We start from the raw sequence: 56,500 nt of genomic DNA on the forward strand, positions 1-56,500 counted from the left end.
TGGGCAATGTTACCGGCTCGCAGAGCAACTGGCTGACCGGCTCAGGCGGTGAAGGCAGTTCACTGCGCGGTGCGGCCAACGACCTGCGTAACCGCGCAGCGGAGATGGGCGGCAACGTAATTTATGGTGCCACCAGCCCGACGCAGAACCTGCTGTCTGCCTTTGCCCCGCTCGACAGCAAAATGTCGGGTCAGGTGTATAAGTGCCCGTAATGGCAGAGCAGCAATAAAAAAGCCGCGAGAGCGGCTTTTTTGTTTTTGAGTACATTTCCAGCACTGTCGCCATCAATGGCGACACTACGGTGATGGCACCGACTGTAGGGTGCGCATTCATGCGCACCGGGCAGCTGGCAGGGAACGTCACTCCTGACGTAGCTGCAGATCCAGCGGCGTTTTGCTCGGCTCACCACCAATTTCCCGCGCCAGCTTCGGCACCATATAGCCCGATACCATGGTCAGCAGCTGCCGCACCAGCGCCCGCGCCTGTTCATCCGGCACAAAGAAGTGCGCCGCACCCTGCACCTTATCCAGCACATGTAAATAGTAGGGCAGGATGCCGGCATCAAACAGCGCATTGCTGAGCTGTGCCAGGGTCTGCGCATCGTCATTAACGCCGCGCAGCAGCACGCTCTGGTTCAGCAGGGTGACGCCAGCGCGCTTCAGCCTCTGCATGCGTTCGCGCAGCGCCTCGTCAATCTCCTGCGCGTGGTTGATGTGGCTGACCAGCAGCACCTGCAGACGCGTATCCGCCAGCAGCTGGCATAGCCCTTCGGTAATGCGCGCCGGGATCACTACCGGCAGCCGGCTGTGAATGCGCAGGCGTTTCAGGTGCGGAATGTTTTCCAGCGCGCCAATCAGCCACGCCAGCTCCTGATCTTTCGCCATCAGCGGATCGCCGCCGGAGAAGATGATCTCGTCGAGCTCGGGATGGGCGGCAATGTAATCAATCGCCGCCTGCCAGTTGCGCTTGTTGCCCTGATTATCCTGATAGGGGAAATGCCGGCGGAAGCAGTAGCGACAGTTCACCGCGCAGCCGCCCTTGACCAGCAGCAGCGCGCGGTTTCTATACTTATGCAGTAAGCCCGGCACCACGCTGCTCTGCTCATCGAGCGGATCGGTACTGTAGCCCGGCGCATCGGTAAACTCCTGACGGCTGGTCAGCACCTGCAGCAGCAGCGGGTCCTGCGCATTGCCGCGCTGCATGCGCTGAATAAAGGCGCGCGGTACGCGCAGGGCAAACAGACGGCGCGCTTCGCTCCCGGCTGCCAGATCCGCGTGGTTTTCGAGGGCTAAAAGTTGCAGTAATTCAGCAGGATCGGTGACAACATCAGCAAGTTGCTGCAACCAATCTTCTCTGACGGGGGGATTTAGGGTTACAATGTGTGCCATTTTTTTGGCTATTACCAGTTAATATCTACAGAGGGCCTTTATGGCGACTTATCTTAGCAACGATTTTCGTGCCGGTCTTAAAATCATGTTCGAAGGCGAACCGTATGCCATCGAATCCAGTGAATTCGTTAAGCCGGGTAAAGGCCAGGCGTTTGCACGTGTTAAAATGCGTCGTCTGCTGACCGGTTCACGCGTTGAGAAAACCTTCAAGTCTACCGACTCCGCCGAAGGCGCAGACGTGCGTGACATGACGCTGCAGTACTCTTACAATGACGGTGACTTCTTCTACTTCATGCACCCGGAAACCTTCGAACAGTATCAGGTTGAAGCTAAGGTACTGGACGACGTGACCAAATGGCTGCAGGACAACGCCGAGTGTATCGTAACCCTGTGGAACGATAAACCGATCGCCGTTCAGCCACCGAACTTCATCGAAGCTGAAATCACCGAAACTGACCCAGGTCTGAAAGGCGATACTGCCGGTACCGGCGGCAAGCCAGCGACGCTGTCTACCGGCGCCGTGATCAAAGTGCCACTGTTCGTACAGATTGGCGAAGTGGTAAAAGTGGACACCCGCTCTGGCGAATACGTTTCCCGCGTAAAATAATCGTCAAATCAGGCGCATCATCGATGCGCCTTTTTTATTTCCTCGCTCTTCCCCGCACCGCGTCTTTTTTCAGCAGCTTAACCGCCATCATGGCGTATCCGGTCTATGCTTTAAAAGCTGTACTTTTACTGCAACCAACAAGGATATGGCTATGTTAAAGAAAAGTATTGTCGCGATTTTCTCGGTACTGGTGCTTTCCTCGCTGCTTTCAGCCTGTAACACCACGCGTGGCGTAGGCGAAGATGTTGAAGCGGGCGGTCAGGCAATTCAGCGCAGCGCGCAGTAACTAAAACCGGTGCGAAACCTGCTTTCGTACCGGCTTTCTCTTCCTCCTGTTGTCCTGCCAGCGCCTGTGATTTCTGAAACTGCCTGCCGCGACGGCGGTGCCGTTGTTTGCCGTCAGCAATACGGGTAGACTTCCTCCCCTTGTCTGTATAAGGAGTCATCACCATGAGCGAAACGGCAAGCTGGCAGCCGAGCGCACCCATTGCCAATTTGTTGAAACGCGCCGCCATCCTGGCGGAAATCCGGCGTTTCTTTGCCGATCGCGGCGTACTGGAAGTGGATACGCCTGCCATGAGCCAGGCGACGATCACCGACATCCACCTGGTGCCATTCCAGACGCGCTTTGTCGGACCTGGCGCGGCAGACGGGCGCGATCTGTGGCTGATGACCAGTCCGGAATATCACATGAAGCGCCTGCTGGCAGCGGGCAGCGGCCCGATTTATCAGATGGGGCGCTGCTTCCGTAATGAAGAGGCCGGGCGCCACCATAATCCGGAATTCACCATGCTGGAGTGGTATCGGCCGCACTACGACATGTATCGGCTGATGAATGAAGTCGACGATCTGCTGCAGCAGGTGCTGGAGTGCGACAGCGCCGAATCGCTATCGTATCAGCAGGCGTTTATCCGTCATCTGGAGATCGATCCGCTGTCGGCGGACAAGGCGCAGCTGCGCGAAGCGGCGGAAAAGCTGGGTGAGGGCGAGCTGGCGAATCGCGAAGACGATCGCGACACGCTGCTGCAGCTGCTGTTTATGCTGGGCGTGGAACCGAAAATTGGTCTCGATAAGCCGTGCTTCGTCTATCACTTCCCGGCCAGTCAGGCAGCGCTGGCGGAGATCAGTACCGAAGATCACCGCGTGGCAGAGCGTTTTGAGGTCTATTACAAAGGCGTGGAGCTGGCCAACGGTTTCCGCGAACTGACCGACAGCCGCGAACAGCGTCAGCGCTTTGAGCAGGATAATCGCCGTCGCGCTGCGCGCGGTTTGCCGCAGCATCCGATTGATACTTACCTGCTGGATGCGCTGGCGCACGGCATGCCGGCCTGTTCCGGCGTGGCGCTGGGCGTGGATCGCCTGATTATGCTGGCGCTGAAGGCCGATGCGCTCAGTGAGGTGATCGCTTTCCCGGTCGATCGCAGCTAGTTACGCCGCGGTTCTGCACACCCGGCCGCGGCTCAGCGATGGCGCTGTCCGCGGCCGGGTGCGTTTACGGCGAGGTATTATTGGCCGCTTCCGGAAACTCCTGGATGGTAACCGGCAGCGTCATCTTCTGCTCATTGCGCAGCACCTGCACATCAATCACCGATCCCGGGCGGATTTCCGCCACCTGGTCCATGGTCTCCTGCGCGGACAGCGCCGGCTTACCGTTTACCTGCAGCAGGACATCGTTGGCCTGAATGCCGGCGCGATCCGCCGGACCGCCCGGCGTCACTTCGCTGACAATAATGCCCTGCACCCGATCAAGGTTGCTGCCCTGACCGTGCAGCGGCGGCAGCTCGCGCCCGGTAATACCGATATAACCGCGGATCACCCGGCCATCGCGAATCAGCTTATCCATAATTTTGGTCGCCAGCGCGGTCGGAATGGCAAAACCAATGCCTTCCGGAGTTTCGCCGTCGTTGCTTTTGTCGAAGGTCAGCGTGTTGATGCCCATCAGCTCGCCCAGCGAGTTAATCAGCGCGCCGCCGGAGTTCCCCTGGTTGATCGAGGCATCGGTTTGCAGGAAGTTCTGCCGACCGGAGGAGCTCAGACCGATGCGGCCGGTGGCGCTGATGATGCCCTGGGTGACCGTCTGGCCGAGGTTGTACGGGTTGCCAATCGCCATCACCACATCACCAATATGCGCGACACGTTTGGCGTTAATCGGGATTACCGGCAGATTAGAGGCGCTGATTTTTAACACCGCCAGATCGGTCATGGCGTCGGAGCCCACCAGCGTCGCTTCAAAAAAGCGTCCGTCCTGCAGCGCGACGATAATCTGGTCAGCGTTATTGATGACATGTTTGTTGGTGAGGATGTAGCCTTTCGCGTTCATGATGACGCCGGAACCGAGCGTGGTAATGCCGCGATTATTGTTACCGTGCGCGCTGCGGTTATAGACGTTGACCACCGCCGGCACAGCACGGCGCACGCCCTGATTGAAACTGAAGGGCGCTTCATCGGCGCTGCTGTCGTGATCAAAGGTGACGTTGCTGCCCATTCGCAGCGCCGGGATCGCGACAAGCAGTAAACCTGCCACGATCAGGCCCATCACCACAGAACGTAAAAGTTTAAGAAACATGGTGTTATTTCAGGCAAGAGTTGATCGCAGGGCAGAATAGCACGAGAAGGGCGGACAAACACCTGCTTGTCCGCCCGTTGCGAGGATTATCGCAGAAGCAGGTAAATACTCTCGTCGCCGCGCACCACGTTCAGCGCCAGTACCGGCGGTTTGCCCTCCAGCACTTTGCGCATCTCGGCGAGGCTCTGCACCCGCGTACGGTTAACGCCGACAATCACATCGTCTTTCTGCAGGCCAACCTGTTCTGCCGGCGTGCCTTTTTCGATGGTATCGACTTTGACTCCTTTATCGCCGGCTTTGGTATTGCCGTCACTGAGCGTGGCGCCCTGCAGCGCCGGCGACATCAGCTGGGCGCTGGCGGTGCTCTGCGCGCTCTGTTCCAGCGTTACGGTCACCGTCAGCGGTTTGCCATCGCGCAGCAGACCGATTTTCACCTGCTGGCCTGGCGGCGTGGTGCCGACTTTCACCCGCAGCTCGGCAAAGCTGGTAATTGGCTTATCGTTAATGGCGGTAATGATGTCGCCCGCTTTGATGCCCGCCTGTTCCGCCGCCGACTTCGGCAGCACTTCAGAGACAAATGCTCCGCGCTGCGCATCGACGTTAAACGCTTTCGCGATATCGGCGGTCATTTCTGTCCCTTTGATCCCGAGCTGACCGCGCTTCACTTCGCCGAACTGAATCAGCTGCTGCGCCAGGTTCATCGCCATGTTGCTGGGGATAGCAAAGCCAATACCAATGTTGCCGCCGCTCGACGCCAGAATGGCAGTGTTAATGCCGATCAGCTCGCCGTTGAGGTTCACCAGCGCGCCGCCAGAGTTACCACGGTTGATGGCGGCATCGGTCTGAATAAAGTTCTCCAGCCCTTCCAGATTCAGCCCGCTGCGGCCCAGCGCCGAGATAATGCCGGACGTCGCCGTCTGGCCGAGGCCGAATGGGTTGCCGATCGCCACGGCGAAATCACCCACTTTCAGCGCGTCAGAATCAGCAATTTTCACCTGCGTGAGGTTTTTTGCGCCTTCTACCTGAATCAGCGCGATGTCGGTTTGCTCGTCATGACCAATCAGCTTTGCGTCATATTCGTTGCCATCACTCAGCTGCACGCTGATTTTATCCGCACCGTTTACCACGTGATTGTTGGTCAGAATGTAGCCTTTAGCTGCGTCAATGATGACGCCGGAACCCAGTCCTTCAAACGGCTGTGGCTGAGACTGCCCGGGCGCCTGGCCAAAGAAGCGCTTCAGCGGCTCGGGAATATCCTGGCCCTGCTGACCGCTGTCGGTGCCCTCGACATGCACGCTGACCACCGCCGGCAGCACTTTTTCCAGCATCGGTGCCAGGCTTGGCAGTGCTTGTCCCTGAATCTGTGCCGGCAACGTGGCCATGGCACCCGGCGTCGCCGCCAGACTCATCCCAATGCTCAAGGCTAATGCGCTTAACAGTCGTGCTGGTTTTTTCATTGCTATGACGCTCTCGCTGCGATAAGGGGGATAAAAGAAGTGTGACAGTTATTGGTAATAAGCGTTCGGAAAACAAAAAGGGCACAGCCATGCTGTGCCCCAAAAGGATTAACTGCGGGTGGTGCGTTCGCCGCTGCGCAGCAGGCCCGATGCGCCTTCAGAGTAGTCGCGCGGGATCTGCACCGGCGCCTGGTCGTTATCGGCCTCGGCTTCCGTCAGCTGGTAAGCAAACGGGTTTTTCTCGCCCGGCAGATTTGGCAGCAGGTCATTCGACCCTTTCGCCATGTGCTGATACAACTGCCGATAGTCGCGCGCCATGTTGTCCAGCAACTCTGCGCTGCGCGCAAAGTGGTTGGTGAGCTCTTCGCGGTAATCCGCCAGCTCCGCTTTGGATTTTTCCAGTTCGTACTGCATGCTGCGCTGCTCACGCAGCTTTTTGTTGCCAAAACGCATCGCTACCGCGCCGACAATAATGCCAATCACTAAACCAATCAGCCCGTATTCCCAGGTCATAATGACTCCCGTGTAATTTCCGTTGCTTCGTAGGGCATTGCTTCTGTTTCAACTTCAATAGTAGCCACTATACCCGTTAATCCATCGGAAGTGGAATCCTCGGGCTGTATCGCTTAGTGTAGAGCGGCCTAATTTTCGACAACCGACACGTGAATCGGACTTTTTCAGGGATTCTGAGAGAACCATGCAAACCTCATCTCCGCTTGCGCGCTATGAGCAGGCGCTGTCGCAGGGCGAGTTTCGTCCGGACGATGTACAACGTGACGCCATCACCCGTTTAGATCGCATTCAGCAAGGCCTGATTGCCCGCCAGCAGCAGCCGCAGCCGGCAGCTAAAGGGCTGTTTGGCCGCTTATCAAAGCTGATGAATAAAGCGCCGGAGAGCCATGAAGCGCCGGTGCGTGGCCTGTATATGTGGGGCGGCGTCGGACGCGGTAAAACCTGGGTAATGGATCTGTTTTTTCAGTCTATTCCTGGCGATCGCAAACTGCGTCTGCATTTCCATCGCTTCATGCTGCGCGTGCACGAAGAGTTAACGCAGCTGCAGGGCCACAGCGACCCGCTGCTGATTGTCGCTGACCGTTTCAAAGCGGAAACCGATATTCTCTGTTTCGACGAGTTTTTCGTCTCCGACATCACCGACGCAATGCTGCTTGGTACGCTGATGGAAGCGCTGTTTGCCCGCGGCATCACGCTGGTGGCGACCTCCAACATTCCGCCGGATGAGCTGTACCGCAACGGCCTGCAGCGGGCGCGTTTTCTGCCGGCTATCGAGCAGATCAAGCGCCACTGCGATGTGATGAATGTCGATGCCGGCATTGATTATCGCCTGCGCACCCTGACATCGGCCCATCTGTGGAATTTCCCGCTTAACGACGCGACGCACGCGGAGATGGAGCGCATGTTCAGCGCGCTGTCCGGTAAACCGCGCGGCGACGCGCCGGTGCTGGAGATTAACCATCGCCAGCTGCCGACGCTCGGCGTTCACGAAGGCGTACTGGCCATCAACTTCCTCGCGTTGTGCGGTGAAGGGCGCAGCCAGCACGATTACATTGAGCTGTCGCGCCGCTTCCACAGCGTGCTGCTGTACGATGTGCCAGTGATGATTTACAAAACGGAAGACCAGGCGCGGCGGTTCCTCGCGCTGGTGGATGAGTTCTATGAGCGCCACGTCAAGCTGGTGGTGGCGGCAGAAACCTCGCTGTTTGAAATCTATCAGGGCACGCGGCTGAAATTCGAATATCAGCGCTGTCTGTCGCGCCTGCAGGAGATGCAGAGCGAGGAGTATCTTCGCCTGCCGCACCTGCCCTGAGGGGCAAACAGAAATCACCGCTTCGGGCGCAAAAAGAGTCGATCTTTAGATTCGACTTCTCTATAATCTTGCGACCCCACGTTACAGCACAGGCTTTCTTTTCCCGGAAAACTGTGTGATCCGGTAACTCTACCTGAGGGGGTGGGCTTGCTGGGCGAATTGGTCGTGTGAGCCTCAATCGTTAACTTAGCGTTTGGGATTTCACCAACGTGTAACTTTTATTTGGGTAAGCTTTTCAATGAAAACTTTTACAGCTAAACCAGAAACCGTACAGCGTGACTGGTATGTTGTTGACGCAACTGGCAAAACCCTGGGTCGCCTGGCGACTGAACTGGCGCGCCGTCTGCGTGGTAAGCACAAAGCGGAATACACTCCGCACGTTGATACCGGTGATTACATCATCGTTCTGAACGCTGACAAAGTTGCTGTAACCGGCAACAAGCGTAACGACAAGATTTACTATCACCACACTGGCCACATCGGTGGTATCAAGCAAGCGACCTTTGCAGAGATGATCGAACGCCGTCCTGAGCGTGTGATTGAAATCGCGGTTAAAGGCATGCTGCCAAAAGGCCCACTGGGTCGTGCTATGTACCGTAAACTGAAAGTTTACGCAGGTAACGAGCACAACCACGCGGCGCAGCAACCGCAAGTTCTTGACATTTAATCGGGATTATAGGCAATGGCTGAAACTCAAAACTACGGCACTGGTCGCCGCAAAAGCTCTGCCGCTCGCGTCTTTATCAAGCCGGGTAGCGGTAACATCGTAATTAACCAGCGCTCTCTGGAGCAGTACTTCGGTCGTGAGACTGCACGCATGGTCGTGCGTCAGCCGCTGGAGCTGGTTGATATGGTTGGTAAACTGGACCTGTACATCACCGTTAAAGGTGGTGGTATTTCTGGTCAGGCTGGTGCGATCCGTCACGGTATCACCCGCGCTCTGATGGAATACGACGAGTCTCTGCGTTCTGAACTGCGTAAAGCGGGCTTCGTTACCCGTGACGCGCGTCAGGTTGAACGTAAGAAAGTCGGTCTGCGTAAAGCACGCCGTCGTCCACAGTTCTCCAAGCGTTAATTGCTGGCTGCTTCGGCAGTTACAATTGGCTCAAAAAACCCGCTTCGGCGGGTTTTTTATTGCCTGAATCGCGGCTTTTTCAGCGCAAAAACGCGAGCTTTCCCCGCATTTTGCCCGCAAATGATTATCCCCGCCCCACAAGCTGCTTAAAATCTGGTAAACTGACTGACACTTTGCGCCCGCGAGTCGCGGCGTTGTGCATACTGCTCCTGTCGGGACGACCGGACAATGCCCGTAACGCCCGGCTGTGTGCGAATCTGATGAGCAGGTGAGTCGCCGCGTGGTTGGCTATTCGCAGTATTTTTTTGTGAACAAACTTGGAGGTTTTCATGGCTGTCGCTGCCAACAAACGTTCGGTAATGACGCTGTTTTCTGGTCCGACTGACATTTTCAGCCATCAGGTACGTATCGTGCTGGCTGAGAAGGGCGTCAGCGTGGAGATCGAGCAGGTTGAAACGGATAATCTGCCGCAGGATCTGATTGACCTCAACCCGTATCGCACTGTGCCAACGCTGGTCGACCGTGAACTGACGCTGTATGAATCCCGCATCATCATGGAATACCTCGATGAGCGTTTCCCGCATCCGCCACTGATGCCGGTTTATCCGGTCGCGCGCGGTGAAAGCCGTCTGATGATGCACCGCATTGAGCAGGACTGGTACAGCCTGATGCGTACCATTGAAACCAGCAGCGGTGCCGAAGCCGATGCCGCGCGCAAGCAACTGCGCGAAGAGCTGCTGGCCATTGCGCCGCTGTTCTCACGTACGCCGTTCTTTATGAGCGAAGAGTTCAGCCTGGTTGACTGCTATCTGGCGCCGCTGTTGTGGCGTCTGCCGCAGCTGGGTGTGGATCTGGCTGGCGCAGGTTCGAAAGAGCTGAAAGGCTACATGACGCGCGTATTTGAACGTGACTCCTTCCTCGCTTCTTTGACGGAAGCCGAACGTGAAATGCGCCTGCAAGCCCGGGGCTAATCTATGGAAATGTCGCAACTTACTGCCCGCCGTCCCTATCTGCTGCGGGCCTTTTATGAATGGCTGCTCGACAACCAGCTGACGCCGCATCTGGTGGTGGATATCAATCTGCCTGGCGTACAGGTGCCGCTGGAGTACGCTCGTGACGGACAGATTGTCCTGAACATCGCACCGCGCGCGGTGGGTAACCTTGAGCTTGCCAACGATCAGGTGCGCTTCAATGCGCGTTTCGGCGGCGTGCCGCGCCAGGTATCCGTGCCGATGGCTGCGGTGCTGGCGATTTACGCGCGCGAAAACGGCGCCGGCACCATGTTCGAACCGGAGCCGGCTTATGAGCTGTCCGGCGACGAGCAGGAAGGCGGCCAGGAAGAGACGCTGATGTCGGTGATTGATGGTGACCGTCCGGACGATGCGACGGATGACGACTCTTCACCGGATGACGAACCGCCGCCGCGCGGTGGACGTCCTTCACTGCGCGTAGTGAAGTAAATCGCGGAAAATAAAAAACGGGCTGATTAGCCCGTTTTTTTATGCCTGTGTCGCAGCGCGGCTTAGCGCGCGGCAGACCAAAGGGAGCGTAGCGCTCCCTTTGTACCGATCTTAATAAACGTCGCGCAGATAACGCTTATCTTTCTTCAGCTGATCGATATAGGCTGCGGCACGTTCGCTGGAAAGACCACCGAACTGACGCACCACTTCATACAGCGCGGCATCGACATCCTTCGCCATGCGTGAGGCATCGCCACAGACATAGAAGTAGGCGCCTTCCTGCAGCCAGGCGTACAGCTCAGCGCCTTTCTCCAGCATGCGGTTCTGCACGTAAATCTTCTCTTCCTGATCGCGGGAGAAGGCCAGGTCGAGATGCGTCAGCAGACCGCTCTGCTGCCAGCCCGCCAGCTCATCCGCGTAAATGTAATCATGTTCCTGATGCTGGTCGCCGAAGAACAGCCAGTTTTTACCTTCAGCACCGGTCGCCTGACGCTCCTGCAGGAAGGCGCGGAACGGCGCGATGCCGGTACCCGGACCGACCATGATCAGCGGGGCGTTATTGTTCGCCGGCACGCGGAACGCTTTGTTCGGCGAAATAAAGATCGCCGGCTTCTCTCCGCGACGCACGCGTTCAGCCAGATAGGTTGAGCACACGCCTTTACGCTCGCGGCCACCGCTGTGATAGCGCACGGAAGCGATGGTCAGATGCACCTGGTTAGGGTGCGCCTTCGAGCTGGACGAAATGGAGTAAGCACGGTGCTGCAGCGGACGCAGCATCGCCACCAGCTCCGGCACCGACAGGCTGCGCTTCAGCTCGAGCTGCAGCAGATCCAGCGTATCTTTGCCCCACAGCCAGTTGGCCAGAGTGTCTTTATCGTCGTGCTGCAGCACGTGCAGCAGCTCCTGGTTGGTTGTGTGCTGTCCGACCCACTCAATCAGCTTGCGCGACGGCTCAGAAATCTCGAACTGATAGGTCAGCAGATCGCCGAGGTTACGGTCAAAGCCCGGCACCGGGGTTTCGTAGTCGGCTTTCAGTTCGCTCAGCAGCAGGCTCACCAGCCCGGCATCGTTCACCGGGATCACGCCCAGCGCATCACCGGCTTCGTATTTCAGGCCGCTGTCGCTCAGGTCAAATTCGAAGTGACGGATATCTTTGGCGGACTGCTCGCCTGACAGACGCTTATTGGTCACCAGCGCCGCCGCGTATGGGTTTTGCTTGTTGCTGCCTGGGATTACCGGCGCTTCCGGCGCGCTCTCCAGCACCGTGCCGCTGCTGCCCGCGCTGGCGGCAAACTGTGGCATGGCGCTGCCAATCCACTCGCTGGAAGGCTCTTCGTAATCGATGTCGCAGTCGATGCGATCCACTACGCGTTTCGCCCCCAACTGCTCCAGGCGCATATCAATGAACTTACCGGCCTGGCAGAAACCGTCGTAGCCGGTATCGCCGATTGCCAGCACGGCAAAGTGCATCTGCTCCAGACGCGGCGCGGTGCTGGCTGAGATGGCCTGCCAGAACAGCTGTGCGTTGTCTGGCATTTCGCCTTCGCCGTAGGTGGAGGTGACGATCAGTACATGACGCATGGTGGCGAACACATCCAGATCCACTTCACCCAGCGCCTGCACTACCGGCACCAGGCCTTTAGCGCGCGCCGCTTTGGCTGCGGTCTGCGCCAGCGCTTCGGCGTTACCGGTCTGGGAACCAAACAGAATATGCAGCTGGGTGGTGGCGCTGGCGCCCGCTGCCGGTGCGGTCTGCTTGTCTTCTAATACCAGCAGGCGCGAGTGGAGACCGGCGAGAAACCCCGCCAGCCAGTATTTCTGTTCGCCGTTAAACGGCGCGTCTTCAGGAATGTAAGGAATCTTCATGGATATCAGTACTCAAACCGTTTTATCGTCATCAATCTTCTTTCGCAGCGCAATCAGGAGAGTTTCCCGACCGCGGCGGCAATCTCTGGCAGTGCGGCGCGTGCAAACAGCTCTTCAAAATCAGGTAGATGGCCCAGCACCTCACGGTTGCAGGCGTCCTGATAAATGATCCAGCCATAGGTTGCCAGGCTGTCCATGGAGCGAATGTTGCGCTGCGTCAGCGCGGCTTTGTAATCCGACATACGCTTGGCGGCGATCAGGCTTGCCAGCTCATCATCGCTGTAGTTCTCAATGGCCGCACGGGCATGACGCTGCAGCTTGCTGACCAGCGCGAAATCTTCGGTCATCAGCAGGTTGCGAACCGCTTTCTCGACTGCCGCGTCTTCCACCGCTGTGCCTTTCGGCAGTTTGCCCAGCGCCAGCTGCTGCGCGAAGCTCAGAACGGTGTAGTTATTCAGCAGAACAAACATCTCCTGCGTATCGGTCGCGCCGTAGGCCGGTACCGCACCGTCGGCGATGGTTTTGCCCGCACGCCAGGCTGATTTGAACTTGGCAACCTGATGCGCGGCCAGCGACGTGGACAGCTCTTCCAGTAAATCCTTACGCGTTTTCGCTTTCAGGATCTCGCCGCCGTCCTGGTACAGCAGCAGCGAGCGTGGCATCACGTAAACGAAGTGCTGACACTCGGTTTCCCAGTGCTCCAGCAGCCACGCCGCGCGCGGCGACTGGGTGGCTTCGAGGTGCCAGTGCAGCATGGTCAGCACTGCCTGCTTGTGCACCTGCGCCATTTCGTCTTCGTCAGCGATGGAGCCGAACAGCACCGAATCACCGGCGGCGTGCGCGGCCAGGGAACGGTACGGATCGTACTGATAGGCGAAGCCGCCGCTCATGCCGTTACCGAAACCTTTACCAAAGGTGCCGAGGTTAAGAATCGCGCCGTTGGTCATGTATTCACAGCAGAAGTCGCCGACGCCTTCCACCACCGCGGTGGCGCCTGAGTTACGCACGGCGAAACGGTCACCGGCCTGGCCCTGAACAAACAGACGACCGCCGGTCGCGCCGAACAGCGCAAAGTTACCGATCAGCACGTTGCCGTCGCTGTCCTGTGCGCCGCCGCCCGGTGACATCACCACCAGTTCGCCGCCACACTGACCTTTACCGACGCCATCGTTACAGGTGCCGTAATGCTTCATCTGCATGCCGTCGTTGCAGAACGCGCCAAATGACTGACCGGCTGACCCGCGGGTATCAATCTGCACTGTGCGCGGTGCCAGATATTTCCGGCCACGGTCATCCTGCAGTACCGCCGGCAGCGCGGCCAGCTGCTGCGCCGACAGCTCGTGGTTCAGCATGCGCTCAATATCGATCGCCAGCTGACCGCCAACGCTCTTGTTACGGTTGTTCAGCGTTACGCCGTTACCCAGCGTAATCTCGCGGCGGGCAGCATCAACCAGCTGCGCTTTCAGCTCGTCTGCCCAGCCATCGTCCAGCTCGAAATCTTTTTCCAGATACACCGGCTGAGCGATCTTCTGCTCCGGCACCACAGTTAGCATGGCGCGCAGATCGAGTTTGCCCACTTCCAGCGGATGATCCATCAGGTGCAGCAGGTCAGAGCGGCCGCGCGCTTCACGCAGCGAACGCAGACCGAGGCGTGCGAGGAACTCACGCACTTCCTGCGCCACGTTGATGAAGTACTGCGCCAGCTGACGCGGATCGCCATCGAAGGCTTCAGCGTTAGTGGTGAGGCCAGCCGGGCATTTGACGTTACAGTTTTTCGCCATCACGCATTTCAGCATCATCAGCGCGGTGGTGCCGAACTCGAAGCTGTCGCCGCCGAGCAGCGCTGATTTGATCACGTCGCTGCCGGTCTGCTGTGCGCCGGAGCAGCGCAGCTGCACTTTGTCACGCAGCCCGTTAGCGCACAGCGCCTGGTGTACTTCGGCGATACCGATTTCTGCCACGCGCCCGGTGTATTTCAGGCTGGTGACCGACGCCGCGCCGGTGCCGCCGGTGTTACCGGCGACGTTGATGACGTCTGCGCCGGCTTTTGCCACGCCGACTGCGATAGTACCGATGCCTTCAGACGACACCAGTTTGACGATAACGCGCACGCGCGCCGCTTTACAGTCGTGGATCAGCTGCGCCAAATCCTCGATAGAATAAGTATCGTGATGCGGCGGCGGTGATACCAGCTCAACGCCCGGCGTACCGCCACGCGCGGCCGCAATCTCCACCGTCACTTTCGGTGCTGGCAGCTGACCGCCTTCGCCCGGTTTAGCGCCCTGGCCGATTTTGATCTCCAGCTCTTCCAGCATCGGGTCGGCCAGATAAGCCGCCCACACGCCGAAACGACCGGACGCCAGCTGTTTGATGCGCGATGCGCGAATGGTGCCGTGACGTGAATAGTGTTCGCCACCTTCACCACAGTTACTCATTCCGCCCACCATATTGGTGCCGTGCGCCACCGCTTCGTGCGCCGGCGCGACCAGCGCGCCGTGGCTCATGGCGCCTGAGGCGAAGGTACGGGTGATTTCGTGCGCCGGCTGGACCTCTTCCAGCGGCAGCGAGGGCAGCGCGGTAAAGATTTTTGCCAGATAGTCTGCTGCCTGACCGTAAGCGGTAATGTACAACACGCCTTCAGTGATGCTGCTGCTTTCGATCTCATCGTTAAAGCGGGTTTTCAGCGCGCGTGACAGCGCGGCCAGACGCTCGCTCTCCGGTTTCAGGCCGGCAATGGCATCAATCAGACGCAGCTCAAACTGGTTGAGGCTGCCGTTCACCGCTTCGCAGCGCAGGCCGCGAATGGCGAAGCCGTTGTTGACCAGCGAGTAGCGGCCCAGCTTGCGGCCAAATTCGGCTTCGCTGTCCACGTGGGTCAGATCGCACGGCAGCGCGAGGATGTCGCGCAGCGCCGCCGGCCGACGCTTACGCTCGGCGTGCATCAGGCTGGAGAACTGACGGTAATCCGGCGTGATAGCAAAGCTGTCGATCACCGCATTCGGGATGCGCTCGAAGCTGCTGTCTTTAAACGACTCGGCTTTGATGCTAAACGCGTTGTCCAGCCTGGCCAGCGTCATCAGACGGATAAAGTTGTCCTCTTCGCGCGCTTTGTCGGCGAAACGAATCGGCTGCTCTGTCATATCAATAAAGGTACGTACCGCGATGGTGCCATACGAGTGGCCCGCACCCTCAGAACGTTCTTTGAACAGACCCAGCAGTGGCACTTCGGCTTCGCCCTGAATTTTCAGTGCGCTCTGGTGCCAGTCCACCGCCATCTGCGCGATGGCCGGGAAGCCCGCGCCGCCCACCGGGGTTTTGATATTCGGGAAATATTTCTTCAGCACCGGATCTTCGGTATCGAGGAAGTTCGGCTCGAAGAACTCACCGCAGCTGTAGCTCTCAACGGTACACAGGCCCACTTTGCCCATGGTTTTCATCAGCGCTTTTTCTGCCGCTTTGGCATAGCGTTTGAACGCTTTGTTGCCTTCTTCACCTTCGCCAAACTTCTCTTCTGCACGCATCTGTACGCCCAGCGGATACACGGCAGAGGCGCCGAAGCCGAGCGTGGCGGCGATATGGTGTGAGGAGATGCTCTGGCCGCTTTCAACCACCAGCGACACATCCAGACGCAGACCTTCCTGCACCAGACGCTGGTTAATGGCAGACACCATCAGCAGCATCGGAATGGCAGCATGGGTCGACGAGATGTGGCGATCGGTGATGACCGCGATGCCACCCTGCTGACGGGCAAAATCCACTACCTGCTGCGCCAGATTATCAATGGCATTTTCAAGCGCTTTAGCGTTGGCGGCGCGGCTGACGATGTCTTTACCGATTACCGGCTCATACAGCATCTCGAAGCGCGCATACGGCGCCACTTTCTGCTCACGCAGACGCAGCATGTCGAGGTGCGTCAGGATCGGGCTTGGCACGATGATCTGCTGGCCTTTGCTGCGGCCGAGGTGCGGTTTGGCACCCAGGGCCACACGCAGCGTCATGCCGTCCGCTTCACGAATCGAGTCGAGCGGCGGGTTGGTCACCTGGGCGAAGCGCTGCGAGAAGTAGTGCGCCATGCCGCCTTCGTGGTCGGACAGGCCGTTGATGGCGTTGCCGTAACCCATTGCCGAGATCTTCTCAGCGCCGGTTTGCAGCATCGGGTCCATCATGAATTTGAAGCTTTCCTGGTTGTAGTAGTAAGCGACAAAGCGCTGATAGGTTTTCAGGTCGCCGCGATAGCGCAGCGGCGAGCCGAGTTTCTCTGCCGGCACTTCCGGCAGCTGCTGCAGTTCAACGCGTGCCGCCTGCACCAGGGAGAGATAATCTTTTTCCGCCGCCAGCTTTTCCAGCGCCTGCACGGTGGTGTAAGAGCGTTTCTCTTTGTGATCGTAATAGAGCATGCCGCCAGCTTCGATACGGCCACGGCGCAGCACGCTTTCCGGTGGGAAGGCGATCTGGCCGGCTTCTGACATCGCACCGATGTATTCAGCGGTTTCTACGGAGCGCAGCGGACGCAGACCAAGACGGTCCAGCCGTGCGCCAATCACTTCGCCGTTACCGAAGATCAGCGCGGCGGGGCCGTCGTTCTTCTCTTCATACAGCGAGAAGTATTCCAGCATGGCGCGCACTTCAGCCGACAGCGAGGTGTCGTTTTCCCAGGCCGGCGGCATCATTGAAACCACGGCGTTGATCAGATCGAGGTTATCTTCCATCAGACGGCTGTGGATGCTCTGATCGAGACGCGAACTGTCAGACTGGCCTTTTGGCCGCACGATCTTTTTGCCGCGCGCCAGCATCAGTGCCGCTTCCGCGATGCGGTTTTTCCGGTCCGTGTTCAGCTCACCGTTGTGCGCCATCAGGCGGAACGGCTGCGCCATCGTGGTATGCGGATCGGTATTGGTGGAGAAACGGGTATGGAAAAACAGTCCGCGCACCTGATGATCGGGATCGGTCAGATCTTTGAAGTAGGGAATCACTTCATTGGAGTTCAGGCGGGCTTTGAACACCTGAGTGCGCGACGACAGCGACAGCGGATAAAGGCCGCCGAATTCGCTTTCGGTAAAGGCGCGTGCTTCGATGTCCAGCAGCGCACGGTAAATGTGGCGCTCGAAGTCGCTCTGCTCGGTAACGTCCTGCGGTGCGGCAAACACCCACTGCACGATCGGCAGCTGGAACTGCTGTGCGGCCGGGCGCGTGACGCTGTTGTCCAGCGGCATATCACGCTTCAGCAGCACCGGGAAGTTGTAAGCGGCCAGCGTCTCTTCAACCAGACGCTCTGCGTTCGCGCGCAGCGCCGCATCTTTTGGCACAAAGAAGTTGCCCACGCCAAAGCGGCCCGCTTCCAGCGCCTGACCGGTCAGCTTACGGAAGAAGTTCAGGGAGAGGTCAACGTTAACGCCCGCGCCATCGCCCACACCCTCTGCAGACATCCCGCCACGGTGCGGTACCGTGCACAGGGCGCTATGCGCCATCTGCAGGATTTCATGGGTCTGCTCGCCGTCCTTGCGGGTAATAAAACCTACACCACAGCTGTCGCTTCCTGCTGATGGATCATACAAACCCCAGGGGTTAGGTTGTTGAGTGGACATTGAGGGTCTCCTTAAACTGCTTTAGACATTACCTGCATTATTTCAGGCACAGAGCGCTGCTGCGTGCTGTATCAATTTGTTTTCGCGCGCTTTTACGCGGACGTCGCAACACCGGACAACGACAATCAAGGCACTGATTCACGTCCTTGATTGGCTGTCCATAAAATCCGGTCTCTAAGGGAGATAACTTGCATCCAGAGGGAGTCTTCTTGCTGCATAGATATGCCGAGACACAGTCCCGACTGGAAAGCATCCAGCGGAATTCCAACTTATCGGGAAAGCGAACTCAGGTCAAATAGCCAGCTTTATTACGGTTAATCAGTCTTTTTGCGATTTAACTGTATGATTATTATGTTTTTATTACGTAAATATATGTCAATCTGACCTTTCTGATTCCCTTATGAAGTGTGAGCCGTCTCACTGTGTGATCGGCCTCATATTTCCAGACCATGCTGTTGAATGTGGGGATGCCAGCACAAAATTCTGTTTGGGCCGTTTCGTGCACAGCATGTATCTGTTTTTCTTATGGCGGAACATTTGAATCAAAACGCGGTTGCCATTAGTAAAATTAATTAACCAGGGTGTGATTAAAACAGCACTTAAGCTGAATGGATATGCAATAACGGAAGGCAACCATCAGGAGGGATGGCTGCAGAAAGCGGATGCGCCGGGCACGCGGCACCGGGCCCCGCAAAAGCGCGGCCCTCCAGATTATTCAGTTAGCAGAATTAGTCAAGCGCTTTAGGCATAAAGGCGGGAACGTCGGCGAAACGTCGCACTGCTGCACCATAACAGGGCGTAAAGTCAGTCCGCACGGCGCGTGCGGCGGCGCAGCGCGCAGATAATTACGCTATGATGAGCCAGATTCGTTCAGGGAGCGCGTAATGAAACAGATTCGTCTTTTAGCACAGTACTACGTGGATTTAATGGTCAAGCTCGGGCTGGTGCGGTTTTCGCTGCTGCTGGCTTCGGCGCTGGTGGTGCTGGCAATGGTGGTGCAGATGGCGGTCACCATGGTGCTGCGTGGCCACGTTGAAAGTATCGACGTCGTGCGTTCGGTGTTTTTTGGCCTGCTGATTACCCCGTGGGCGGTTTACTTTCTCTCCGTGGTGGTCGATCAGCTGGAGGAGTCGCGCCAGCGGCTGTCGAAGCTGGTGGACAAGCTGGAGGAGATGCGCACGCGCGACCTTGAACTGAATCAGCAGATGAAAGAGACCATCAGCCAGCTGAACCAGGAAATCAGCGACCGTATTAAAGCAGAGCAGGCGCGCGAACAGGTGATGGATAAGCTGCGCGAAGAGATGACGCGGCGTGAGCAGGCGCAGATTGAGCTGGAGCAGCAATCTTCCTTCCTGCGTTCGTTCCTCGATGCCTCGCCCGACCTGGTGTTCTATCGCAACATCGACAAACAGTTCTCCGGCTGTAACCGCGCCATGGAACTGCTCACCGGCCTGAGCGAGAAGCAGCTGATTGGCCTGACGCCGCGCGACATTTATGACGAAGATGCCGCCACCAAAGTGCTGGAGACCGATGAGAAGGTGTTTCGCCACAATGTGTCGCTCACCTATGAACAGTGGCTACAGTATCCGGACGGGCGCAAAGCCTGCTTTGAAATCCGCAAAGTGCCGTATTACGACCGCGTCGGTAAGCGCAGCGGCCTGATGGGCTTCGGACGCGATATTACCGAGCGTAAGCGCTATCAGGACGCGCTGGAGAACGCCAGCCGTGAAAAGACCACCTTTATCTCCACCATCAGCCACGAGCTGCGTACGCCGCTTAACGGCATCGTCGGGTTGAGCCGCATCCTGCTGGATACCGATCTCAATCAGGAGCAGCTGAAGTACCTGAAAACCATTCACGTCTCAGCCATCACCCTCGGCAACATCTTTAATGATGTGATTGAAGTCGACAAGATTGAGCGGCGCAAAGTGCAGCTGGATAACCAGCCGCTGGATTTCACCGGCTTCCTCGCCGACCTGGAAAACCTCTCCGGCCTGCTGGCGCAGCCGAAAGGGCTGAAGTTCGTCATGGCACCGGAATTGCCGCTGCCGCACAAAATCTCCGCCGACGGCACGCGCCTGCGCCAGATTCTGTGGAACCTGATTGGCAATGCCGTGAAGTTTACGCGGCAGGGCGAAATCGTGGTGCGCGTCGCCTATCGCCAGGACGAAACGCTGCACTTTGAGGTGCAGGACTCCGGGATGGGCATTCCGCAGGAAGAGCAGGACAAAATCTTCGCCATGTATTACCAGGTGAAAGATCAGCACGGCGGTAAACCGGCCACCGGCACCGGGATTGGCCTGGCGGTGTCACGCCGGCTGGCGCAGGCGATGGGCGGCGATATTACCGTCAGCAGCGCACCGGGTCAGGGCTCGTGCTTTACCGTGGAAATTCACGCGCCGCGCGTGGCGGATGAAGTGGAAGATGAGGGTCAGGACGACAGCATGCCGTTGCCGGCGCTGCACGTGCTGCTGGTAGAAGATATTGAACTCAACGTGATTGTGGCGCGCTCGGTACTGGAGAAGCTGGGTTGCAGCGTGGAGGTGGCGATGACCGGCGGTGAGGCGCTGGCGATGTTCGATCCGCAGGAGTTCGACCTGGTGCTGCTGGATATCCAGCTGCCGGACATGACTGGCCTCGATGTGTCGCGCGCCATTCATCAGCAGCATGCCGGCGTGACGCTGCCGCCGCTGGTCGCGCTGACTGCCAACGTGCTGAAGGATAAAAAAGAGTATCTCGATGCCGGCATGGACGATGTGCTGAGCAAACCGCTGGCGGTGCCAGCGCTGACCGCGATGATCAAGAAATTCTGGGATTACCAGGCTGAAGCGGAAGCGGTGGTGAGTGACGCCGACGCGGAACAGTCACGCACGCTGCTGGATGTCGACATGCTGGAGCAGTATATCGAGCTGGTTGGTCCGGGGCTGATCACCCAAAGCCTGACGATGTTCGAGCAGATGATGCCGGGTTATCTTGAGGTGCTGGACTCCAATATGATGGCGCGTGACCAGAAGGGCATCGCCGAAGAGGGGCACAAGATCAAAGGCGCGGCGGGCTCGGTCGGCCTGCTGCATCTGCAGAAACTGGCGAAACAGATTCAGTCACCGGAATTGCCGGCCTGGTGGGATAACGTGCAGGAGTGGGTTGACGAGCTGAAGCACGAGTGGCGGCACGACGTTGAAGTATTACGGAACTGGGTTGCGGAGCGGGAAAAATAGCGCGGGCCAGAAAAAAAATGACCCCAGTCGAAACCGGGGTGCGCGAATACTGCGCCAACACCAGGGAAATGGGCGCTGCTGCTATTATTAGAAATCGAATACAAAAGCAACAGCGTGGTATTGGTTAACGCTTCAAAATCACCTTAGCAAATTCGCCACAGCTTGTGACAAGATTCATTAAATTGTGTGATGTTGAGCAGCGTTTAAATACAGAAAACATTAATTTGCTGACACAGTCAAGCAAGGAATCAATTTCTTTGGCGTATTGCACTATTTTTGAGCAAATGTTCGGTTTTTTGCCTGGTTTTCCCACAGTCGCGGTCCGGAAAGCGCTGCGCAGCGAAGGGAAACGGCAAAAAGCGCAGCGCAACGGCCGTTTTTATGCTCATGTTATTGATTCTAATAATGAATAACCAGATTTTGCCGCGGTTATCCAAAACGTTTTGGAAACCCCCGGCTGAAAGTTCCAGTTCGGGCATTGAACGGTTAGCGTAAACCGGATGGGCGGTAAAACGTTTTACAGGTTGCGCCCTGGTCTGAAGCGTAATTGTCGCTATTTGCGCCGTGTTTTTCAGAATGGTCTCGGTTGTCAATGAACATCTTCACTGACTACTAAAGATGATAGTTAAACATCGTGAAAGGTTTAACGTGAGCGGTATCACAATCGGTTAAGTATTTATGCCCGTGCGCGCTGCGCGATTTTTCTGCATGGAACCGATTCCTTTTTGCCGGAAGTGCTTGATGCGACTGGCTCTAATAGAGGAACGATGGTTGCCCGCGCAATGAGTTTGGCTGGTGGTCGCGATGCCGCAGAGATAAAATTCCGGCTTGCATCACCGCTATTTGAAATCATGACCTGAGTAATTGATTAATCCAGGGAACCGGTAAGAGACGATTGCATGAGTAAGAGTAAAGGGAAGATGGTCCAGCGCCTGAAGCGGCTGGCTGGCAGGGTGCTTCTGGCATGGCTGGGTCTGTGGCTGGCCGGCATCGTGCTGTTCGCATTTTTGCCGGTGCCGTTTTCGGCGGTAATGGTGGAGCGGCAGCTTGGCGCGTGGTTCAGCGGACGCTTCGATTATGTCGCGCATTCAGACTGGGTGGGAATGGATGAGATTTCACCGTGGATGGCGCTGGCGGTGATCGCCTCGGAAGATCAAAAATTCCCCGAGCACTGGGGCTTTGACGTGCATGCCATTCAGCAGGTGCTGGACAATGACGGCAGCGAACGGATGCGCGGCGCTTCAACGCTGTCTCAGCAGACGGCGAAGAATCTGTTCTTGTGGGATGGCCGCAGTTGGGTGCGCAAAGGGCTGGAGGCCGGGCTGACAGTGGGGCTGGAAACGGTTTGGACCAAACGCCGCATTCTGACAGTCTACCTGAATATTGCGGAATTCGGGAACGGGGTGTTTGGTGTGGAAGAGGCATCGCAGCGCTATTTCCACAAGCCTGCCAGTCGGCTGAGCATGGCGGAAGCCGCTTTGCTGGCGGCGGTGCTGCCGAATCCGATTCGCTTCCGCGCGGATGCGCCTTCCGGCTACATTCGTCAGCGCCAGCAGTGGATTATGCGCCAGATGCGCCAGCTGGGCGGCGAGGGCTTCCTCAACCGTTACCAGCTGCACTGACGCGGTTAATCTTCGTCAAAACCGGCTTCAAACAGCTCAATGACCGCGGCCAGCGCCTGGGTTTCCTGCGGGCCACTGGCCTCGATTTCGATATGACCGCCTTTAGCGGAGTCGAGCATCAGTAGCGCAATCACGCTGCTGGCTTCGGCTTCGGTACCGGCCTCGTTACGCAGCAGCACTTCCGCATCAAAACTCTGCACCAGCTCAAACAGCTTCATCGCCGGGCGCGCATGCATACCCAGCTTATTTCGAATCTCAACGGTTTGCTTCACGGTCATGATTTGCGTTTTTCCAGGGTGCGATGACGGGACTGCACATTTTTACCGCGCGAACGGAAATAGTCTGCCAGCTGTTCGGCAATGTAGACCGAACGGTGCTTACCGCCGGTACAGCCAATCGCCACCGTCAGATAGCTGCGGTTATTGGTTTCCAGCATCGGCAGCCACAGCTCGAGATAGCTGCGTGTCTGGTAGATAAAGTTGTGCACTTCGGTGTGACGATCGAGGAAGGCCGCCACCGGACGATCGAGCCCGGTCATCGGACGCAGTTTCGGATCCCAGTGTGGGTTGGGCAGAAAACGCACGTCAAACACGTAATCAGCGTCGATCGGGATGCCGTGCTTGAAGCCGAAGGATTCAAACACCATGGTGAGTTCACGCTCACGCTTGCCCAGCAGGCGCGTGCGCAGCATTTCTGCCAGCTCATGTACCGACATCTCTGAGGTATCGATGATCAGATCGGCACGCGAGCGCAGCGGCTCAAGCAGATCGTTCTCCTCATCAATGGCGCTTTCCAGCGAGAGATTTTTGCTGGAGAGCGGATGCAGGCGGCGCGTGTCGCTGTAGCGGCGGATCAGCGTGTTGCGATCGGCGTCCAGAAACAGCAGCTGTGGCGAGAACGCTTCCGGCAGATTGTTCAGTGCCTGCTCAAACACCTCCGGTGATTCCGGCATGTTGCGCACGTCAATGCTGACCGCCGCTGAGATATTGCGCTCGGTTAAGGTGTTCGCCAGCTCCGGCAGCAGCACCACCGGCAGGTTATCGACACAGTAGAAGCCCATATCCTCAAGGGCGCGCAGCGCGACTGATTTTCCTGAGCCTGACCGACCGCTAACGATCATCAGCACCATCACATTTCTCCCGTGTTAAACCGGCACGCAGGCCGGTAAAAGTGTCTGTCGCTTAAGCGTGATCTTCCTGAGCTTCTGTAATGATGGCGTAGAGCTCTTCATCGCTCTGTGCCGCGCGCAAACGGCGGCAGACGGTTTTATCCGCCAGGCGTTTCGCCACCAGCGACAGGGTGTGCAGATGGGTTTTGCACTGGTCTGCGGGCACCAGCAGGGCAAACAGCAGGTCAACCGGCTGGTTGTCGACGGCGTCAAAGGCGATAGGCTGGTCGAGGCTGATAAACACGCCAACGGCGCGCAGCGTATCCTCCTCCAGCTTGCCGTGCGGGATGGCGATGCCATTACCAATACCGGTACTGCCCATGCGTTCACGGGTCAGGATGGCTTCAAAAAGCGTCTGGTGCGGCAGATTGAGCTGCTTAGCGGCCAGCTCGCTGATAATTTCCAGCGCGCGCTTTTTACTCTGGCAGTGTACGCCGCTGCGGGTGCAGTCCAGCGAAAGGACCGCGCTCAATTCCAGTGTCAGATCGTTGTTCATCATCGTTTCACTTGCGTGTTCACATAGCCGTAAGGCACGTACCGGGACACCGCGAACGGGCAGGGCAGGTGACTGCAGGCGCTTGCGCAGATGACAAAACGGGGCGGTGACCCGCCCCATTTCTCCTCTGAGTGCTGAACCCGTCAGCACTCTGCAAGCGTGAAGGTTAGTGTTTTTTCAGTTTGTCTTTGTGTTTGGTCAGCTGACGGGCCAGCTTGTCAATTAACCCGTCGATGGCCGCGTACATGTCTTCCGCTTCCGATGTGGCGTGCAGCTCCCCGCCGTTGACGTGCAGGGTTGCTTCCGCAATCTGCGTCACCTTCTCCACTTTCAGAACAATATAAACCTGATTGATACGATCAAAATAGTGTTCCAGTTTGGCAAATTTGTTATTTACAAATTCGCGCAGTGGGTCGGTTATCTCAACATTCAGTCCGGTAAGGTTTAGCTGCATAGGTCTTCCTTCTTGTTTCGGTCAAACCAGCTGCTTGCGCTGGTTTGATGGCGGTATAGATAAAGACTCGCGATACTTAGCAACCGTACGTCGCGCCACCATGATGCCCTGTTCAGATAACATGGAGGTCAGTTTGCTGTCGCTCAAGGGTTTTGCGGGATTTTCCGCGGAGATTAATTTTTTCACCAGTGCACGGATCGCCGTCGACGAGGCTTCGCCACCGCCTTCGGTGCTGACGTGACTGGAGAAAAAATACTTCAGTTCAAAAATGCCACGCGGGCTGTGCAAATACTTTTGCGTGGTGACGCGGGAAATGGTGGATTCATGCATATCCACGGCCTGGGCGATATCCGCCAGTACCATCGGACGCATATACTCTTCACCCTGTTCAAAAAACGCCTGCTGCTGTTCGACAATACAGCGCGTCACTTTCAGCAGCGTGTCGTTGCGGCTCTCCAGGCTCTTAATCAGCCAGCGGGCTTCCTGTAAGTTGCTGCGAATAAACTGACTGTCACTGTCATTACGCGCAGAACCGCCCATCGCGGCGTAATGCTGATTAATCTTCAGGCGCGGCAGGCTGTCAGCGTTCAGCTCCACCGTCCAGCGTGTGCCAGTCTTGCGCACCAGCACATCGGGAATCACGTACTCGGGCTCGCTGGTATTAATGGACTGCCCGGGGCGCGGATCGAGCGACTGAATCAGCAGCATCGCTTCCTTCAGCACCTCTTCCTTCAGCCGCGTCACGCGCATCAGGCTGCGGAAATCGTGGTTAGCCAGCAGGTCGAGGTGCTCGCTGACAATCAGCCGTGCTTCGTTCAGCATCGGCATATCGGCCGCATACTGCGACAGCTGTACCAGCAGGCAGTCACGCAGATCGCGTGCGCCGACGCCCACCGGATCGAAACGCTGTACGCGCTTCAGCACCGCTTCCACCTCTTCCAGCGTCAGCTCTTCGTCACCAATACTGTCACAAATGTCCTGTAAGCTGACGGTGAGATAACCGGTATCGTCGATGGCATCGACGATGGAGGTAGCGATGGCGCGGTCGGTGTCGGTGAACGGCGTCAGTTCCACCTGCCACATCAGATAGTCCTGCAGCGACTGCGTGGTTTCACCCTGATACACCGGCAGCTCGTCGTCCTGGTAATCGGTGCCGGTACCGGAGGGCGTGCCGGCCGTGTAGATCTCGTCCCAGGTGGCATCGAGCGGCAGCTCTTCCGGCATCTCTTTCTGTTCGAGTGCCTCACGGGTATCTAACGCCTCGTTCTCCTGAAATTCGCGGGCATCGACTTCATCGTGCAGATCGGTTTGTTCAAGCAGCGGATTGCTTTCCAGCGCCAGTTGCAGTTCCTGCTGGAGTTCAAGCGTAGAGAGTTGCAGCAAGCGGATTGCCTGCTGCAACTGGGGGGTCATCGCCAGCTGTTGGCTGAGCCTGAGTTGCAAACCTTGCTTCATAATCCGGCTAGAATTTCCTAAGCAAATGTCGGGTATGCCGACACCTTATCAGAGTCTGAACTCTTCGCCCAAATAAACCCGCTTAACCTGCTCATCTGCAAGAATTTCATCTGGCGTGCCGTGGGCAATCAGATGGCCCTGGCTGACGATATATGCGCGCTCACACACCGCGAGCGTTTCACGCACGTTGTGGTCGGTGATCAGCACGCCGAGGCCGCTGTCACGCAGGTGTTCGATGATCTTTTTGATATCGATAACGGAGATGGGGTCAACGCCGGCAAAAGGTTCATCCAGCAGGATAAACTTTGGATTGGCGGCCAGCGCACGGGCAATCTCGACGCGGCGACGTTCACCGCCCGACAGCGCCTGGCCCATGCTGTCGCGCAGATGACCGATGTGGAACTCGTCCATCAGCTCATTGGCGCGATCCTGACGCTGCTCTTCCGTCAGGTCGTCACGCACCTGCAGTACCGCCATCAGGTTGTCGTAGACGCTCAGACGGCGAAAGATCGACGCTTCCTGCGGCAGATAACCGATGCCGCGCCGCGCGCGCGCATGCAGCGGCAGAATACTGATATCTTCTTCATCAATGATGATGCGGCCGGCATCACGCGGCACGATGCCGACCACCATATAGAAGGTGGTGGTTTTACCGGCCCCGTTGGGGCCCAGCAGGCCGACAATCTCGCCGGATTTCACCTGCAGGCTGACATCTTCTACTACGCGACGGCCTTTGTAGGCTTTCGCCAGGTTTTCAGCGACTAATGTGGCCATAGCGATCAGTTACTCTTTTTGGGGCTCGCAGACGAACCGTTTTTATCCTGCAGCTGCGACGGCACCAGCACGGTGGTGACGCGCTTGCTCTGGCCCTGACTATAGGCCTGCATTTTCTGCTCTTTCACCAGATAGGTGATGCGATCGCCTTTGATGTTGCTGTCCTGCTGCTCGATAAAGGCGTTGCCGGTCAGCTCGACGAAATCATTGGCCAGCTCATAGTGCAGTTTGGCGGCGTGACCCTGCACCGGTTTGCCGTTGTCCTGCATCTGATAAAAGGTAGCCGGATTGCCGTAGGCATCAACGATGGTTTTGTTGCTGTCGCCGCCCGGACGCGTTACCACCACTTTATCGGCGGTAATTTTGATGGTGCCCTGGGTCACGATCACGTTGCCGGTAAAGGTGGCGACGTTACCCTGCAAATCGAGCGCCTGGTTCACCGAGTCGATGTTAACCGGCTTGTCCGAATCGCCCGTTAACGCCAGCGCCGGCAGGCTGGTTGCCAGCAGCGCACTCACCAGCAGCAACTTAAGGCTATTTTTGTTCATTTTGAATTTCATAGGAGGTTTTGACCTTTTCAAGCAGCTCGGCATTCTTTGTCCGTAGGTTGCCGCGCATCTTCATGCCAGTGGAGTTAAAACTGCGGCCAAATAGGGTGACCTGATCGTCAGAGGTCACATCCTGGCTGACCAGATTAACCTGAGCATTATCCGTGATGATGCGCTCAAGCTGGGAATCCTGCGTCAATGTGTGTACTTCAACGTGGCCATAAAGATACAGCATACGATCTTTCGTCAGCTTTGCCTTGTCAGCACGAACCGACCACGTGGGCACTTTGTTTTCGTCGTAAGTGATCATCACCGGATTATCGAACCAGCTCACTTCTTCGGCCGAAAAGTAGGTCACTTTATCCGAGACCAGCTTATAGGCCAGCGCACCCGTCGGGTTATACACCACGGTGCTGGAGTTGGCACTGGTGTAGGTCGGCGCCTGATCGTTGGTCGCCACCGGCGTGGCGCTGTCGTCCTGGTTGGTAAGATTCCAGCCGATCAGCACCAGGGCGATCAGCGCCAGAATCAGCGTTATCCAACGCCTGCTTTTACTCATACTGATTGCCCTTTGGCATCCTCAAATTTGTTCTGCGCCAGCAAAATCAGGTCGCATAGCTCACGTACTGCACCGCGACCGCCAGCAATGCGCGTCACGTAATGCGCGCGCGGCAGTAACACCGGATGCGCATCGGCGACGGCCACGCTCAGACCCGCCTGTGCCATTACCGGCCAGTCGATCAGGTCGTCACCAATATACGCGACCTGGTCTGCCGATAGTGACAGTTTATCCAGGAGTTCGCGCCAGGCCAAAAGCTTATCCGACTGTCCCTGGTAAAGATGCGTAATGCCGAGCGTTTTACAGCGATCTTCCAGCAGTTTAGCGCGGCGGCCGGTAATAATAGCCACTTCGATGTCCGAGGTCAGCAGGCAGCGCACGCCGTAACCGTCGCGCACGTTAAAGGCCTTTAGCTCTTCACCGCTGTTGCCCATGTAAATCAGGCCGTCGGACATCACGCCGTCGACATCGCAAATCAGCAGGCGGATGTTGGCCGCCCGCGCCATCACGTCGGCGCTCACCGGGCCGTAGCAGGTGTTGACCATCGTGGTTTCAGCACTCATTGTTGTTTCCCGTTCAGACCACGCCAGCGCGCAGCATGTCATGCATATGTACCACACCGAGCAGGCGATCGTCATCGGCCACCAGCAGCGCAGTGATGTTTTTGTTTTGCATCAGATTAAGCGCGTCCACCGCCAGCAGGTTAGGGCGCACGCGAATCCCGCCGCGCGTCATCACATCCTGGATGCGGGCCGACTGGAAATCGATGCCCATATCGAAGATGCGGCGCAGGTCACCGTCCGTGAAAATCCCTTCGATTTTCATCAGGTCGTCGACAATCACCGTCAGGCCGAGGTTTTTGCGCGTGATTTCCAGCAGCGCGTCGCGCAGTGAGGCGTCACGGGTGACGTGGGGAATTTCATCGCCGCTGTGCATAATGTCGCTGACGTGCAGCAGCAGTTTGCGCCCCAGCGCGCCGCCCGGGTGCGACAGCGCGAAATCTTCCTGCGTGAAGCCGCGCGCTTCCAGCAGCGCCACCGCCAGCGCATCGCCCATCACCAGCGTGGCGGTGGTGCTGGAGGTCGGTGCCAGCCCGAGCGGACAGGCTTCCTGCGGTACTTTCACGCATAAATGCACATCGGCAGCCCGGCCCATGGCGCTCTCCGGACGGCTGGTCAGGCAAATCAGCTGCACTTTCTGCCGTTTGAGCACCGGGATCAGCGCGAGGATTTCGCCCGACTCGCCGCTGTTCGAGATGGCGATCACCACATCATTGGTGCTGACCATGCCGAGATCGCCGTGGCTGGCTTCGCCCGGGTGGACGAAGAACGCCGGCGTGCCGGTGCTGGCGAAGGTGGCGGCCATCTTCTTGCCGATATGGCCGGATTTGCCCATGCCCATCACCACCACTTTGCCACGGCAGGCAAAGATCATTTCGCAGGCGCGGCTGAAGTCGGCGTTGATATACTGATCGAGCTGTTCCAGCCCTTCGCGTTCAATGCGCAGTACCGCTTTACCTGCCTGCTGGAAGTCGAAATCCGGTTGCTGATGTGACATGGTCAGTCATCCTTAATAGCTTGCGATAAGCGTGGGGCTGAGCCACAGCCACAGCACCCACACGATAAATCCACCTAACAGCAGCGTGCCCGCTATGCGGCCGATGCGGCGCTTGCGCAGCAGGCACAGCAGGGCGAACAGCACGCTGACGCCCAGCATAATCCAGTAATCCCGCGCAAAGGCGTGCGCATCGATCGCGCCGGGATGCACCAGCGCCGGCAGGCCCAGCACAATCGCCAGATTGAAGATATTGGCGCCAATCAGGTTGCCGATGGCGATATCGTCTTCGCCTTTCAGCGCGCCGGCCAGCACCGTGGCCAGTTCCGGCAGACTGGTACCGACAGCAATCAGCGTCAGTCCCATCACCAGTTCGCTAACGCCGAAGTAATCCGCAAACACCGTGGCGTTGTCGATCACCATGCGCGTCGACATCGGCAGAATAATCAGCGCCACCGCCAGCCAGAGAAACGCCACCGTGTTGCCGCTTTCGTCGCGTGGCAGCTCCGCCAGTTGTTCACGCGTCAGGGTGTCATTATTATCGCGCTCGGCCCGCCGGGCGATGCGGATCGCCACCAGCAGATAACCCAGCGCCAGCAGCAGCAGTGCTACGCCATCCAGCCGGCTGAGCTGGTTATCAAACAGCATGATGCCGCTGAGCAGTGAGACCAGCAGCAGCAGAGGGAGTTCGCGGCGAATCAGATTGGAGTGTACGGTTAAAGGGTGCAGCAGCGCAGCGCCACCAAGGATCAGCAGAATATTGGTGATGTTCGAGCCCAGCGCGGTACCCACGGCTAAATCCATCTGACCATGCTGCGCGGCAGAGAACGAGACGATCAGTTCCGGCAGTGAAGTGCCAATGCTCACCACCGTCATGCCAATGATCAACGGGGGAATGCCAAGGGATCGACACAGGATCGCGGCGCTGAACACCAGGCGGTCAGCTCCGTAAGCCAGTAAAATCAATCCGATAAACAGCAGGGCAGTGGCTACGAACATGAAAAATCCTTGATGGATAACGGTGCCGGCAAACCTTGTCCGACAGGTAAAAGCAGTGCGCGTGCGGAATCAGGCGCTGATTTTGACTGTCTGAGAGGCAAAAGTAAATTTTAAGGCCGTTTTCGCCACACCGGACGGGTAAGTTTCTGTAAAACTATCGTGCATTGTGGTTTACCAGGCTACCATCCACCACGTTAATTACGCCCGATCCGTTTAAAGAGGTAATGATGATCCAGCAGCAAACGAATCTGGTTGAGGTTCGTGGCGTCAGTTTTACGCGCGGCAATCGCACCATCTTCGACGACATTTCGCTGACCGTTCCGGCGGGCAAAGTCACGGCGATTATGGGCCCTTCCGGCATCGGTAAAACCACCCTGCTGCGCCTGATTGGCGGGCAGTTGCAGCCGGACAAAGGTGAGATCTGGTTTCGTGACCAGAATATTCCGACGCTGTCGCGCCGTAAGCTGTACGACGTGCGTAAAAAAATGAGCATGCTGTTCCAGTCCGGTGCGCTGTTCACCGACCTTAACGTTTATGAAAACGTTGCCTGGCCGTTGCGCGAACACACCCGGCTGCCAGCGGAATTACTGCACAGCACGGTGATGATGAAGCTGGAAGCTGTGGGACTGCGCGGCGCAGCCCAGCTGATGCCGGCCGAACTCTCCGGCGGCATGGCGCGCCGGGCGGCGCTGGCGCGTGCAATTGCGCTGGAGCCGGAGCTGATCATGTTCGACGAACCCTTTGTCGGCCAGGATCCCATTACCATGGGCGTGCTGGTCAAGCTGATCGATGAGCTCAACCATTCGCTGGGCGTCACCTGCATTGTGGTTTCACACGACGTGCCGGAGGTCTTGAGCATTGCCGACCATGCCTATATTGTTGCCGGGCAAAAGATTATTGCTCAGGGTAGTGCGCCGCAGCTGAGGGAGAATCCCGATCCGCGCGTGCGCCAGTTTATTGAGGGTCATGCGGATGGTCCGGTGCCGTTCCGCTTCGCTGCCGGGGATTACCTCAGCGATCTGACCCGCACAGGGAGAAGCTAAACTGATGTGGTTACAGGCACTGGCGTCATTTGGGCGTCAGGGAATTAACACCTGTGCGGCCTTTGGCCGGGCGGGCTTAATGCTCTTCCATGCGCTGGTGGGTAAACCGGCGTTTCGTAAGCATGCGCCGCTGCTGGTGAAGCAGCTGTACAGCGTGGGCGTGCTGTCATTGCTGATCATTGTGGTCTCCGGCCTGTTCATTGGCATGGTGCTGGGGCTGCAGGGCTATCTGGTACTCACCACTTACAGCGCGGAAACCAGCCTGGGTATGCTGGTGGCGCTGTCGCTGCTGCGCGAACTGGGGCCGGTGGTCACCGCGCTGCTGTTTGCCGGGCGCGCCGGTTCGGCGCTCACTGCGGAAATTGGCCTGATGAAAGCCACCGAGCAGCTCTCCAGCATGGAGATGATGGCGGTCGATCCGCTGCGCCGCGTAGTGTCGCCGCGCTTCTGGGCCGGCTTTATCAGTATGCCGCTGCTGGCGCTGATCTTTACTGCGGTGGGCATTGCCGGTGGCGCGCTGGTCGGGGTGGCCTGGAAAGGCATCGACCCGGGCTTTTTCTGGTCGGCGATGCAGAACGCGGTGGATTTTCGTACCGATGTGATCAACTGCCTGATCAAGAGCGCGGTGTTTGCCATCACGGTGACCTGGATCGCGCTGTTCAATGGGTATGACGCTGTCCCGACTTCGGAAGGGATCAGTCGCGCGACGACGCGTACCGTAGTCCATGCTTCGCTGGCGGTGCTTGGACTGGATTTTGTGCTGACGGCACTGATGTTTGGGAATTAATGCAATGCAAAGCAAAAAAAACGAAATCTGGGTTGGCGTGTTTATGCTGGCTGCGCTGCTGGCGCTGCTGTTCCTCAGCCTGCGCGTCGCCGATCTTAAATCGCTGGGTACTGAGCCAACGTGGAAGCTGTACGCCACCTTCGATAATATCGGCGGCCTGAAAGTCAGCTCACCGGTGAAAATTGGCGGCGTGGTGATTGGCCGCGTCACTGACATTTCACTGGATGACAAAACGCTGTCGCCGCGCGTCACCATGGACATCAGCGAACAGTATGCCAATAAAATTCCTGACACCAGCTCGCTGGCGATTCGCACCCAGGGTCTGCTGGGTGAGCAGTTCCTCGCGCTCAACTTAGGTTTTGACGATCCGGAGCTTGGCTCGGCGATGCTGAAAGATGGCGGCACGCTGCGGGATACCAAATCGGCGCTGGTGCTGGAAGACCTGATCGGCCAGTTCCTCTACAAGAGCGGCGACAACAAGGACAATGAGAAATCGTCGGGCGCCGCCAGCGCGAGCGCCCCGGCAGCACCTGCTACAACGGAATAACCCAGAGAGGTACAACACGATGTTAAAACGTTTCCTGATGGTGGCCCTGCTGGCCATCGCGCCGCTGGCGGCAAACGCAGCGGACGCCAACCAGAGCAATCCGTACAAGATGATGAACGAAGCGGCGGAGAAGACCTTTACCCGCCTGAAGAACGAACAGCCGAAGATTAAGCAGGATCCGAATTACCTGCGCGAAATCGTGCGCCAGGAGCTGCTGCCGTACGTGCAGATTAAATACGCGGGGGCGCTGGTACTGGGCCGTTACTACCGCGAAGCCACGCCGGCGCAGCGCGACGCCTACTTTGCCGCGTTTGGGGATTATCTGGCGCAGGCTTATGGTCAGGCGCTGGCGTTGTACCACGGCCAGACTTACCAGATTCAGCCTGAGCAGCCGATTGGCGATGCCAATATCGTGGCGATTCGCGTCACCATCATCGATCCCAACGGTCGTCCGCCGGTGCGCCTTGATTTCCAGTGGCGCAAGAACAGCCAGACCGGCAACTGGCAGGCTTATGACATGATTGCCGAAGGCATCAGCATGATCACCACCAAACAGAATGAGTGGAGCGATCTGCTGCGCACCAAAGGCATCGACGGCCTGACTGCGCAGCTGAAAACCTATGCCGCGCAGCCTATCACCCTGGACAAGCAGCAATAATGAGCGAACCGTTACGCTGGCAGCGCACTGCCAGCACGCTGGCCCTGAGCGGCAAACTGGACCGCGATACGCTGCTGGCGCTGTGGCAGGCGCGTGACAGCGCCATGGCCGGTATCACCACGATTGACGTGGCGGCGCTGGATCGGGTTGATTCTGCCGGGCTGGCGCTGCTGGTGCATCTGCGCGAAATCGCGCGGGCGCAGGGCACAACGCCGCTTTTCAGTGGTATCACCGATAAGCTCGACTCGTTAATCAAGCTGTACAACCTGCAGCAGATTATTGTTTCTGCGGAACAAATCGCCTGATTAACGGCGCTGCTGACAAAGCCCCTGATTTTTTCAGGGGCTTTTGCGTATTTAAGAGTCAGGCGCTTTCCTCTAAGATATCCGCCTTATTATTATCAAGTGAAGCAATGAGCGATGGAAAATAGTGAAGTTCAGGCCGTGCTAATGCAGGCGCTGCCGTTAGAAGAAGTACATGTTCTCAGCAACGATGGCAGCCATTTCCAGGTCATTGCCGTGGGCGAAATGTTTGGCGAGCTGAGCCGCGTAAAGAAACAGCAGGCTGTGTACGCGCCGCTGATGGAATACATTGCGGATAACCGTATTCATGCGGTGTCCATCAAGACTTATACCCCAGCCGAGTGGGCGCGCGACCGTAAACTCAACGGTTTCTAAGCGCCACTCTGGCTGTTTTGTTGATAGATAATTGAGAGCCGTGTTAATGGACAAATTTCGTGTGCAAGGCCCCACCCGTTTAAGCGGTGAAGTGACCATTTCCGGGGCGAAGAATGCTGCGCTGCCGATTCTGTTTGCTGCGCTGCTGGCTGAAGAGCCGGTAGAGATTCAGAACGTGCCGAAGCTGCGTGACATCGATACCACCATGAAGCTGCTGAGCCTGCTCGGTGCGCGCGTGGAACGCAATGGTTCGGTCCACGTTGATGCGCGCGAAGTTAATGTCTTCAGTGCGCCGTACGATCTGGTGAAAACCATGCGTGCCTCCATCTGGGCGCTGGGGCCGCTGGTGGCGCGTTTTGGCCAGGGCCAGGTTTCTCTGCCGGGCGGCTGTGCGATTGGTGCGCGTCCGGTCGATCTGCACATTACCGGCCTGGAGCAGCTGGGTGCCGAGATCAAACTGGAAGAGGGCTATGTTAAAGCCTCTGTGGATGGCCGCCTGAAGGGCGCGCACATTGTGATGGATAAGGTCAGCGTGGGCGCGACCGTGACCATCATGAGCGCCGCAACGCTGGCGACGGGCACCACCATCATTGAAAACGCGGCGCGTGAACCGGAGATTGTCGACACGGCAAACTTCCTTAACACGCTGGGCGCGAAAATCAGCGGCGCCGGCACCGACAAAATCACCATCGAGGGCGTTGAGCGCCTCGGCGGCGGCGTCTATCGCGTGCTGCCGGACCGTATCGAAACCGGCACCTTCCTCGTGGCCGGCGCTATCTCGCGCGGCAAAGTGGTGTGCCGCAATGCGCAGCCAGACACGCTGGACGCCGTGCTGGCGAAACTGCGTGATGCGGGTGCGGAGATTGAAGTCGGTGAAGACTGGGTGAGCCTGGATATGCACGGCAAGCGTCCGAAAGCGGTTAACATCCGTACCGCACCGCACCCTGGTTTCCCGACCGACATGCAGGCGCAGTTTACGCTGCTCAACCTGGTGGCTGAAGGCACCGGCGTGATTACCGAGACCATCTTCGAAAACCGCTTCATGCACATCCCGGAGCTGATTCGTATGGGTGCGCACGCCGAAATCGAAAGCAACACCGCTATCTGTCACGGTGTCGAAACCTTGTCCGGCGCGCAGGTGATGGCGACCGATCTGCGTGCGTCAGCCAGTCTGGTACTGGCAGGCTGCATTGCAGAAGGTGCGACGCTGGTGGATCGTATCTACCACATCGATCGTGGCTACGAGCACATTGAAGACAAGCTGAAAGCGTTAGGCGCCAACATTGAGCGCGTCAGCGGCGAGTAATCCTTTGTCCTGATTGCCAGGCATGAAAACCAGTCACGACAGCGTGGCTGGTTTTTTTTTGCTTTACCCGCGTGAGACGATCTTTTTCAGATCCTGGGGCGATCGAATGCGTTTTTTACGATCCAGCAGACGCTGTGTGACCGGATCAAAATAGCGGCTGGGCCAGATCTCGGAAGGATGGACCTTCAGCGCCGTGGCGATCAGCCATTCACCTTTAGGCCAGGGACGTGACAACGCGTTGGCCAGCGTCGATGAACTGAGGCCAGATTGACGTGACAGGGCGGCTAGTGACGTACCGCGCTTGCGCAGGGCCGCAATGATATCTGCCGGATGCCAGTCTTCTCTCCTTGCATGCATAACTCTCTTCTCCGTGTCCGTGTTAGTGCTCCATCTCTGCAGCGCTGTGGCTCTCCTGCGCAGAGATAACTGGAAAAATCCGGATTTTTATAGCAAAAAATTTCCATATGTTTCCAGTAATTGTTTTGCCTGTGCACGAAACTGCGCAGTTTTTCGCAAAAATGCTGCAAGGAAATGTAATCAGACGGGCAGAGCAGGGGGGAGAAATAAAAACGGGGCCGGACGGCCCCGTAGCAGGTCAGAAATCGCGCTGCACCGACATATGCGCCAGCGCTTCCAGCGCGCTGCGCCACGGCGTTTCTGGCAGTGCCTGTAGCGCGGCGATGGCTTTATCCGCCTCTTCTTCGGCGCGTTTGCGCGTCCATTCCAGCGAACCGGTTTGCTGCATTGCCGCCAGCACCGGCTCCAGCAGATGACGGCCATTACCCTCTTCGATCGCCTTGCGGATCATCTGCGCCTGCTCGGGCGTGCCGTTGTGCATGGCGTGCAGCAGCGGCAGCGTCGGCTTACCTTCGCTCAGATCGTCACCGGTATTTTTGCCCAGCGTCTCGCCGTCGGCGCTGTAATCCAGCAGATCGTCGATCAGCTGAAACGCCGTACCGAGATAGCGGCCATAATCCTGCAGCGCTTTCTCCTGCGCTGGCGTGGCCTCCGCGAGGATCGCCGAAGCCTGCGAAGCGGCTTCAAACAGGCGGGCGGTTTTGCTGTAGATCACCCGCATGTAGCTCTCTTCGGTGATATCCGGATCGTTGCAGTTCATCAGCTGCAGCACTTCCCCTTCGGCGATCACGTTCACCGCTTCGGACATCAGTGCAAGGATCTTCAGCGATCCCATGCTGGTCATCATCTGGAAGGCGCGGGTATAGATAAAATCCCCGACCAGCACGCTCGCCGCATTGCCGAACGCGGCGTTAGCGGTGGCTTTGCCACGGCGCATATCGGATTCATCCACCACATCATCGTGCAGCAGCGTCGCCGTGTGGATAAATTCGATCAGCGCCGCATTGGTCACATGCAGCGATCCCTGATAATTCAGCGCGCGTGCTGACAGCACCGCGATCATCGGACGGATGCGTTTGCCTCCCCCGCTGATGATGTAATAGCCCAACTGGTTAATCAGTGAGACATCTGAATTCAGCTGGTCGAGGATGGTCTGGTTGACGGCCGCCATGTCCTGCGCGGTTAATTCGTTAATCTGTTCTAAGTTCATTCGTCTGTTCAGCTTTGACTCGTTTTCTGCATGGTAAGCGCTTTTACCCAGCGTGAGTTCAGGTAATCTGTTACTGATTGTACTTGAAAAATCGGGTTGAGAAACGTTTGCATTCGTCTTGCGCTTTTTTTCTGCAAGAGAGTGCAAAGTGCACTTGTCTTCTGCTGGAGTTTTGCGTAGAATTCGCGCCCTATTGTGAATATTTATCGCGCCGCCTGATGAACAGAAAGGCATGCGCAGAAGCGGAGTTTTATATGTACGCGGTTTTCCAAAGTGGTGGTAAACAACACCGAGTAAGCGAAGGTCAGACCGTTCGCCTGGAAAAGCTGGACATCGCAACCGGTGAAACCATCGAGTTCGACCAGGTTCTGATGATTGCAAATGGCGAAGACGTGAAAATCGGCGCGCCACTGGTTTCAGGCGGTGTGATCAAGGCAGAAGTTGTTGCTCACGGTCGTGGCGAGAAAATTAAAATCGTTAAGTTTCGTCGTCGTAAACACTACCGTAAGCAAGCTGGTCACCGTCAGTGGTTCACTGATGTGAAAATCACTGTGATCAGCGCGTAAGAGGAGATCTGACAAATGGCACATAAAAAGGCTGGTGGCTCGACTCGTAACGGTCGCGACTCCAATGCAAAACGTCTGGGTGTTAAGCGTTTCGGTGGTGAATCTGTTCTGGCAGGTAGCATCATCGTTCGTCAGCGTGGTACCAAATTCCACGCCGGTAACAACGTAGGTTGTGGTCGTGACCACACTCTGTTTGCTACCGCAGACGGCAAAGTTAAATTCGAAGTTAAAGGTCCTAACAACCGTAAATACATCAGCATCGTTGCTGAGTAAGGTTGTTGTGCCGCAGACGATTAACGTCTGAACACACGAATGGAAGGCCCCGCAGCTTTGCGGGGCTTTTTACATTCTGCCGCAGGTTACGGCAATCACGCTGACCTTGCGCCTCAGTTTGCTGTACACTTTATGTACACATGGCTTTGCCAATCCTGTATTATCCGCCGCCGGTCAGCGCAGAAGACCCTGGCGGACCCGTTTGTCGCCCGCAGCGTGGCGCAAACGACAGTGTGACGGAGATAAAAAATGAAGTTTGTTGATGAAGCGACGATCCTGGTGGTCGCGGGTGATGGTGGCAACGGTTGCGTCAGCTTCCGCCGCGAGAAGTACATTCCCAAAGGGGGACCGGACGGCGGTGACGGCGGTGACGGCGGTGATGTTTACCTGCTGGCGGATGAAAACCTCAATACCCTGATCGATTATCGTTTCGAAAAATCTTTCCGCGCCGAACGCGGCCAGAATGGCCAGAGCCGTGACTGTACCGGTAAACGCGGTAAAGACATCATTGTTAAAGTGCCGGTGGGTACGCGCGTGATCGATCAGGGCACGGGCGAAACGCTGGGCGACATGACGCGCCATGAGCAGAAGCTGATGGTGGCGAAGGGTGGCTGGCACGGTCTGGGCAACACCCGCTTCAAATCGTCCGTGAACCGTACGCCGCGTCAGAAAACCATGGGCACGCCGGGCGAGAAGCGCGACCTGCAGCTGGAACTGATGTTGCTGGCAGACGTGGGTATGCTGGGTCTGCCAAACGCCGGTAAATCGACCTTTATCCGCGCAGTATCAGCGGCGAAGCCAAAAGTGGCGGATTATCCGTTCACTACCTTAGTGCCAAGCCTCGGCGTGGTACGTATGGACAGCGAAAAGAGCTTCGTGGTCGCCGACATTCCCGGCCTGATTGAAGGCGCAGCGGAAGGCGCAGGCCTCGGAATTCGCTTCCTCAAGCATCTGGAGCGCTGCCGTGTGCTGCTGCACCTTATCGACATCGCGCCAATCGACGAATCCGATCCGGTAGAGAACGCCCGCATCATTCTCGGCGAGCTGGAAAAATACAGCGACAAGCTGTACCAGAAACCGCGCTGGCTGGTGTTCAATAAAACCGACCTGCTGAGCCGCGAAGAGGCGGAAAGCCGCGCCAAAGCCATTGCCGAAGCGCTGGGCTGGGATGAGAAATACTATCTGATCTCCGCCGCCAGCCGTGACGGTGTCAATGAGCTGTGCTGGGATGTGATGAGCTTTATCATCGCGAATCCAAAAGAAGCGGAAGAAGAAGCGAAGCAGCCAGAGAAAGTGGCCTTCATGTGGGATGATTACCACCGTGAAGCGCTGGAAAATGCTCAGGAAGTGGAAGAAGACGAAGACTGGGATGATGACTGGGATGAAGACGACGACGAAGGCGTCGAGATCATTTATCAGCGTTGATGTCAGCAAAAAAAGCGGCCAGATGGCCGCTTTTTTAATTGCTGTTTAGCGCAGAGCACCAGCCCGTACAATCATTCCTTCTCCCCGTGGGAGAGAGCATCAGCCCGCACAAACATTCCCTCTCCCTGTGGGAGAGGGCAGGGTGAGGGCATCAGGCCGCAGCGGAACCAAACCTACCCCAGCACCGCCACCGTCAGCCGCGAACTGCAACACAGCTGATCGCGACCATTGCGTATCTCAATCTGCCAGCTCTGATTGCGCGCTCCCAGATGCAGCGGACGACAAACACCGCGCACCTCGCCGCTGCTCACCGCCCGATGATGGCTGGCGCTCACCTCAATGCCCACCACGCTTTTACCTTCTTCCACGCTCAGGTAACCGGCAATGGAGCCCATCGACTCCGCCAGCACCACCGACGCGCCGCCGTGCAGCAGACCAAACGGCTGCTGCGTGCGGCTGTCTACCGGCATGGTGGCCTCCAGATAATCGCCACCGATGGCGGTAAACACGATGCCCAGATGCGCCACCAGCGAGTTATCGCCCAGCTGATTCAGCGTGGCGAGATCCACCGTACGTTTCCAGATTGCCATGCCTCAGGCTCCCAGCGTTGCGCCACCGTCCACCACAATATCCTGCAGCACCACGTGGCTGGCAAGATCCGAGGCCAGGAACAGGATATTGTTCACGATCTCCTGCGGCTGGGCGATCTTACGCAGCGGGATCCCCAGTTTGTACTGATCAGGGAAACCGTTGATCATCTCCTGCTCGGCTTCTGGCGTATGCCACAGGCTGCGCTGCATATCGGTATCGGTTGATCCCGGTGAGACAATATTGCAGCGCACGCCATACGGTGCCATCTCCAGCCCAACCGTCTGGCACAGGCTGCGTAGCGCTGCTTTGGACGCGCCATAGGCTGACATGCCGAGGCGCGGGGCGTGCGCGGCGTTAGAGGCGATGGTGACAATCGCGCCAGCGCGCTGCTGGCGGAAGACCGGCAGCGTCTGCTGGAACAGGTTAAACGCGCCGCCGGCGTTGACGGCGAGACACGCCTGCCAGTCAGCAAACGACAGCGCATCGGTGCTGCCGATGCGCAGAATGCCCGCGCCGTTCACCAGGATATCCAGCCGCGGCTGGCTGGCCAGCAGTGACTGACAGCAGTCGCGCACCGCAGCGCTGTCGGCGACGTCCAGCTGGCAGGTGGCAAACGGATAGTCATCCTGGCCAAAGTGCAAATCAAAACCGGTCACCTGCGCACCGGCCTGATGGAACGCCAGCGCGGTATGGTAGCCGATGCCTTTGCCGGCACCGGTCACCCAGACAATTTTTCCGCTGAAATCAAAACAGGTGCTCATTATGCTGGCACCCGTGACAGCAGCGCCCACCAGCCATCAATGCTGGGGTTTTTCGCCAGGCTGATGAAGTCGATATCGCTGTGCACCTGACGCCAGCGCGCCGCCAGCGCCATCACGCGCACCGAATCCAGCCCATAATCGATCAGGTTTTCATCATCTTCCGGCACGTCATCATCTTCCAGCAGCGGCAGAATCAGCGCGCGCAGCGCGTCCTTGCTCTGTGGCAGCGGCATCAGGTCGGCGGTCATCACCACTTTGCCACTGCGACCTGCGGTGTAGGTCAGCGCCATCATATGCTCGTCGCGCGAGAAGTCGGCCAGCGCATCGGCCACCATAAACGGCTGGATGTTACGCATGAAGGCGTCGGTAGCGGTGGTCAGGCAGCCGATGTGGGCATACACGCCAGTAATGATCAGCTGATCGCGGCCCATCTCCTGCAGGATAGATTCCAGCGGCGAGCGCACGAACGCGCTGTAGCGCCATTTAGTCAGCACCTGATCATCCTGATCCGGTGCCAGCGCGTCGACGATCTTCTGCTGATCCGGATGTTTGTTCAGCCCCGGCCCCCACATATCATTCAGCAGCGCGCGATCCTCATCGCTTTGCTGGTTGGGCTGGGCGGTATAGAACACCGGAATGCCCTGCGCTTTACAGTAAGCGCGCAGGCGGGCAATGTTCTCCACCACCTGATTCACCAGCGGGCTGTCTTCGCCCCAGAAGTTGAGGAAATAGGCCTGCATATCGTGAATCAGCAGCGCCGCGCGCTGCGGCTCCAGCGCCCATTGTACTTTGTTAGCCGGCAGCTCAGTGGCGGCGGGCAGCGCATAAGACGTCAGTTTTGGAATAGCCATTACAATCTCCGGAAAAATCAGGCTTGCGTCTGCTCAGCAAGCTGTTGGCGTAAACGTTTTTTATCCACTTTGCCCACCGGGGTCAGCGGCAGGGCGTCGACGCAGGTAATGCGGTCGGGAAGTTTGAATTCGGCAATGCCCAGCTCGCGCAGATGGCGGCGCAGCGCGACCGGTTTCACCGGCTGGCGCGCCACAATGAAGGCACAGCTCTTTTCACCCATCAGCTCGTCATGCATGGACACCAGCGCGGCGTGGATCACATCCGGATGGCGCAGCAGCAGGTTTTCAATCTCTTCGGCCGCGATCTTCTCGCCGCCGCGGTTGATCTGATCCTTTTCGCGTCCCTGTACGGTGATGTAACCCTGAGCGTTGATCTCAATCAGATCGCCTGAGCAGTAAAAACCGTTGGCGTCGAAGCTGGCGGCATTGTGCTCCGGGCTGTTGTAGTAACCCCGGAAGGTGTAAGGGCCGCGCGTCATCAGGCGACCCACCTGGCCCGGCGGCAGCGGATTGCCGTTCTCGTCGGCCACCCACACTTCGTCATCTTCCGAAATCGGCCGCCCCTGAGTAGTCAGAATGGTTTGCTCGTCATCGCCGAAGCGCGTGTAGTTAACCAGCCCTTCCGCCATGCCAAACACCTGCTGCAGCTGGCAGCCGATTTCACGCTGAATGCGTGCGGCCAGCGTTTCGCCCAGTTTGGCTCCGCCCACCTGAATGCGCTGCAGCGAGGCCAGCGCTGTGTTGCTGCCCCACTCCTGAATTGCCTGCAACCACAGGCTGACCGCCGGCGGCACCAGTCCGGTATCGGTCACCTGGTGCTGCTCAATCAGCGGGAAACAGAGCGTGGCGCTGGGATCCGCGGCGAGAATCACCTGGCCACCGGCATAGAACACCCCGAGCGAACCGGGGGAACTCATGGCGAAGTTATGCGGCGCGGGCAGGGCGATCAGATAGCGCGTGTCGGCGTTGATGTGACAAATCTCGTCGCTGGCGCGGATGCTGTAGTAGTAGTCGTTGTGGGTGCGCGGAATCAGCTTCGGCGTGCCGGTGCTGCCGCCGGAGAGCTGGAAAAACGCCACTTCATCGGCGGCCGTCGGTGTCGCGATAAAATCGCCAGCCGCTTCATCCTGCAGCGACGCCAGCGTATTTTCCGTCTGCGCGTCGTTACGCAGGATCACCTGCTGCAGCGTGGGCTGCGCCTCGCACAGCGTGGCGATGAAGTCGTCGCTGGCAAACAGCGCGTGCTGGCGATCGGCAATCAGCAGTTTCGGTGCAATCTGCTGCGCATAGGCCAGCAGTTCAGTGCGCTGATGGCTGAACAGCGCGTACACCGGGACCACGCCCAGCTTAAACAGGGCAAACAGCGTAACGTAAAAGTCCGCCACGTTGCCGAGCTGCACCAGCGCCGTGTCACCGCGCTGTAAACCGCGCCGCTGCAGCGCCGCCGCCAGATTATCACTGCGCTGCGCCAGCTGGCAGTAGCTGAGCTGCACAGGGCCGTCGATCACGGCGATAGCGTCGTTTTCGCGATGGCGGTCGATGATGTCGGTCAGCGGCACGTCGATCCAGTAGCCTTTTTCGCGGTAGCGCGCGGCCAGATGTGCCGGCCAGCGGCTGAAGGGAATGCTCATGCTTGTTCCTTTATTGCAGTCCAAAAGCGCGCAACATGGTGTCCAGCTTCACACCCGTTTCACGCCATTCTGATTCCGGTTGTGAGTCGGCGACGATGCCAGCGCCGGCAAACAGCCGCACGCGCGTGCCGTTTACCGTTCCGCAGCGAATGGTCACCACCCATTCGCCGTTGCCTTCGCTGTCGCACCAGCCGACGATGCCGCCAAACAGCTGGCGATCAAAGGGTTCGAGCTGCTGAATCAGCTGCTGTGCGCGGGCGTGCGGGAAGCCGCTCAGCGCAGGGGTTGGGTGCAGCAGCGCCGCCAGCGACAGCGCGTTTTCGCGCTCATCCTGCACTTCGCCATCGATTTGCGTCGCCAGATGCCACAGCGTGGCGGTGGTGATCAGCGACGGCACGGTAGGCACTGACAGTAGTCGGCTACGCGGCTGCAGCGTGCTGCGCATCGCGTCGGTCACCAGCTGATGTTCGTGGCGGTCTTTGGCTGACGCCATCAGGGTGTTACCTGCCACGCGATCGGCGCTGGCGTCGTCATGATGGCGGCGCGCCGAGCCGGCCAGCGGGCAGGAGGAGAAATCGCGCCCCTGTTTGCGCAGCATCAGTTCCGGGCTGGCACCCACCAGCGCGCCTCCTTCCGCCAGTGGCAGATGGAAATGGTAGCTATTGGGATTTTGCGCGATCACGCGCTGCATCAGCGCGGCGGTATCCACCGGCTGCTCCGTGACGATATCCATCAGGCGCGACAGCACCACTTTGTCCGGATCGCCGCGCTGAATGGTGGCAACGGCGTCGGCCACCATGCGGGTAAATACCGCGTGGTCTGGCACTGCCGTCCGCCGCCGCACTGCCGGCAGATCGCTCTGCTGCGCCGGCAGCGCCTGTTGCAGGTCGGCGCGATTAAAGCTCTGCCAGGATTCGGGTATGAACAGCGACGCTGGCTGGCTGACGTCAAACGGAATCGCGCCCACCAGCAGCGGATTGGCGATCCCCTGCTTTTTCGCCGCGGCAAAGTGCTGGCGCAGCTGCTGTTGAAAGTCGCCCTGCAGCAGCGCGGCATCGCCCACCGGCGTGTTGATCGTGGTATAGCAGCCCTGGGTGGCCAGGCTGCGCCATGGCGAGGTGAAAAGGAAACCGCGGCACAGCGCGGAAAAATCCTTCAGCCAGGTATTTTCAAACGTGGAGCTTTCCACCATAATTTTCACCTATAAATGATAAGATTATTAAGAATGATTATCATTTTTATTATGGCTCTGTAACCTACGTCGAAAGGGGCAAAGAGTCAATCCATTCGCGGGATTTACCGTGCTGTCAGACGTAAGCGGCGGCTGACGCCGGGCCAGGCATTAAGCTAAAAGGTGGATCAAAACTTATGAATAAATGCGGTTTATGGGGCATGGCTGTCCTGTTGTTCATTTTCCAGTCACTGTCATGGACAGCGCGGGCCGACCAGGGATGGCCGCGCAGCGTACAGGGCGCGACCGGAACGGTAACGCTTAACCAGGCACCGCAGCGCATTGTCTCCACCAGCGTCACGCTGACCGGCTCGCTGCTGGCGATTGACGCGCCGGTCATCGCCTCAGGCGCGACCGCACCGAAAAGCCGCCTGGCCGACGATCAGGGCTTCTTCCGTCAGTGGGGCGAGGTGGCAAAGCAGCGCCACGTTAAGCGGCTGTACATTGGTGAGCCGAACGCCGAGGCGATTGCGGCGCAAGCCCCGGATCTGATTATCGTCAGCGCCACCGGTAATGACTCCGCCCTGAAGCTGGTCAGTCAGCTGTCCGCCATTGCACCCACGCTGGTGGTCAACTACGACGATAAGAGCTGGCAGGATGTGGTTACGCTGCTGGGGCAGGCCACCGGCCATGAAGCACAGGCGGCGCAGCGCGTAAAAGAGTTCGACGATCGCGAAGCGGCGCTGAAGCAGGCCATTACGCTGCCGCCGCAGCCGGTCTCCGCGATGGTATGGAACGGTGATGGCCGGGCGGTGAATCTGTGGACCGCCGCATCGGCGCAGGGCAAACTGCTGCAGCAGCTCGGTTTTACCCTGGCGCAGCCGCCGGCCGGCACGCAACAGGGGCACAGCATGGGCCAGCGCAAAGACATTATTCAGCTCTCGGGCGAGAATCTCGCCGCCAGCCTGACCGGCCACAGCTTCCTGCTGTTTGCCGGCGATGACAAAACCACGCAGTCAGTGCTGAGCAACCCGTTCCTGGCGCAAAACGCGGCGGTGCGCGATAAGCAGGTCTATGCGCTGGGTATCGACACCTTCCGCCTGGATTACTACAGCGCCAGCAATCTGCTGACGCGTCTGCATCAGCTGTTCGTCAAATCATGATGTTTGCTGCGCCAGCACGGGCGCGGGCGCCTGATAGCGCCGCAATCCTTTCATCATCAGCCACATCATGACGCCAAGCAGTGTCGCGGCACAGCCAAACGCCGCGGCAGCCTGCGCCGGTAACAGCCACGAACCGAGGGCACCAATCAGCGCGGCGCCGAGGGCATCGCCGCACACGTTCTGCGCCGTCCACAGGCTGTTGATGCGGCCCAGCAGATGATCCGGCGTCAGCAGCTGAATCATCGCGTACTGCACCAGGCTGTTGATGGCACTGAAATAGCCGAAGCCCGCCAGACACAGCAGCGCCAGCCACAGCGTCGGCATCAGGCTGAACAGGCCCAGGGCGACGAAACCGGCCACGGCACTGCCCAGCACCAGCCGCCCAGGGCGCGCCGCCTGTTTCAGCCTGCCGCTGGTAAATGCGCCCACGGCGGCACCGAGCGGCACGGCGGCGTACAGCATGCCGAGCTGGTCGGCGCTGACTGACCAGTGCGGTGCCAGCGCCGGGTACAGCACGCGGATGGCGCTGGCCAGCGTCACCAGCGCACCGGTCAGCGCCACCATGCCGACCAGCGGGCTGGCGAACAGGAACTGCACGCCGGATGCCAGCGCCCGCAGCGGATGCTCGCGCGGCTGCGGAGGCGGGGGCAGCGCAGGCAGCTTCAGCAGCGTCAGCACCGTCAGCAGCGTGCCGAAGGCGGTCAGTCCGTAATTCCACAGCACGCCGCCGTGCGCGATCACTACACCAGCAATTGCCGGCGATAAAATCGAGCCGAAGCGCACCGTCAGCATGGTAATGGCACCGGCCTGCATGATGTTTTCGCGCCCCACCAGCGCTGGCGTAGCGGCCAGCAGCGCCGTGACGCCAATCGCGCCAAAAAAGCCGTCCCACAAGCCAAGCAGATAGACCGCCAGCAGCGAAGGCGCGGGCAGCGCGGCATTTATCGCCAGCGCGACAAAGCCCAGCCCGCAGGTGGTGCGGGCAAACAGGATCAACTTCTTACGCTCATAGCGATCGGCGAGCACGCCGCCGGTCAGCAGGCCAGTAAACATGCCGGCAGCGGACAGTGTGACGGCGAGGCCCACCAGCAGCGGTGAATGGGTCATCTGCTGAATCTGCACCGGCACGGCAACGGCCAGCATGCCGAGCGCCACAATCGAGATAAAACGCGCAATAAACACCGCGCGAAACGCCGCGTGGGTTTTCAGCAGTGAGAGATCGATAAAGTGAGAGGGTTTGTTCATTGTTTCGCCTTTTTGCACCAATTTTCCTCATCATCCGCGAGGCGACTCATGGTAACATAGGCAAACGCGAGTAATAACGATAACAAATATCATTATCACATTACGTTGCACCGCAACGACGTCGAACAGTGAAGGTTTAGAACGCTATGCGCCAGATCCGTGCATTAGCAGGCTCAGGGATTCTGCTTTTGCTCCTCATGGCGCTCAGTCTGATGCTGGGTGCCAAATCAATACCGCTTTCCGATGTGTATCACGCTCTCACCGCCTCCTGCTCCAGCGCGGAGTGCATCATCGTGCGCGATGCGCGCCTGCCGCGCACGCTGGCCGGTCTGCTGGCGGGTGTGGCGCTGGGGCTGGCTGGCGCGCTGATGCAGAGCCTGACGCGTAATCCGCTGGCCGAGCCGGGCATTCTGGGCGTGAACGCCGGTGCCGGTTTTGCCATAGTGCTCGGCATCGCGCTGCTGGGAGCGGACTCCCCGCTGCAGTGGCTGACACTGGCCTTCAGCGGCGCGCTGCTGGCGGCGCTGCTGATGACGGTGATTGGCGCGATGGGCGGCGGGCGCGTCAATCCGGTGCGTCTGACGCTGGCGGGCGTGGCGCTGGCGGCGGTGCTGGAGGGCTTAACCTCCGGCCTGTCGCTGCTCAATCCGGACATTTACGATCACCTGCGCTTCTGGCAGAGCGGCTCGCTGGATATCCGCGATTTCAGCGTGTTGCGTACCCTGAGCCCGGCGGTGCTGGCCGGTGCGGCGCTGGCGCTGGGACTGGCGCAGTCGCTGAACAGCCTGAGCATGGGCGGCGATATGGCGGCGGCGCTGGGTACGCGCGTGGTGCGCACCCAACTGCTGGGCCTGCTGGCGATTGCCTTACTGAGCGGCGCGGCGACCGCCGCCGTCGGGCCGATCGCTTTTATCGGCCTGATGACGCCGCATTTTGCCCGCTGGCTGGTGGGCAACGATCACCGCTGGCTGCTGCCGGCGACGGCGCTGATCACCCCGGCGCTGCTGCTGGCGGCGGATATTCTGGGGCGGATGATGGTGGCGGGCGAACTGCGCGTCTCAATTGTGACCGCCATCCTTGGCGCGCCGATGCTGATTTTGCTGGTACGGCGCCAGCGCGGGCGAGGTGGATTATGACGCGGCGTGCCTGGTTGCATGGCGGCTGGCTGCTATTAGCGTGTGCGCTGCTGACGTGGCTGGCGCTGACGCGCGGTACGCTGCCGATTACGGCGGAGCAGGTGTGGCAGGCGCTGCGCGGGCAGGGAGCGGCTAATGTGCAGCTGATTGTGGTGGAGTGGCGGCTGCCGCGCGTGCTGATGGCGCTGCTGATCGGTGCGGCGCTGGGTGTTAGCGGGGCAATTTTTCAGTCGCTGCTGCGTAACCCGCTCGGCAGCCCGGATATTCTCGGCTTCAATACCGGCGCTTACAGCGGTGTGCTGGTGGCGCTGGTGCTGTTCAATCAAAGTATTACCGCAATGACCGGGGCCGCGCTGATCGGCGGTATCGCGACGGCTGCGCTGGTGTACCTGTTTGCCTGGCGCAACGGGGTGGAAACGTTTCGGTTAATCATCGTGGGCATTAGCGTGCGCGCGCTGCTGATGGCGCTCAATGCCTGGCTGATTATCAGCGCTTCGCTGGAGTCGGCGCTCAGCGCCGGGCTGTGGAGCGCCGGCTCGCTTAACGGCATCACCTGGGCGAAAACGCCGCCGGTGGTGACGGTGCTGCTGCTGTCGCTGCTGCTGGTGGCGCTGTTAACGCGCCGCATGCGTCTGCTGGAGATGGGCGACGACACCGCCTGCGCGCTCGGCGTGCCGGTGGAGCGCAGCCGCCTGTGGCTGATGCTGCTGGGCGTGCTGCTGACCGCGGCGTCTACCGCGCTGGCGGGGCCGATCTCGTTCGTGGCGCTGCTGGCGCCGCAGATTGCGCGCCGGCTGAGCGGCGGGGAAAAAGGCGCGTTATGGCTGGCGGCGCTGTGCGGCGCGCTGCTGTTGTGCGCCGCCGATTATGCCGCGCAGCATCTGTTCCTGCCTTATCAACTGCCGGTTGGCGTGATCACCGTCAGCCTGGGCGGACTCTATCTGATTGCGTTACTGGTGCGGGAGGCGCGACGCCAATGATCGATATTCCTTCACGGCTGTATGGCGAAGGCCTGACGCTGGGTTATGACAAAAAAGTGGTGGCGGAAAATCTCTCGGTGGCGATTCCGCAAGGGGAGCTGACCGTGATTATCGGCCCTAACGCCTGCGGTAAATCCACCCTGCTGCGTACTCTCAGCCGCCTGCAGGCGCCGCTGAAAGGCGACGTGCTGCTGGACGGCGAGGCGATTGCACGTTATCCCACCAAAGAGGTGGCTCGCCGTCTTGGCCTGCTGCCGCAGAGTTCAAACGCACCGGCGGGCATCAGCGTGAGCGAGCTGGTGGCGCGCGGACGTTATCCGTATCAGTCACTGTTTGGCCGCTGGCGCGCGGAGGATGAAGCGGCGGTGCAGCAGGCGATGCTGGCCACCGGCGTGGCGGACCTGGCGCAACAGGCGGTTGATACCCTGTCCGGCGGGCAGCGTCAGCGCGTGTGGATTGCCATGGTGCTGGCGCAGCAGACGCCGCTGCTGCTGCTGGATGAGCCCACCACCTGGCTGGATATTACCCACCAGATTGATCTGCTTGAGCTGATGCAGACGCTCAATCAGCAGCATGGCCGCACGCTGGTGGTGGTGCTGCACGACCTTAATCACGCCTGCCGCTACGCCACCCATCTGATCGCCATGCGTCACGGGAAGATCATTGCCGAGGGCAAGCCTGGCGAGATTGTGACGCCAGCGCTAATTGAGCAGGTGTACGGATTACGCTGTGTGATTGTTGAGGATCCGGTGGCGCATACGCCAATGATTGTGCCGCTGGGGCGCGGGCGCTAAGGCGGGAAAGGGGCTGTGGTGTAAACGTTTTCTGCCATACGGTTCCCTCTCCCGCCGGGAGAGGGTTAGGGCAAAACCGCTACGCCAGCAACTGCTGCAACAGCGGCCCGATCTGCTCAAACATGCGAGGCGAGATAATCTCGACGTGGGCGCAATCCATCGGCCACACCGTCAGCTCACCGACATAGGGCGCCCAGGCGCGGCGCGCATCCTGGCCTGGCTGCTGCGTCTGTTCGGCGAGGAACAGCGTAGCGCGGCCGCCGAAGCGTGCGCTGCGCGCCGTGGCCAGCAGACGCACCGAGCTGGCGTAGTTGGCTTCGATGGTATCGAACATGGCCTGCATCTCTTCACCGGCCTGATGGCGCTGCGCGGCGATAAACTGTTCGCGCTCGCGATTCACCTCCTCCAGCACCGCCGGATCCAGCACATTCTCGCCGCGTTTCTCATCCCAGTTCTGCGTTTCCGGCGGCCAGGTGTCGAGCAGGCCAAGGAAGGCGACCTCTTCACCCGCCGCTTCCAGCCGGGCAGCAATGCCCTGCGCCAGCGTACCGCCCAGCGAGTAGCCGAGGAAATAGTAGGGCCCGTGCGGTTGTACCTTGCGCAGCGTACGCAAATGCGCTTCACAGACCTCATCGAGGTGCGCGCTCTGATTCAGCGGTCCCTGCGTGTCAGGCGACTGAATGCCGACCAGTGACCAGCGTGGGTCAAGATAACGCTGCAGCACGCTGAACTGCCAGGCGAAGCCGGACGCCGGGTGGAAGCAGAACAGCGTCGGTCCGCTGCCTTTACGCAGCGGCAGCACCGCTTCAAAGCCCGCCTGCTGATGGGATTGTCCATCGCTCAGCAGCGTCGCCAGTTTTTCCACCGTCGGGGCGATCATGATCTGCCCGACCGAGACCGGCAGCTGGAGCTCGCGGCGCAGCTGCGCTGCCAGGCGCATCGCCAGCAGCGAATGGCCACCGAGCGCAAAGAAATCATCCTGCGCACCGATCGTGTCGCAGGCCAGCAGGCGGCAGAACGCTGCGGCCAGCGTGCTCTCTAAACCGGGCAGTGGCGCGCGCCCCCGGCGCTGCGTGGTGCTCTGCGGCAGCGGCAGCGCTTTGCGATCCAGTTTGCCGTTACTGCTGAGCGGCAGCGCCTCCAGCTGGACGATGGCCACCGGCACCATGTGTGCCGGTAGCTGCTGTGCCAGCGCCTGACGCAGCGCATCGCCATCCACCGGCTGAGGCGCAACCACGTAGCCCACCAGCTGACGTGCATCGCCCTGTGCCGTCGCACTGCCCAGCACCACCGCATGCGTCACCGCCTGCTCAATGCCGGGCTGGGCGCACAGCGCATGATCGATTTCGTTCAGCTCAATGCGCTGACCGCGGATCTTCAGCTGGTCATCGCTGCGCCCGAGATACTCCACCGCACCGTTGTCCAGCCAGCGCGCTACGTCGCCGGTCAGGTACATGCGCTCGCCAGCGGCGTACGGGTCGGAGATAAAGCGGCTGGCGGTCAGCTCCGGCCGGTTGAGATAGCCGTGCGCCAGCTGAATGCCGGTAAGATAGAGATCGCCGGCCACGCCCGGCGGCACCGGCTGCATTTGCGCATCAAGAATGCGCAGGCCGGTGTTCCACACCGGGAAGCCGATCGGTACGCTTGGGCCATCGACAGCGGCGAGCGCCGCGCCATACGCCGGATACCAGCTGACATCAACGGCCGCTTCGGTCGGCCCATACAGATTGTGCAGCGGCACGCGGGTCAATGTTTCCCAGCTGCGCGACAGATCGGTGGGCAATGCTTCACCGCTGCAGAACACGTTGCGCAGGCTGGCGCAGCACGCTATCGCGGCGGGGTGGTCGAGCGCCGCGACAAAGGCCGCCAGCATCGAGGGTACGAAATGCGTGGTGGTAACTTTGTAGCGGGCAAACAGTTGCTGTAAGGCTTCCGGATCGCGGTGTGCATCTGGCGGCGCCATCACCAGCTGCGCGCCGACCAGCAGCGGCCAGAAGAACTCCCACACCGAGACATCAAAGCTGCTCGGCGTTTTCTGCAGCACCACGTCATCCGCCTGCAGCGGATAACGATCCTGCATCCACAGTAGGCGATTAACGATCGCCTGATGGCCGACCAGCACGCCTTTCGGCCGGCCGGTAGAGCCGGAGGTATAGATGATGTACGCGCCATCCTGCGGCGTCGGCGCGCTGGCCGGGGCCGGTGCATGTTCGGCATTGTACAGGGTGTCAAAGTGCAGCTGACTGACCGGCGCGATGGCGCGGAAGCGGGCACTGAGCGCGGCAGCGGTAATCAGCGTTTTGGGCGCGGCGTCTTCCAGCATCAGCTGGAGCCGCTCGTCCGGATAGCCGGTATCCAGCGGCAGATAAGCGGCCCCGAGCGTCACAATCGCCTGCAGCGCCAGCGACAGCTGCACCGAACGCGGCAGCGCCACGGCGACGATATCACCCTGCTGCACGCCGGCCGCGCTGAGATCGGCCGCCAGCGCGAATACCTGCTGCTGCATCTGGCGATAGTTCAGCTGGTGCTGCGCATCGGCCAGTGCCGGTGCGTCCGGGGTGCGCTGCGCCTGCTGCGCCAGCAGCGACGCCAGGGTTTCCGCCGGCAGCGGATGGGCGGTCTGATTGATGGCCGCAATCTGCTGCTGCTCCGCTGGCGTCAGCAGATCGAGCTCGCCCAGCGTGCGCTGCGGCTGCGCGGCCAGCTGGCTGAGCAGCAGGGCAAAGCGGCTGGCATGGCGCTGCAGCGTCTCGGCAGCATAGCGCTGCGCGTTCGCCAGCAGCTCCAGCGTCAGATCGCCGTGCTCGCTGAGGTAAATTGCGATTTCCAGATCGCGCACCGGGCCGGAGGCCAGCTGATGCGTGATGCCTTCAATGCCGGCGAAATCGAGCTGGTAGTCAAACATCTTCAGGTTGATCACCGGGCCATACAGCGGATCGCTATCGCCGAGGCGGCCGAGATCGCGCTGCACCTGTTCAGCATCGTAGCGCTGATGACGGCGCATTTTTTTCACTTCCGCGGCCAGCTGAGCGGCGAGATCGCCGAGCGTTTGTCCCGGCTGATAGTGCACCGCCATCGGCAGCACGTTGATCACCGGACCGGTGGCGCACAGCGCGGCGGAGCCGATGCGGCGCATGAAGATGAAGCCGGCAGCAAAATCATTTTGTCCGCTGAGGCGAGCCAGCCACAGCGCTACCAGCGCAAAGGCCAGATCGGCGGCGCTGTGCTGTGGATGCTGGCTGGTCAGCGTCTGGAAGCGGTGACGATCCAGCGTAACGCTGTGGCGCAGCAGATCAGTGCTGGCGCTCTGACCGGCCAGCGGCAGTGGCGACAGCGAGGCGGGCGCGGGCAGGGCGCGGCCTTTTTCGCGCCAGAATTCGCCGTCACGGGTGTAAGACGCCGATTGCTGATAGCGCTGATACTCGTCAACCACGGCGCTGAAAGGAATAAACGGTGTCGGCTCAGGCTGCTGCTGCTGTACGGCGGCGCTGTACAGATTGGCGATGCGGCGCGTCAGCGCGGTAAAGCTAAAGCCATCCACCACCAGATGGTGATAGCGCTGATACCAGAACCAGTGCTGTTCGCCGAGGCGGAACAGACGATGGTGCCACAGCGGTGCGCCACTCAGCACACGCAGGTCACCCTGCATATCGGCACGCATCAGGGCGCGCGCGGCGGCAGCGGCATCCGCTTCGCCGCGCAGATCAACGATGTCTGGCAGGCTGAAGGTCTGCGGCTGCGGCCACTGCAGCGGCTCGCCGTCGATTTCGCCGAACGCCATATTCAGGGTATCGGCTTCCTGCATGCCGTCGACGATGGCCTGCGCCAGCAGCGCGCTGTTGATGTCGCCGCGCAGTTCGACAAAGTGCGCGACCGCGTAAGCGTTGTGATGGCGGCTGAGCTGGTCGGCGATCCAGATGCCAGGCTGCGCTGCCACCAGCGGCAGAGTTTGTTGGTCAATCATAGTGTCGTTCATCAGAGAATTTACTGTCGCTCCGGTTCACGTCTGGCGTGATGAATGAATTTGGATTGCGCCACAAAGCTTGCAGACCGTCGAGCAGGCCACCGCGCCAGCACAGCGCGTCATGGCCGCCCTCTACCGGCTGGTAATGCACCTGATAGCCGGCAGCGGTAAGTTGTTGTTGTAATTGTTGATTGGCTTGCAGAATCAGGCCTTCACGCTGGCCTGCCTCCAGCCAGAAACGCAGCGGCTGGCGAGGTGCCAGGCCATGGTCCAGCGCCTGCAACAGCCAGCCATGCGGGTTACCACGCTCCGGCCACCAGAAGGAGCCGGACAGGCTGAGCGCATTACCAAAGGTGTGGGGAAAGTGCAGCGCGGCAAACACCGCGGCCAGACCGCCAAAGCTTTGTCCGGCAACCAGCGTGCGCGCCGGCTGCGCATCGTACGGCATCCAGCGTGCTACCTGCGGCAACAGCTCCTGCTGCACCGCCTGCCAGAATTGCGGATTGCATGGCAGCTCGCGGCTGCGGTGTTCGCGATCGATGATGTCGATAAACAGGTAGACCGCCGGCGGCAGCTTGCCCGCGGCGGTCAGCTGCTGCAGCGGTCCGGCGATCGGCATCTGCTGCGCCCAGAACTGACCATCGAGCAGTATCGCCAGCGGACGCGGGCCGTGCTGCGCCTCGCCTGTGGCGTACAGCCACACCCGGCGACGATTGCCGAGCAGCGCGCTGTCCCACTGCTGCACCTGCAGCGTCAGCGCCGGGGCGCGGCCCTCATCCACCGCACGCCACACCTGCTGGTCGGGCGCGTCAGGCAGGTGCAGCGGTGACACGCCCATGCCGCGTCCGCCGGACCAGCTGCGCAGCGGATTGAGCGCATCGGCCTGCGCGGCAGGGAATTTTTCGCGCCACCAGTGGCGCAGCGCATGCATGTCAGGCTCGCCGCTGAAATCGCCGGCCTGCCGATCCGGCATCAGGCAGTAGCTGCCGCGCCAGTGTGACGGCAGCACTGTTTGCCAGTACCAGACATCGCTACTGGCGACGCGCATCAGCGATTGCGGCGGGCGCCGCTGGTGGTGATCGGTCACGCCGGTGATGTTGATCCACACGCGCTGGGTGTGGGAGGTGGTTTCACTGCCTTGCGGATCGCGCCAGAAGAAGGTCACCAGACAGGTGCCATCCTGCTGCGGCTCAATGCGCGGAATGCCCTGAGTCTGTTGCTCCTGCCACCAGGCTTCGCTACCAATTCCATCATTTCGCCAGGTCATAGGGGCTGCCAGTCGCCGTCTGTACGGGGAGGTTTACATAGGATTGATAAATAATACTATTGATAATTATTTGCATTTGCAATAGGGTGGCTGCGCTCAAAATGAGCACGCACGTTCCGTCTGGCACCCGGTAAGTCATGGGATTCAGCAAAGGATGGCCCTGCCAGGTGTGAACGGCTGCGCGATAAAGACAGGGATCTTCTCACCGGCTCGCCAGTCACTCCGCTGTGGCGCAGAACTGGCCTTCCAGGAATGAAAAAAATGAAGCATTACTCGCGGTTAACCTTCGCTATTTTGATCGAACTGGGGCTCAGCGCCTCACTGCTCTCCGGCAGCGCCTGGGCAGCAGAGACTTCCAGCAAGACGACTTCCAGCAACGCCTCTTCTCCCGATGCCAGCGCGATGGACGGTGGCACCTTAATGGTGACGGCCCAGCAGCAGACGCTGCAGGCACCGGGGGTGTCCACCATCACCGCCGATGAGATCAAAAAGCATCCACCGGCGCGCGATGTCTCAGAAATTATCCGTACCATGCCGGGGGTTAACCTGACCGGTAACTCGACCAGCGGCCAGCGCGGCAACAACCGTCAGATCGATATTCGCGGCATGGGACCGGAAAATACCCTGATCATGGTGGACGGCATGCCGATCACCAGCCGTAACTCAGTGCGTCTCGGCTGGCGCGGTGAGCGTGATACGCGCGGCGATACCAACTGGGTGCCGCCGGAGATGATTGATCACATCGACGTGATTCGCGGGCCGGCCGCGGTGCGCTACGGTAACGGCGCGGCGGGCGGTGTGGTGAACATCATCACCAAAAAGTACAGCGATCAGCAGTGGCACGGTTCGTGGAATACCTACTTCAACGCGCCGGAACACAAATCGGAAGGGGCGACCAAACGCACCAACTTCAGCCTTGAAGGGCCGCTGGGCGACGACTTCAACTTCCGGCTGTATGGCGGCTTAGCCAAAACCCAGGCCGACGCGTACGACATCAATGAAGGGCACGCGGCAGCGCGCACCGGCAGCTATGCCGGCAGCTACCCGGCAGGCCGCGAAGGCTCGGTAAACAAAGACATCAATGCGTTGCTGAGCTGGGCGTTTGCGCCCATGCAGACGCTGGAGCTGCAGGCCGGTTACAGTCGTCAGGGCAACCTGTACGCGGGCGATACGCAGAACACCAACACTAACGCGCTGGTAAAGAGCCTGTACGGCGATGAAACCAACCGTCTGTATCGCCAGAATATTTCACTGAAATGGACCGGCGCGTGGGACAACGGCATCAGCACCAGCAGCTGGGCGCGCTACGAGAAAACCCGCAATACGCGCATTAATGAAGGTCTGGCGGGTGGCACGGAAGGGATCTTCTCCAACAGCGGGTTCAATACCATCCAGCTGGACGATGTGCTGCTGCACAGTGA

Annotated in this window: 54 protein-coding genes (2 of these 54 running past the window's edge); 26 read left to right on the forward strand and 28 right to left on the reverse strand. The window is 59.1% G+C overall.

The genetic code is table 11. The features are described 5' to 3' along the window. On the forward strand, positions 1-212 hold the 3' portion of the coding sequence (locus KOL70_RS14590; protein ID WP_021507764.1) for a DUF4156 domain-containing protein. The gene continues 136 nt to the left of window position 1, outside the view; 212 of the gene's 348 nt are visible here — the last part of the coding sequence; its start codon lies beyond the left edge, outside the window; the stop codon is at positions 210-212. Between the two features lie 147 nt (positions 213-359). Here the strand turns inward: KOL70_RS14590 and epmB are convergent, their stop codons facing one another. Beyond that, positions 360-1,388 carry an EF-P beta-lysylation protein EpmB gene (epmB, locus tag KOL70_RS14595; RefSeq protein WP_058759602.1) on the reverse strand — a complete coding sequence of 343 codons (1,029 nt, stop codon included), beginning with the start codon at positions 1,386-1,388 and terminating at the stop codon, positions 360-362. Between the two features lie 40 nt (positions 1,389-1,428). On the opposite strand from epmB, the gene efp reads away from it, so the two are divergent. From efp to epmA, 3 genes are all read left to right on the forward strand, one after another. Further along, positions 1,429-1,995, forward strand: a complete 567-nt coding sequence (gene efp, locus KOL70_RS14600; RefSeq protein WP_021507762.1) for an elongation factor P — start codon at positions 1,429-1,431, stop codon at positions 1,993-1,995. Positions 1,996-2,146: 151 nt separating this feature from the next. Further along, entirely contained in the window at positions 2,147-2,281 is a 135-nt protein-coding gene (locus KOL70_RS14605; protein WP_031279745.1) for an entericidin A/B family lipoprotein, read from the forward strand. Positions 2,282-2,445: 164 nt separating this feature from the next. Then, entirely contained in the window at positions 2,446-3,423 is a 978-nt protein-coding gene (epmA, locus tag KOL70_RS14610) for an elongation factor P--(R)-beta-lysine ligase (protein WP_021507760.1), read from the forward strand. 64 nt (positions 3,424-3,487) lie between these two features. Here the strand turns inward: epmA and degS are convergent, their stop codons facing one another. From degS to zapG, 3 genes are all read right to left on the reverse strand, one after another. After that, positions 3,488-4,561 (reverse strand): outer membrane-stress sensor serine endopeptidase DegS, encoded by a 1,074-nt coding sequence (gene degS / locus KOL70_RS14615; RefSeq protein WP_021507759.1) that lies wholly within the window; start codon positions 4,559-4,561, stop codon positions 3,488-3,490. 86 nt (positions 4,562-4,647) lie between these two features. Beyond that, positions 4,648-6,018 (reverse strand): serine endoprotease DegQ, encoded by a 1,371-nt coding sequence (gene degQ / locus KOL70_RS14620; protein ID WP_031279744.1) that lies wholly within the window; start codon positions 6,016-6,018, stop codon positions 4,648-4,650. 108 nt (positions 6,019-6,126) lie between these two features. After that, complete coding sequence (zapG, locus tag KOL70_RS14625; RefSeq protein ID WP_021507757.1) at positions 6,127-6,531, reverse strand: Z-ring associated protein ZapG; 405 nt, start codon at positions 6,529-6,531, stop codon at positions 6,127-6,129. A 184-nt stretch (positions 6,532-6,715) separates the two neighbouring features. On the opposite strand from zapG, the gene zapE reads away from it, so the two are divergent. The 5 genes from zapE to sspB all read left to right on the forward strand — a co-directional run bounded on the left by zapE (position 6,716) and on the right by sspB (position 10,378). Continuing rightward, the gene (zapE, locus tag KOL70_RS14630; RefSeq protein ID WP_058759600.1) at positions 6,716-7,843 is read left to right on the forward strand and encodes a cell division protein ZapE; all 1,128 of its coding nucleotides are present in this window, start codon (positions 6,716-6,718) and stop codon (positions 7,841-7,843) included. Positions 7,844-8,081: 238 nt separating this feature from the next. Next, entirely contained in the window at positions 8,082-8,510 is a 429-nt protein-coding gene (gene rplM, locus KOL70_RS14635; protein WP_021507755.1) for a 50S ribosomal protein L13, read from the forward strand. Positions 8,511-8,525: 15 nt separating this feature from the next. Next, entirely contained in the window at positions 8,526-8,918 is a 393-nt protein-coding gene (gene rpsI, locus KOL70_RS14640) for a 30S ribosomal protein S9 (RefSeq protein WP_021507754.1), read from the forward strand. Between the two features lie 329 nt (positions 8,919-9,247). After that, positions 9,248-9,889 carry a stringent starvation protein SspA gene (gene sspA / locus KOL70_RS14645; RefSeq protein WP_021507753.1) on the forward strand — a complete coding sequence of 214 codons (642 nt, stop codon included), beginning with the start codon at positions 9,248-9,250 and terminating at the stop codon, positions 9,887-9,889. 3 nt (positions 9,890-9,892) lie between these two features. Next, positions 9,893-10,378 (forward strand): ClpXP protease specificity-enhancing factor, encoded by a 486-nt coding sequence (sspB, locus tag KOL70_RS14650; protein ID WP_021507752.1) that lies wholly within the window; start codon positions 9,893-9,895, stop codon positions 10,376-10,378. Positions 10,379-10,489: 111 nt separating this feature from the next. Here the strand turns inward: sspB and KOL70_RS14655 are convergent, their stop codons facing one another. Both KOL70_RS14655 and KOL70_RS14660 read right to left on the reverse strand, forming a co-directional pair. Beyond that, the gene (locus tag KOL70_RS14655; RefSeq protein WP_021507751.1) at positions 10,490-12,244 is read right to left on the reverse strand and encodes a sulfite reductase subunit alpha; all 1,755 of its coding nucleotides are present in this window, start codon (positions 12,242-12,244) and stop codon (positions 10,490-10,492) included. Between the two features lie 53 nt (positions 12,245-12,297). Further along, positions 12,298-17,829 carry a glutamate synthase-related protein gene (locus tag KOL70_RS14660; protein WP_215480821.1) on the reverse strand — a complete coding sequence of 1,844 codons (5,532 nt, stop codon included), beginning with the start codon at positions 17,827-17,829 and terminating at the stop codon, positions 12,298-12,300. A gap of 884 nt (positions 17,830-18,713) precedes the next feature. On the opposite strand from KOL70_RS14660, the gene arcB reads away from it, so the two are divergent. After that, positions 18,714-21,047 carry an aerobic respiration two-component sensor histidine kinase ArcB gene (arcB, locus tag KOL70_RS14665; RefSeq protein ID WP_021507748.1) on the forward strand — a complete coding sequence of 778 codons (2,334 nt, stop codon included), beginning with the start codon at positions 18,714-18,716 and terminating at the stop codon, positions 21,045-21,047. A gap of 248 nt (positions 21,048-21,295) precedes the next feature. Here the strand turns inward: arcB and KOL70_RS14670 are convergent, their stop codons facing one another. Further along, complete coding sequence (locus tag KOL70_RS14670; RefSeq protein ID WP_153001976.1) at positions 21,296-21,640, reverse strand: hypothetical protein; 345 nt, start codon at positions 21,638-21,640, stop codon at positions 21,296-21,298. A gap of 306 nt (positions 21,641-21,946) precedes the next feature. On the opposite strand from KOL70_RS14670, the gene mtgA reads away from it, so the two are divergent. After that, positions 21,947-22,669, forward strand: coding sequence for a monofunctional biosynthetic peptidoglycan transglycosylase (mtgA, locus tag KOL70_RS14675; protein ID WP_031279742.1), 723 nt, complete (start codon positions 21,947-21,949; stop codon positions 22,667-22,669). Positions 22,670-22,674: 5 nt separating this feature from the next. Here the strand turns inward: mtgA and npr are convergent, their stop codons facing one another. The 11 genes from npr to KOL70_RS14730 all read right to left on the reverse strand — a co-directional run bounded on the left by npr (position 22,675) and on the right by KOL70_RS14730 (position 30,676). Further along, entirely contained in the window at positions 22,675-22,947 is a 273-nt protein-coding gene (gene npr, locus KOL70_RS14680; protein ID WP_058759594.1) for a PTS phosphocarrier protein NPr, read from the reverse strand. After that, complete coding sequence (gene rapZ, locus KOL70_RS14685) at positions 22,944-23,798, reverse strand: RNase adapter RapZ (RefSeq protein ID WP_021507744.1); 855 nt, start codon at positions 23,796-23,798, stop codon at positions 22,944-22,946. Before rapZ ends, npr begins: the two co-directional genes overlap by 4 nt. Before the next feature lie 52 nt (positions 23,799-23,850). Continuing rightward, positions 23,851-24,333, reverse strand: coding sequence for a PTS IIA-like nitrogen regulatory protein PtsN (gene ptsN, locus KOL70_RS14690; RefSeq protein WP_031279741.1), 483 nt, complete (start codon positions 24,331-24,333; stop codon positions 23,851-23,853). A 166-nt stretch (positions 24,334-24,499) separates the two neighbouring features. After that, positions 24,500-24,787 (reverse strand): ribosome hibernation promoting factor, encoded by a 288-nt coding sequence (gene hpf / locus KOL70_RS14695; protein ID WP_010618250.1) that lies wholly within the window; start codon positions 24,785-24,787, stop codon positions 24,500-24,502. A gap of 21 nt (positions 24,788-24,808) precedes the next feature. Then, entirely contained in the window at positions 24,809-26,242 is a 1,434-nt protein-coding gene (gene rpoN, locus KOL70_RS14700) for an RNA polymerase factor sigma-54 (RefSeq protein WP_031279740.1), read from the reverse strand. A gap of 48 nt (positions 26,243-26,290) precedes the next feature. Next, positions 26,291-27,016 (reverse strand): LPS export ABC transporter ATP-binding protein, encoded by a 726-nt coding sequence (gene lptB / locus KOL70_RS14705; protein WP_010618248.1) that lies wholly within the window; start codon positions 27,014-27,016, stop codon positions 26,291-26,293. A 5-nt stretch (positions 27,017-27,021) separates the two neighbouring features. Further along, positions 27,022-27,576, reverse strand: coding sequence for a lipopolysaccharide ABC transporter substrate-binding protein LptA (gene lptA / locus KOL70_RS14710; protein ID WP_031279739.1), 555 nt, complete (start codon positions 27,574-27,576; stop codon positions 27,022-27,024). Then, positions 27,551-28,123, reverse strand: a complete 573-nt coding sequence (lptC, locus tag KOL70_RS14715) for an LPS export ABC transporter periplasmic protein LptC (RefSeq protein ID WP_215480822.1) — start codon at positions 28,121-28,123, stop codon at positions 27,551-27,553. Before lptC ends, lptA begins: the two co-directional genes overlap by 26 nt. Then, positions 28,120-28,686 (reverse strand): 3-deoxy-manno-octulosonate-8-phosphatase KdsC, encoded by a 567-nt coding sequence (kdsC, locus tag KOL70_RS14720; RefSeq protein ID WP_058774894.1) that lies wholly within the window; start codon positions 28,684-28,686, stop codon positions 28,120-28,122. Before kdsC ends, lptC begins: the two co-directional genes overlap by 4 nt. A gap of 13 nt (positions 28,687-28,699) precedes the next feature. Further along, entirely contained in the window at positions 28,700-29,680 is a 981-nt protein-coding gene (gene kdsD / locus KOL70_RS14725; RefSeq protein ID WP_021507738.1) for an arabinose-5-phosphate isomerase KdsD, read from the reverse strand. A gap of 12 nt (positions 29,681-29,692) precedes the next feature. Next, positions 29,693-30,676, reverse strand: a complete 984-nt coding sequence (locus KOL70_RS14730) for a calcium/sodium antiporter (protein WP_021507737.1) — start codon at positions 30,674-30,676, stop codon at positions 29,693-29,695. A gap of 227 nt (positions 30,677-30,903) precedes the next feature. On the opposite strand from KOL70_RS14730, the gene mlaF reads away from it, so the two are divergent. The 7 genes from mlaF to murA all read left to right on the forward strand — a co-directional run bounded on the left by mlaF (position 30,904) and on the right by murA (position 35,694). Beyond that, complete coding sequence (gene mlaF, locus KOL70_RS14735) at positions 30,904-31,719, forward strand: phospholipid ABC transporter ATP-binding protein MlaF (protein ID WP_021507736.1); 816 nt, start codon at positions 30,904-30,906, stop codon at positions 31,717-31,719. Between the two features lie 4 nt (positions 31,720-31,723). Then, entirely contained in the window at positions 31,724-32,506 is a 783-nt protein-coding gene (gene mlaE, locus KOL70_RS14740; protein ID WP_104093950.1) for a lipid asymmetry maintenance ABC transporter permease subunit MlaE, read from the forward strand. A gap of 4 nt (positions 32,507-32,510) precedes the next feature. Then, positions 32,511-33,053 carry an outer membrane lipid asymmetry maintenance protein MlaD gene (gene mlaD, locus KOL70_RS14745; RefSeq protein ID WP_021507734.1) on the forward strand — a complete coding sequence of 181 codons (543 nt, stop codon included), beginning with the start codon at positions 32,511-32,513 and terminating at the stop codon, positions 33,051-33,053. Between the two features lie 19 nt (positions 33,054-33,072). Beyond that, the gene (gene mlaC / locus KOL70_RS14750; RefSeq protein WP_021507733.1) at positions 33,073-33,711 is read left to right on the forward strand and encodes a phospholipid-binding protein MlaC; all 639 of its coding nucleotides are present in this window, start codon (positions 33,073-33,075) and stop codon (positions 33,709-33,711) included. Further along, positions 33,711-34,016, forward strand: a complete 306-nt coding sequence (mlaB, locus tag KOL70_RS14755) for a lipid asymmetry maintenance protein MlaB (RefSeq protein ID WP_021507732.1) — start codon at positions 33,711-33,713, stop codon at positions 34,014-34,016. The genes mlaC and mlaB overlap by 1 nt, the downstream gene beginning before the upstream one ends. 114 nt (positions 34,017-34,130) lie before the next feature. Continuing rightward, a complete protein-coding gene (gene ibaG, locus KOL70_RS14760; protein ID WP_007886637.1) occupies positions 34,131-34,388 on the forward strand; it encodes a BolA family iron metabolism protein IbaG in 258 nt (85 codons plus the stop codon). Between the two features lie 46 nt (positions 34,389-34,434). Further along, positions 34,435-35,694, forward strand: a complete 1,260-nt coding sequence (gene murA / locus KOL70_RS14765; RefSeq protein WP_021507731.1) for a UDP-N-acetylglucosamine 1-carboxyvinyltransferase — start codon at positions 34,435-34,437, stop codon at positions 35,692-35,694. 63 nt (positions 35,695-35,757) lie between these two features. On the opposite strand, the gene KOL70_RS14770 is transcribed toward murA, so the two are convergent. After that, a complete protein-coding gene (locus KOL70_RS14770; protein WP_021507730.1) occupies positions 35,758-36,051 on the reverse strand; it encodes a helix-turn-helix transcriptional regulator in 294 nt (97 codons plus the stop codon). A 238-nt stretch (positions 36,052-36,289) separates the two neighbouring features. Further along, positions 36,290-37,261, reverse strand: coding sequence for an octaprenyl diphosphate synthase (gene ispB, locus KOL70_RS14775; protein WP_021507729.1), 972 nt, complete (start codon positions 37,259-37,261; stop codon positions 36,290-36,292). Between the two features lie 254 nt (positions 37,262-37,515). Between ispB and rplU the strand changes: the two genes are divergently transcribed. The 3 genes from rplU (at position 37,516) to cgtA (ending at position 39,525) form a co-directional block, all read left to right on the forward strand. Beyond that, positions 37,516-37,827: a 50S ribosomal protein L21 gene (rplU, locus tag KOL70_RS14780; RefSeq protein ID WP_021507728.1), complete on the forward strand. Its 312-nt coding sequence runs from the start codon at positions 37,516-37,518 to the stop codon at positions 37,825-37,827. Between the two features lie 15 nt (positions 37,828-37,842). Beyond that, positions 37,843-38,100: a 50S ribosomal protein L27 gene (gene rpmA, locus KOL70_RS14785; protein WP_006121751.1), complete on the forward strand. Its 258-nt coding sequence runs from the start codon at positions 37,843-37,845 to the stop codon at positions 38,098-38,100. A 249-nt stretch (positions 38,101-38,349) separates the two neighbouring features. Beyond that, positions 38,350-39,525: an Obg family GTPase CgtA gene (cgtA, locus tag KOL70_RS14790; protein WP_058759590.1), complete on the forward strand. Its 1,176-nt coding sequence runs from the start codon at positions 38,350-38,352 to the stop codon at positions 39,523-39,525. 173 nt (positions 39,526-39,698) lie between these two features. Here cgtA and KOL70_RS14795 read toward each other — a convergent pair whose 3' ends face one another. From KOL70_RS14795 to KOL70_RS14815, 5 genes are read right to left on the reverse strand one after another with little or no spacing between them, the layout of a single operon-like run. Next, positions 39,699-40,115 (reverse strand): hotdog fold thioesterase, encoded by a 417-nt coding sequence (locus KOL70_RS14795; protein ID WP_215480823.1) that lies wholly within the window; start codon positions 40,113-40,115, stop codon positions 39,699-39,701. A gap of 3 nt (positions 40,116-40,118) precedes the next feature. Next, positions 40,119-40,877, reverse strand: a complete 759-nt coding sequence (dhbA, locus tag KOL70_RS14800; RefSeq protein WP_127833601.1) for a 2,3-dihydro-2,3-dihydroxybenzoate dehydrogenase — start codon at positions 40,875-40,877, stop codon at positions 40,119-40,121. Next, positions 40,877-41,728, reverse strand: a complete 852-nt coding sequence (locus KOL70_RS14805; protein WP_088516019.1) for an isochorismatase family protein — start codon at positions 41,726-41,728, stop codon at positions 40,877-40,879. Before KOL70_RS14805 ends, dhbA begins: the two co-directional genes overlap by 1 nt. 17 nt (positions 41,729-41,745) lie before the next feature. Next, complete coding sequence (locus KOL70_RS14810; RefSeq protein ID WP_215480824.1) at positions 41,746-43,359, reverse strand: (2,3-dihydroxybenzoyl)adenylate synthase; 1,614 nt, start codon at positions 43,357-43,359, stop codon at positions 41,746-41,748. Between the two features lie 10 nt (positions 43,360-43,369). Continuing rightward, the gene (locus KOL70_RS14815) at positions 43,370-44,551 is read right to left on the reverse strand and encodes an isochorismate synthase (protein WP_215480825.1); all 1,182 of its coding nucleotides are present in this window, start codon (positions 44,549-44,551) and stop codon (positions 43,370-43,372) included. A 176-nt stretch (positions 44,552-44,727) separates the two neighbouring features. Here KOL70_RS14815 and fepB point away from each other — a divergent pair, with 176 nt between their 5' ends. Further along, complete coding sequence (gene fepB, locus KOL70_RS14820) at positions 44,728-45,693, forward strand: Fe2+-enterobactin ABC transporter substrate-binding protein (RefSeq protein WP_215480826.1); 966 nt, start codon at positions 44,728-44,730, stop codon at positions 45,691-45,693. Here fepB and entS read toward each other — a convergent pair. After that, on the reverse strand, positions 45,688-46,938 hold the full coding sequence (entS, locus tag KOL70_RS14825) for an enterobactin transporter EntS (RefSeq protein ID WP_215480827.1): 1,251 nt from the start codon (positions 46,936-46,938) through the stop codon (positions 45,688-45,690). The two genes, fepB and entS, sit on opposite strands and share 6 nt — an antisense overlap. Positions 46,939-47,084: 146 nt before the next feature. Between entS and fepD the strand changes: the two genes are divergently transcribed. Genes fepD through KOL70_RS14840 form a run of 3 tightly spaced genes read left to right on the forward strand, consistent with a single transcriptional unit; the run spans position 47,085 to position 49,848 of the window. Further along, on the forward strand, positions 47,085-48,074 hold the full coding sequence (fepD, locus tag KOL70_RS14830) for a Fe(3+)-siderophore ABC transporter permease (RefSeq protein WP_058759585.1): 990 nt from the start codon (positions 47,085-47,087) through the stop codon (positions 48,072-48,074). After that, entirely contained in the window at positions 48,071-49,054 is a 984-nt protein-coding gene (gene fepG / locus KOL70_RS14835) for an iron-enterobactin ABC transporter permease (protein WP_215480828.1), read from the forward strand. Before fepD ends, fepG begins: the two co-directional genes overlap by 4 nt. Further along, positions 49,051-49,848 (forward strand): ATP-binding cassette domain-containing protein, encoded by a 798-nt coding sequence (locus KOL70_RS14840; RefSeq protein ID WP_215480829.1) that lies wholly within the window; start codon positions 49,051-49,053, stop codon positions 49,846-49,848. The genes fepG and KOL70_RS14840 overlap by 4 nt, the downstream gene beginning before the upstream one ends. A 79-nt stretch (positions 49,849-49,927) precedes the next feature. On the opposite strand, the gene KOL70_RS14845 is transcribed toward KOL70_RS14840, so the two are convergent. Both KOL70_RS14845 and fes read right to left on the reverse strand, forming a co-directional pair. Next, positions 49,928-53,812, reverse strand: coding sequence for an enterobactin synthase subunit F (locus KOL70_RS14845; RefSeq protein ID WP_254185842.1), 3,885 nt, complete (start codon positions 53,810-53,812; stop codon positions 49,928-49,930). Continuing rightward, positions 53,805-55,079 (reverse strand): enterochelin esterase, encoded by a 1,275-nt coding sequence (fes, locus tag KOL70_RS14850; protein ID WP_215480831.1) that lies wholly within the window; start codon positions 55,077-55,079, stop codon positions 53,805-53,807. Before fes ends, KOL70_RS14845 begins: the two co-directional genes overlap by 8 nt. 261 nt (positions 55,080-55,340) lie before the next feature. Here fes and KOL70_RS14855 point away from each other — a divergent pair, with 261 nt between their 5' ends. After that, positions 55,341-56,500, forward strand: the 5' portion of a protein-coding gene (locus tag KOL70_RS14855; RefSeq protein ID WP_058770686.1) for a TonB-dependent siderophore receptor. Its footprint extends 1,117 nt past the window's final position; the window shows 1,160 of its 2,277 coding nt (coding positions 1-1,160); the start codon lies at positions 55,341-55,343; its stop codon lies beyond the right edge, outside the window.

The sequence above is a fragment of the Pantoea sp. B270 genome (assembly GCF_018726825.1).
Lineage (GTDB): Bacteria > Pseudomonadota > Gammaproteobacteria > Enterobacterales > Enterobacteriaceae > Pantoea > Pantoea dispersa.

Coding starts and splice junctions, on each gene's coding strand:
- epmB (WP_058759602.1), bottom strand. CDS start 1,388: ATGGCACACATTGTAACCCTAAATCCCCCCGTCAGAGAAGATTGGTTG.
- efp (WP_021507762.1), top strand. CDS start 1,429: ATGGCGACTTATCTTAGCAACGATTTTCGTGCCGGTCTTAAAATCATG.
- KOL70_RS14605 (WP_031279745.1), top strand. CDS start 2,147: ATGTTAAAGAAAAGTATTGTCGCGATTTTCTCGGTACTGGTGCTTTCC.
- epmA (WP_021507760.1), top strand. CDS start 2,446: ATGAGCGAAACGGCAAGCTGGCAGCCGAGCGCACCCATTGCCAATTTG.
- degS (WP_021507759.1), bottom strand. CDS start 4,561: ATGTTTCTTAAACTTTTACGTTCTGTGGTGATGGGCCTGATCGTGGCA.
- degQ (WP_031279744.1), bottom strand. CDS start 6,018: ATGAAAAAACCAGCACGACTGTTAAGCGCATTAGCCTTGAGCATTGGG.
- zapG (WP_021507757.1), bottom strand. CDS start 6,531: ATGACCTGGGAATACGGGCTGATTGGTTTAGTGATTGGCATTATTGTC.
- zapE (WP_058759600.1), top strand. CDS start 6,716: ATGCAAACCTCATCTCCGCTTGCGCGCTATGAGCAGGCGCTGTCGCAG.
- rplM (WP_021507755.1), top strand. CDS start 8,082: ATGAAAACTTTTACAGCTAAACCAGAAACCGTACAGCGTGACTGGTAT.
- rpsI (WP_021507754.1), top strand. CDS start 8,526: ATGGCTGAAACTCAAAACTACGGCACTGGTCGCCGCAAAAGCTCTGCC.
- sspA (WP_021507753.1), top strand. CDS start 9,248: ATGGCTGTCGCTGCCAACAAACGTTCGGTAATGACGCTGTTTTCTGGT.
- sspB (WP_021507752.1), top strand. CDS start 9,893: ATGGAAATGTCGCAACTTACTGCCCGCCGTCCCTATCTGCTGCGGGCC.
- KOL70_RS14655 (WP_021507751.1), bottom strand. CDS start 12,244: ATGAAGATTCCTTACATTCCTGAAGACGCGCCGTTTAACGGCGAACAG.
- KOL70_RS14660 (WP_215480821.1), bottom strand. CDS start 17,829: ATGTCCACTCAACAACCTAACCCCTGGGGTTTGTATGATCCATCAGCA.
- arcB (WP_021507748.1), top strand. CDS start 18,714: ATGAAACAGATTCGTCTTTTAGCACAGTACTACGTGGATTTAATGGTC.
- mtgA (WP_031279742.1), top strand. CDS start 21,947: ATGAGTAAGAGTAAAGGGAAGATGGTCCAGCGCCTGAAGCGGCTGGCT.
- npr (WP_058759594.1), bottom strand. CDS start 22,947: ATGACCGTGAAGCAAACCGTTGAGATTCGAAATAAGCTGGGTATGCAT.
- rapZ (WP_021507744.1), bottom strand. CDS start 23,798: ATGGTGCTGATGATCGTTAGCGGTCGGTCAGGCTCAGGAAAATCAGTC.
- ptsN (WP_031279741.1), bottom strand. CDS start 24,333: ATGAACAACGATCTGACACTGGAATTGAGCGCGGTCCTTTCGCTGGAC.
- hpf (WP_010618250.1), bottom strand. CDS start 24,787: ATGCAGCTAAACCTTACCGGACTGAATGTTGAGATAACCGACCCACTG.
- rpoN (WP_031279740.1), bottom strand. CDS start 26,242: ATGAAGCAAGGTTTGCAACTCAGGCTCAGCCAACAGCTGGCGATGACC.
- lptB (WP_010618248.1), bottom strand. CDS start 27,016: ATGGCCACATTAGTCGCTGAAAACCTGGCGAAAGCCTACAAAGGCCGT.
- lptA (WP_031279739.1), bottom strand. CDS start 27,576: ATGAAATTCAAAATGAACAAAAATAGCCTTAAGTTGCTGCTGGTGAGT.
- lptC (WP_215480822.1), bottom strand. CDS start 28,123: ATGAGTAAAAGCAGGCGTTGGATAACGCTGATTCTGGCGCTGATCGCC.
- kdsC (WP_058774894.1), bottom strand. CDS start 28,686: ATGAGTGCTGAAACCACGATGGTCAACACCTGCTACGGCCCGGTGAGC.
- kdsD (WP_021507738.1), bottom strand. CDS start 29,680: ATGTCACATCAGCAACCGGATTTCGACTTCCAGCAGGCAGGTAAAGCG.
- KOL70_RS14730 (WP_021507737.1), bottom strand. CDS start 30,676: ATGTTCGTAGCCACTGCCCTGCTGTTTATCGGATTGATTTTACTGGCT.
- mlaF (WP_021507736.1), top strand. CDS start 30,904: ATGATCCAGCAGCAAACGAATCTGGTTGAGGTTCGTGGCGTCAGTTTT.
- mlaE (WP_104093950.1), top strand. CDS start 31,724: ATGTGGTTACAGGCACTGGCGTCATTTGGGCGTCAGGGAATTAACACC.
- mlaD (WP_021507734.1), top strand. CDS start 32,511: ATGCAAAGCAAAAAAAACGAAATCTGGGTTGGCGTGTTTATGCTGGCT.
- mlaC (WP_021507733.1), top strand. CDS start 33,073: ATGTTAAAACGTTTCCTGATGGTGGCCCTGCTGGCCATCGCGCCGCTG.
- mlaB (WP_021507732.1), top strand. CDS start 33,711: ATGAGCGAACCGTTACGCTGGCAGCGCACTGCCAGCACGCTGGCCCTG.
- ibaG (WP_007886637.1), top strand. CDS start 34,131: ATGGAAAATAGTGAAGTTCAGGCCGTGCTAATGCAGGCGCTGCCGTTA.
- murA (WP_021507731.1), top strand. CDS start 34,435: ATGGACAAATTTCGTGTGCAAGGCCCCACCCGTTTAAGCGGTGAAGTG.
- KOL70_RS14770 (WP_021507730.1), bottom strand. CDS start 36,051: ATGCATGCAAGGAGAGAAGACTGGCATCCGGCAGATATCATTGCGGCC.
- ispB (WP_021507729.1), bottom strand. CDS start 37,261: ATGAACTTAGAACAGATTAACGAATTAACCGCGCAGGACATGGCGGCC.
- rplU (WP_021507728.1), top strand. CDS start 37,516: ATGTACGCGGTTTTCCAAAGTGGTGGTAAACAACACCGAGTAAGCGAA.
- rpmA (WP_006121751.1), top strand. CDS start 37,843: ATGGCACATAAAAAGGCTGGTGGCTCGACTCGTAACGGTCGCGACTCC.
- cgtA (WP_058759590.1), top strand. CDS start 38,350: ATGAAGTTTGTTGATGAAGCGACGATCCTGGTGGTCGCGGGTGATGGT.
- KOL70_RS14795 (WP_215480823.1), bottom strand. CDS start 40,115: ATGGCAATCTGGAAACGTACGGTGGATCTCGCCACGCTGAATCAGCTG.
- dhbA (WP_127833601.1), bottom strand. CDS start 40,877: ATGAGCACCTGTTTTGATTTCAGCGGAAAAATTGTCTGGGTGACCGGT.
- KOL70_RS14805 (WP_088516019.1), bottom strand. CDS start 41,728: ATGGCTATTCCAAAACTGACGTCTTATGCGCTGCCCGCCGCCACTGAG.
- KOL70_RS14810 (WP_215480824.1), bottom strand. CDS start 43,359: ATGAGCATTCCCTTCAGCCGCTGGCCGGCACATCTGGCCGCGCGCTAC.
- KOL70_RS14815 (WP_215480825.1), bottom strand. CDS start 44,551: ATGGTGGAAAGCTCCACGTTTGAAAATACCTGGCTGAAGGATTTTTCC.
- fepB (WP_215480826.1), top strand. CDS start 44,728: ATGAATAAATGCGGTTTATGGGGCATGGCTGTCCTGTTGTTCATTTTC.
- entS (WP_215480827.1), bottom strand. CDS start 46,938: ATGAACAAACCCTCTCACTTTATCGATCTCTCACTGCTGAAAACCCAC.
- fepD (WP_058759585.1), top strand. CDS start 47,085: ATGCGCCAGATCCGTGCATTAGCAGGCTCAGGGATTCTGCTTTTGCTC.
- fepG (WP_215480828.1), top strand. CDS start 48,071: ATGACGCGGCGTGCCTGGTTGCATGGCGGCTGGCTGCTATTAGCGTGT.
- KOL70_RS14840 (WP_215480829.1), top strand. CDS start 49,051: ATGATCGATATTCCTTCACGGCTGTATGGCGAAGGCCTGACGCTGGGT.
- KOL70_RS14845 (WP_254185842.1), bottom strand. CDS start 53,812: ATGATTGACCAACAAACTCTGCCGCTGGTGGCAGCGCAGCCTGGCATC.
- fes (WP_215480831.1), bottom strand. CDS start 55,079: ATGACCTGGCGAAATGATGGAATTGGTAGCGAAGCCTGGTGGCAGGAG.